The organism is Liquorilactobacillus sucicola DSM 21376 = JCM 15457, assembly GCF_000612445.1.
Classification (GTDB): Bacteria; Bacillota; Bacilli; order Lactobacillales; family Lactobacillaceae; genus Liquorilactobacillus; species Liquorilactobacillus sucicola.
The window spans coordinates 346,029-403,129 of the sequence record NZ_BALC01000002.1; the positions used below are offsets into that span (position 1 = coordinate 346,029).

At 38.7% G+C, this 57,101-nt stretch carries 61 protein-coding genes, 1 pseudogene and 2 other annotated features (1 of these 64 only partly in view); of the genes and pseudogenes, 46 read left to right on the forward strand and 16 right to left on the reverse strand.

Annotated features, from left to right (window positions below):
- The 10 genes from pflB to JCM15457_RS04930 all read left to right on the forward strand — a co-directional run.
- Positions 1–466 carry the 3' end of a formate C-acetyltransferase gene (pflB, locus tag JCM15457_RS04885; protein WP_034988205.1) on the forward strand. 1,793 nt of this gene lie to the left of the window's left edge, so only the last 466 of its 2,259 coding nucleotides appear in the window; its start codon lies beyond the left edge, outside the window; the stop codon is at positions 464–466.
- A 127-nt stretch (positions 467–593) separates the two neighbouring features.
- The gene (pflA, locus tag JCM15457_RS04890) at positions 594–1,391 is read left to right on the forward strand and encodes a pyruvate formate-lyase-activating protein (RefSeq protein WP_034988207.1); all 798 of its coding nucleotides are present in this window, start codon (positions 594–596) and stop codon (positions 1,389–1,391) included.
- A 376-nt stretch (positions 1,392–1,767) separates the two neighbouring features.
- Entirely contained in the window at positions 1,768–2,733 is a 966-nt protein-coding gene (locus JCM15457_RS04895; RefSeq protein WP_034988209.1) for a LysR family transcriptional regulator, read from the forward strand.
- Positions 2,734–2,769: 36 nt separating this feature from the next.
- The gene (locus tag JCM15457_RS04900; protein WP_034988211.1) at positions 2,770–3,690 is read left to right on the forward strand and encodes a manganese-dependent inorganic pyrophosphatase; all 921 of its coding nucleotides are present in this window, start codon (positions 2,770–2,772) and stop codon (positions 3,688–3,690) included.
- 197 nt (positions 3,691–3,887) lie between these two features.
- Positions 3,888–4,655 carry a DeoR/GlpR family DNA-binding transcription regulator gene (locus tag JCM15457_RS04905; protein WP_034988214.1) on the forward strand — a complete coding sequence of 256 codons (768 nt, stop codon included), beginning with the start codon at positions 3,888–3,890 and terminating at the stop codon, positions 4,653–4,655.
- Between the two features lie 474 nt (positions 4,656–5,129).
- Positions 5,130–5,459, forward strand: coding sequence for an ASCH domain-containing protein (locus tag JCM15457_RS04910; RefSeq protein ID WP_034988216.1), 330 nt, complete (start codon positions 5,130–5,132; stop codon positions 5,457–5,459).
- Between the two features lie 247 nt (positions 5,460–5,706).
- Positions 5,707–6,249 (forward strand): biotin transporter BioY, encoded by a 543-nt coding sequence (locus JCM15457_RS04915; protein ID WP_034988218.1) that lies wholly within the window; start codon positions 5,707–5,709, stop codon positions 6,247–6,249.
- Between the two features lie 357 nt (positions 6,250–6,606).
- A complete protein-coding gene (locus JCM15457_RS04920) occupies positions 6,607–7,773 on the forward strand; it encodes a pyridoxal phosphate-dependent aminotransferase (protein ID WP_034988219.1) in 1,167 nt (388 codons plus the stop codon).
- Between the two features lie 190 nt (positions 7,774–7,963).
- Positions 7,964–8,752, forward strand: a complete 789-nt coding sequence (gene murI / locus JCM15457_RS04925) for a glutamate racemase (RefSeq protein WP_034988220.1) — start codon at positions 7,964–7,966, stop codon at positions 8,750–8,752.
- Between the two features lie 348 nt (positions 8,753–9,100).
- The gene (locus JCM15457_RS04930; protein WP_034988221.1) at positions 9,101–9,781 is read left to right on the forward strand and encodes a fructose-6-phosphate aldolase; all 681 of its coding nucleotides are present in this window, start codon (positions 9,101–9,103) and stop codon (positions 9,779–9,781) included.
- Between the two features lie 157 nt (positions 9,782–9,938).
- Here the strand turns inward: JCM15457_RS04930 and JCM15457_RS04935 are convergent, their stop codons facing one another.
- Positions 9,939–10,559 carry a LexA family protein gene (locus JCM15457_RS04935; protein WP_034988223.1) on the reverse strand — a complete coding sequence of 207 codons (621 nt, stop codon included), beginning with the start codon at positions 10,557–10,559 and terminating at the stop codon, positions 9,939–9,941.
- Positions 10,560–10,758: 199 nt separating this feature from the next.
- Between JCM15457_RS04935 and JCM15457_RS04940 the strand changes: the two genes are divergently transcribed.
- The 15 genes from JCM15457_RS04940 to JCM15457_RS05005 all read left to right on the forward strand — a co-directional run bounded on the left by JCM15457_RS04940 (position 10,759) and on the right by JCM15457_RS05005 (position 21,795).
- A complete protein-coding gene (locus JCM15457_RS04940) occupies positions 10,759–10,950 on the forward strand; it encodes a hypothetical protein (RefSeq protein ID WP_235725578.1) in 192 nt (63 codons plus the stop codon).
- 212 nt (positions 10,951–11,162) lie between these two features.
- Positions 11,163–11,336: a hypothetical protein gene (locus JCM15457_RS12140; RefSeq protein ID WP_161633662.1), complete on the forward strand. Its 174-nt coding sequence runs from the start codon at positions 11,163–11,165 to the stop codon at positions 11,334–11,336.
- Between the two features lie 453 nt (positions 11,337–11,789).
- A complete protein-coding gene (locus JCM15457_RS04950; RefSeq protein ID WP_051993287.1) occupies positions 11,790–12,260 on the forward strand; it encodes a hypothetical protein in 471 nt (156 codons plus the stop codon).
- Positions 12,261–12,546: 286 nt separating this feature from the next.
- Positions 12,547–12,894 carry a type II toxin-antitoxin system RelB/DinJ family antitoxin gene (locus tag JCM15457_RS04955; protein ID WP_235725579.1) on the forward strand — a complete coding sequence of 116 codons (348 nt, stop codon included), beginning with the start codon at positions 12,547–12,549 and terminating at the stop codon, positions 12,892–12,894.
- Entirely contained in the window at positions 12,887–13,252 is a 366-nt protein-coding gene (locus JCM15457_RS04960; RefSeq protein WP_034988228.1) for a type II toxin-antitoxin system RelE/ParE family toxin, read from the forward strand. The genes JCM15457_RS04955 and JCM15457_RS04960 overlap by 8 nt, the downstream gene beginning before the upstream one ends.
- 262 nt (positions 13,253–13,514) lie before the next feature.
- Entirely contained in the window at positions 13,515–14,045 is a 531-nt protein-coding gene (locus tag JCM15457_RS04965) for a hypothetical protein (RefSeq protein WP_034988230.1), read from the forward strand.
- A 578-nt stretch (positions 14,046–14,623) separates the two neighbouring features.
- Positions 14,624–14,865, forward strand: a binding site (T-box leader).
- Positions 14,866–15,150: 285 nt separating this feature from the next.
- Positions 15,151–15,285, forward strand: coding sequence for a hypothetical protein (locus JCM15457_RS12605; protein WP_369384606.1), 135 nt, complete (start codon positions 15,151–15,153; stop codon positions 15,283–15,285).
- 11 nt (positions 15,286–15,296) lie between these two features.
- The gene (locus JCM15457_RS04970; protein WP_369384615.1) at positions 15,297–15,740 is read left to right on the forward strand and encodes an ECF transporter S component; all 444 of its coding nucleotides are present in this window, start codon (positions 15,297–15,299) and stop codon (positions 15,738–15,740) included.
- A 24-nt stretch (positions 15,741–15,764) separates the two neighbouring features.
- A complete protein-coding gene (locus tag JCM15457_RS04975) occupies positions 15,765–16,616 on the forward strand; it encodes an energy-coupling factor transporter ATPase (RefSeq protein ID WP_034988232.1) in 852 nt (283 codons plus the stop codon).
- Positions 16,613–17,479 carry an energy-coupling factor transporter ATPase gene (locus JCM15457_RS04980; protein WP_034988234.1) on the forward strand — a complete coding sequence of 289 codons (867 nt, stop codon included), beginning with the start codon at positions 16,613–16,615 and terminating at the stop codon, positions 17,477–17,479. Before JCM15457_RS04975 ends, JCM15457_RS04980 begins: the two co-directional genes overlap by 4 nt.
- A gap of 37 nt (positions 17,480–17,516) precedes the next feature.
- Positions 17,517–18,263, forward strand: coding sequence for an energy-coupling factor transporter transmembrane component T family protein (locus JCM15457_RS04985; protein WP_051993288.1), 747 nt, complete (start codon positions 17,517–17,519; stop codon positions 18,261–18,263).
- A 14-nt stretch (positions 18,264–18,277) separates the two neighbouring features.
- Entirely contained in the window at positions 18,278–19,315 is a 1,038-nt protein-coding gene (locus JCM15457_RS04990) for a uroporphyrinogen decarboxylase family protein (protein WP_056967364.1), read from the forward strand.
- Positions 19,315–19,995 (forward strand): histidine phosphatase family protein, encoded by a 681-nt coding sequence (locus JCM15457_RS04995; protein ID WP_034988239.1) that lies wholly within the window; start codon positions 19,315–19,317, stop codon positions 19,993–19,995. Before JCM15457_RS04990 ends, JCM15457_RS04995 begins: the two co-directional genes overlap by 1 nt.
- 232 nt (positions 19,996–20,227) lie before the next feature.
- Positions 20,228–20,869 (forward strand): helix-turn-helix transcriptional regulator, encoded by a 642-nt coding sequence (locus tag JCM15457_RS05000; RefSeq protein ID WP_051993289.1) that lies wholly within the window; start codon positions 20,228–20,230, stop codon positions 20,867–20,869.
- Between the two features lie 140 nt (positions 20,870–21,009).
- Complete coding sequence (locus tag JCM15457_RS05005; protein WP_051993290.1) at positions 21,010–21,795, forward strand: CPBP family intramembrane glutamic endopeptidase; 786 nt, start codon at positions 21,010–21,012, stop codon at positions 21,793–21,795.
- Between the two features lie 464 nt (positions 21,796–22,259).
- Here the strand turns inward: JCM15457_RS05005 and JCM15457_RS11650 are convergent.
- Together JCM15457_RS11650 and JCM15457_RS05015 are read right to left on the reverse strand one after the other, a co-directional pair.
- Positions 22,260–23,416: pseudogene (locus JCM15457_RS11650) on the reverse strand (CobW family GTP-binding protein).
- 307 nt (positions 23,417–23,723) lie between these two features.
- A complete protein-coding gene (locus JCM15457_RS05015; protein WP_051993293.1) occupies positions 23,724–24,752 on the reverse strand; it encodes an NAD(P)-dependent oxidoreductase in 1,029 nt (342 codons plus the stop codon).
- A 406-nt stretch (positions 24,753–25,158) separates the two neighbouring features.
- On the opposite strand from JCM15457_RS05015, the gene JCM15457_RS12610 reads away from it, so the two are divergent.
- From JCM15457_RS12610 to JCM15457_RS05065, 12 genes are all read left to right on the forward strand, one after another.
- Positions 25,159–25,920, forward strand: coding sequence for a M28 family peptidase (locus JCM15457_RS12610; protein ID WP_369384607.1), 762 nt, complete (start codon positions 25,159–25,161; stop codon positions 25,918–25,920).
- A 119-nt stretch (positions 25,921–26,039) separates the two neighbouring features.
- Positions 26,040–26,792, forward strand: a complete 753-nt coding sequence (locus JCM15457_RS12615) for a hypothetical protein (RefSeq protein WP_369384608.1) — start codon at positions 26,040–26,042, stop codon at positions 26,790–26,792.
- An 11-nt stretch (positions 26,793–26,803) separates the two neighbouring features.
- The gene (locus JCM15457_RS05025) at positions 26,804–27,643 is read left to right on the forward strand and encodes a dimethylarginine dimethylaminohydrolase family protein (protein ID WP_034988243.1); all 840 of its coding nucleotides are present in this window, start codon (positions 26,804–26,806) and stop codon (positions 27,641–27,643) included.
- A gap of 21 nt (positions 27,644–27,664) precedes the next feature.
- Positions 27,665–28,492 (forward strand): transporter substrate-binding domain-containing protein, encoded by an 828-nt coding sequence (locus JCM15457_RS05030; RefSeq protein ID WP_034988245.1) that lies wholly within the window; start codon positions 27,665–27,667, stop codon positions 28,490–28,492.
- 25 nt (positions 28,493–28,517) lie between these two features.
- Positions 28,518–29,204: an amino acid ABC transporter permease gene (locus tag JCM15457_RS05035; RefSeq protein ID WP_034988247.1), complete on the forward strand. Its 687-nt coding sequence runs from the start codon at positions 28,518–28,520 to the stop codon at positions 29,202–29,204.
- A gap of 34 nt (positions 29,205–29,238) precedes the next feature.
- On the forward strand, positions 29,239–29,964 hold the full coding sequence (locus tag JCM15457_RS05040; RefSeq protein ID WP_034988346.1) for an amino acid ABC transporter ATP-binding protein: 726 nt from the start codon (positions 29,239–29,241) through the stop codon (positions 29,962–29,964).
- Between the two features lie 121 nt (positions 29,965–30,085).
- Positions 30,086–31,279, forward strand: coding sequence for an aspartate aminotransferase family protein (locus JCM15457_RS05045; RefSeq protein ID WP_235725590.1), 1,194 nt, complete (start codon positions 30,086–30,088; stop codon positions 31,277–31,279).
- Complete coding sequence (locus JCM15457_RS05050; RefSeq protein WP_034988248.1) at positions 31,279–32,643, forward strand: aldehyde dehydrogenase family protein; 1,365 nt, start codon at positions 31,279–31,281, stop codon at positions 32,641–32,643. The genes JCM15457_RS05045 and JCM15457_RS05050 overlap by 1 nt, the downstream gene beginning before the upstream one ends.
- 145 nt (positions 32,644–32,788) lie before the next feature.
- Entirely contained in the window at positions 32,789–32,962 is a 174-nt protein-coding gene (locus tag JCM15457_RS12620) for a hypothetical protein (RefSeq protein ID WP_369384609.1), read from the forward strand.
- The gene (locus JCM15457_RS05055; RefSeq protein ID WP_369384610.1) at positions 32,947–33,906 is read left to right on the forward strand and encodes a pyridoxal phosphate-dependent aminotransferase; all 960 of its coding nucleotides are present in this window, start codon (positions 32,947–32,949) and stop codon (positions 33,904–33,906) included. Before JCM15457_RS12620 ends, JCM15457_RS05055 begins: the two co-directional genes overlap by 16 nt.
- A 46-nt stretch (positions 33,907–33,952) precedes the next feature.
- Positions 33,953–35,074 carry an aminotransferase gene (locus tag JCM15457_RS05060; protein WP_034988347.1) on the forward strand — a complete coding sequence of 374 codons (1,122 nt, stop codon included), beginning with the start codon at positions 33,953–33,955 and terminating at the stop codon, positions 35,072–35,074.
- A gap of 194 nt (positions 35,075–35,268) precedes the next feature.
- Complete coding sequence (locus JCM15457_RS05065) at positions 35,269–35,625, forward strand: hypothetical protein (protein WP_034988249.1); 357 nt, start codon at positions 35,269–35,271, stop codon at positions 35,623–35,625.
- A gap of 158 nt (positions 35,626–35,783) precedes the next feature.
- Here the strand turns inward: JCM15457_RS05065 and JCM15457_RS12365 are convergent, their stop codons facing one another.
- The gene (locus tag JCM15457_RS12365) at positions 35,784–36,887 is read right to left on the reverse strand and encodes an MFS transporter (RefSeq protein ID WP_235725580.1); all 1,104 of its coding nucleotides are present in this window, start codon (positions 36,885–36,887) and stop codon (positions 35,784–35,786) included.
- Between the two features lie 35 nt (positions 36,888–36,922).
- Positions 36,923–37,492 (reverse strand): MFS transporter, encoded by a 570-nt coding sequence (locus JCM15457_RS12370; RefSeq protein ID WP_235725581.1) that lies wholly within the window; start codon positions 37,490–37,492, stop codon positions 36,923–36,925.
- A 103-nt stretch (positions 37,493–37,595) separates the two neighbouring features.
- Between JCM15457_RS12370 and JCM15457_RS05075 the strand changes: the two genes are divergently transcribed.
- Positions 37,596–38,135, forward strand: coding sequence for a TetR/AcrR family transcriptional regulator (locus tag JCM15457_RS05075; RefSeq protein ID WP_034988348.1), 540 nt, complete (start codon positions 37,596–37,598; stop codon positions 38,133–38,135).
- Between the two features lie 202 nt (positions 38,136–38,337).
- On the opposite strand, the gene JCM15457_RS05080 is transcribed toward JCM15457_RS05075, so the two are convergent.
- The gene (locus tag JCM15457_RS05080) at positions 38,338–39,981 is read right to left on the reverse strand and encodes a peptide ABC transporter substrate-binding protein (protein WP_034988250.1); all 1,644 of its coding nucleotides are present in this window, start codon (positions 39,979–39,981) and stop codon (positions 38,338–38,340) included.
- A gap of 139 nt (positions 39,982–40,120) precedes the next feature.
- Positions 40,121–40,356, reverse strand: a binding site (T-box leader).
- 231 nt (positions 40,357–40,587) lie between these two features.
- On the opposite strand from JCM15457_RS05080, the gene JCM15457_RS05085 reads away from it, so the two are divergent.
- The gene (locus tag JCM15457_RS05085) at positions 40,588–41,160 is read left to right on the forward strand and encodes a VanZ family protein (RefSeq protein WP_051993294.1); all 573 of its coding nucleotides are present in this window, start codon (positions 40,588–40,590) and stop codon (positions 41,158–41,160) included.
- A gap of 228 nt (positions 41,161–41,388) precedes the next feature.
- Here the strand turns inward: JCM15457_RS05085 and JCM15457_RS05090 are convergent, their stop codons facing one another.
- The 5 genes from JCM15457_RS05090 to JCM15457_RS05110 all read right to left on the reverse strand — a co-directional run bounded on the left by JCM15457_RS05090 (position 41,389) and on the right by JCM15457_RS05110 (position 46,068).
- Positions 41,389–42,660: a type II restriction enzyme NmeDI-related protein gene (locus JCM15457_RS05090; RefSeq protein WP_500778393.1), complete on the reverse strand. Its 1,272-nt coding sequence runs from the start codon at positions 42,658–42,660 to the stop codon at positions 41,389–41,391.
- Between the two features lie 331 nt (positions 42,661–42,991).
- Positions 42,992–44,917, reverse strand: coding sequence for a copper-translocating P-type ATPase (locus JCM15457_RS05095; RefSeq protein WP_034988251.1), 1,926 nt, complete (start codon positions 44,915–44,917; stop codon positions 42,992–42,994).
- Complete coding sequence (locus JCM15457_RS05100) at positions 44,917–45,189, reverse strand: cupredoxin domain-containing protein (protein ID WP_034988252.1); 273 nt, start codon at positions 45,187–45,189, stop codon at positions 44,917–44,919. The genes JCM15457_RS05095 and JCM15457_RS05100 overlap by 1 nt, the downstream gene beginning before the upstream one ends.
- 44 nt (positions 45,190–45,233) lie before the next feature.
- Positions 45,234–45,605 carry a cupredoxin domain-containing protein gene (locus JCM15457_RS05105; RefSeq protein WP_034988253.1) on the reverse strand — a complete coding sequence of 124 codons (372 nt, stop codon included), beginning with the start codon at positions 45,603–45,605 and terminating at the stop codon, positions 45,234–45,236.
- A gap of 34 nt (positions 45,606–45,639) precedes the next feature.
- Entirely contained in the window at positions 45,640–46,068 is a 429-nt protein-coding gene (locus JCM15457_RS05110; protein WP_034988351.1) for a CopY/TcrY family copper transport repressor, read from the reverse strand.
- A 194-nt stretch (positions 46,069–46,262) separates the two neighbouring features.
- On the opposite strand from JCM15457_RS05110, the gene JCM15457_RS05115 reads away from it, so the two are divergent.
- Positions 46,263–46,685: a hypothetical protein gene (locus JCM15457_RS05115; protein WP_034988254.1), complete on the forward strand. Its 423-nt coding sequence runs from the start codon at positions 46,263–46,265 to the stop codon at positions 46,683–46,685.
- Between the two features lie 347 nt (positions 46,686–47,032).
- Here JCM15457_RS05115 and JCM15457_RS05120 read toward each other — a convergent pair whose 3' ends face one another.
- Positions 47,033–47,899, reverse strand: coding sequence for a carotenoid biosynthesis protein (locus tag JCM15457_RS05120; RefSeq protein WP_034988255.1), 867 nt, complete (start codon positions 47,897–47,899; stop codon positions 47,033–47,035).
- 167 nt (positions 47,900–48,066) lie between these two features.
- On the opposite strand from JCM15457_RS05120, the gene JCM15457_RS11655 reads away from it, so the two are divergent.
- Positions 48,067–48,657, forward strand: coding sequence for a TetR/AcrR family transcriptional regulator (locus tag JCM15457_RS11655; RefSeq protein ID WP_051993295.1), 591 nt, complete (start codon positions 48,067–48,069; stop codon positions 48,655–48,657).
- Between the two features lie 278 nt (positions 48,658–48,935).
- Here JCM15457_RS11655 and JCM15457_RS05130 read toward each other — a convergent pair whose 3' ends face one another.
- The 3 genes from JCM15457_RS05130 to JCM15457_RS05140 form a co-directional block, all read right to left on the reverse strand.
- Entirely contained in the window at positions 48,936–49,142 is a 207-nt protein-coding gene (locus tag JCM15457_RS05130) for a hypothetical protein (RefSeq protein WP_034988256.1), read from the reverse strand.
- A gap of 152 nt (positions 49,143–49,294) precedes the next feature.
- Positions 49,295–49,813 carry a DUF3278 domain-containing protein gene (locus JCM15457_RS05135; RefSeq protein ID WP_034988257.1) on the reverse strand — a complete coding sequence of 173 codons (519 nt, stop codon included), beginning with the start codon at positions 49,811–49,813 and terminating at the stop codon, positions 49,295–49,297.
- Positions 49,806–50,006: a helix-turn-helix transcriptional regulator gene (locus JCM15457_RS05140; RefSeq protein ID WP_034988258.1), complete on the reverse strand. Its 201-nt coding sequence runs from the start codon at positions 50,004–50,006 to the stop codon at positions 49,806–49,808. The genes JCM15457_RS05135 and JCM15457_RS05140 overlap by 8 nt, the downstream gene beginning before the upstream one ends.
- A gap of 354 nt (positions 50,007–50,360) precedes the next feature.
- Between JCM15457_RS05140 and JCM15457_RS05145 the strand changes: the two genes are divergently transcribed.
- From JCM15457_RS05145 to JCM15457_RS05165, 5 genes are all read left to right on the forward strand, one after another.
- Positions 50,361–51,662 carry a Y-family DNA polymerase gene (locus JCM15457_RS05145; protein WP_034988259.1) on the forward strand — a complete coding sequence of 434 codons (1,302 nt, stop codon included), beginning with the start codon at positions 50,361–50,363 and terminating at the stop codon, positions 51,660–51,662.
- Positions 51,655–51,975, forward strand: coding sequence for a hypothetical protein (locus JCM15457_RS05150; RefSeq protein ID WP_034988260.1), 321 nt, complete (start codon positions 51,655–51,657; stop codon positions 51,973–51,975). The genes JCM15457_RS05145 and JCM15457_RS05150 overlap by 8 nt, the downstream gene beginning before the upstream one ends.
- On the forward strand, positions 51,968–52,339 hold the full coding sequence (locus JCM15457_RS05155) for a hypothetical protein (protein WP_034988261.1): 372 nt from the start codon (positions 51,968–51,970) through the stop codon (positions 52,337–52,339). The genes JCM15457_RS05150 and JCM15457_RS05155 overlap by 8 nt, the downstream gene beginning before the upstream one ends.
- Positions 52,340–52,657: 318 nt before the next feature.
- Positions 52,658–53,743 (forward strand): aspartate-semialdehyde dehydrogenase, encoded by a 1,086-nt coding sequence (gene asd / locus JCM15457_RS05160; RefSeq protein WP_034988262.1) that lies wholly within the window; start codon positions 52,658–52,660, stop codon positions 53,741–53,743.
- A 385-nt stretch (positions 53,744–54,128) separates the two neighbouring features.
- Positions 54,129–55,487 (forward strand): dihydrolipoyl dehydrogenase family protein, encoded by a 1,359-nt coding sequence (locus tag JCM15457_RS05165; RefSeq protein WP_034988263.1) that lies wholly within the window; start codon positions 54,129–54,131, stop codon positions 55,485–55,487.
- 763 nt (positions 55,488–56,250) lie between these two features.
- On the opposite strand, the gene JCM15457_RS05170 is transcribed toward JCM15457_RS05165, so the two are convergent.
- On the reverse strand, positions 56,251–56,469 hold the full coding sequence (locus JCM15457_RS05170; protein ID WP_235725582.1) for a hypothetical protein: 219 nt from the start codon (positions 56,467–56,469) through the stop codon (positions 56,251–56,253).
- Positions 56,470–57,101: the final 632 nt, after the last annotated feature.

The following is a 57,101-nucleotide window of genomic DNA, read 5'->3' on the forward strand; positions in this document are numbered from 1 at the left end:
GACCTCCGTTTTGACAATTACATCGAACGTTGTTTATGGTAAGAATACTGGATCTACACCCGATGGGCGTAAGAAGGGTGAACCGTTCGCTCCGGGAGCTAACCCAGCATATGGGGCAGAGCAAAATGGTGCTTTAGCTTCGCTTTTGTCAGTTGCTAAGATTCCTTACAAATATGCAACAGATGGAATTTCGAATACATTCGCAGTAACACCGACAACTTTAGGGCACGATCCTAAATTGCAAGAGGATACATTGGTTAACATGATTAGTGGTTATATGAAGAACAATGGCCATCACTTGAATATTAATGTTTTCAAACGTGATACATTGCTTGATGCACAGAAACATCCGGAAAAGTATCCAACTTTGACAATCCGTGTTTCTGGCTACTGTGTATACTTTGCTGATTTGACTAAGGAACAACAGGACGATGTTATTTCACGGACATTCCATGAAACAATGTAACTGCTAAGGTTCTTAGTTACGCTGGTTAATTGATTTTAATAATAGGGAGGGGCTAAGGCAAAAGATATTTTGTCCCAGTCTCTCCTTATGTATTTATTGATTAAGTTTAAAGAGAGGATGAGGAACAATGGCTAAATCACCTTTACGTGAAAGAAAAGTTCCTAAGCGAGATGGTGAGGTTTTAGGTTTCGTGCATTCAACCGAAAGTTTTGGTGCAGTTGATGGTCCTGGCATCAGATTCGTGGCCTTTATGCAAGGCTGCAATATGCGCTGCCAATTTTGTCATAATCCCGATACATGGAAAAAAAATGTTGGAACTGAAATGACATCTTCTGAGTTACTGGAAAAGGCACTGCCGTTTCGTCAATTTTGGGGAGAAAAGGGTGGAGTTACTTTAAGTGGAGGAGAGATTCTTTTGCAAATCGAATTTGCAATTGAGTTTTTTACCAAGTGCAAAAAATTAGGTATTAATACTTGTTTGGACACTTGTGGTCAACCGTTCACTCGCAGACAGCCGTGGTTCGACAAGTTTCAACGTTTGATGGACGTAACCGATATTTTGTTAGTCGATATAAAGCATATTAATTCGGATGAACATCGTAAGTTAACAGGATACCGCAATGAGAACATCTTGGATTTGTGCCAGTATTTATCAGATATTGACAAACCTGTCTGGATCAGACATGTTTTAATTCCTGAAAGGACGGATTTTGATAATTATCTTACTGAACTTGGCGCTTATATCAAGACGTTGAAGAATGTTAAGAAGGTTGAGGTTCTTCCGTATCATACAATGGGGGTTCATAAGTACCACGAAATGGGAATAAAGTATAAATTGGAAGGCATTGAACCTCCAACTAGTGAGCGAGTTGCAAACGCAGAAAAATTATTACATGTAGAAGATTATAAAGGCTATCTTGCTTAAGGCTGAAGATTAATAAAACACATTAGTACGATACAAGATTCAAAGTAAGAGGTGGGACGTAAGTCGATAAGATTTTAGTATTAACACGAAATTATGGATGCAGCTAGTGCTTTGTTAATGAGTGATTCGAGTTATGCGGCGAATTTTGGCTTATGGAACACGTGCATATGAAGTAAATAGAGGAGCTAGGTTAATTTAACTTTTGACCCAGCTCTTGTTTTTTATGAGAAAGCAAGTGATTGCTATCAATATTTAAATGTTAAAAGTTTATTTTTTTGTTGTCAAAATGGACTGATTTGTTTTATTATAAAGGTGTTCAATAAGTTCGATGTAGCACTTACCATTAATAAAAATTAATAGAAGTGGGAAGGATATTATGAAAACGAAACAGGAAAATATTTTTTCTTCAAAAACATTAAGCTATTTTCTCCAACTTGCGGACACGATGAGCTATACGCAAGCAGCTCAGATACTGGGGATTACTCAGCCTGCCTTGACTCAGCAAATCAAGAAATTAGAGCGTAATGTGGGGGCACCTTTGTTTTATTCAGTAGGCAAAAAGTTGCATTTGTCAGATGCAGGCTATACAATGCTTGATGCTACTCATCAGATTTATGAAGCTCTTAATCGGGCAACTGACGAGATTCAGCAATCTACTAGTGCAACACAGGGGGAGATAAGCATTGGTATCTTGGCATCGATCGAAGATCGAGTTTTCAGTAATTTTGCCATCCAATACTATTTGGAAAATCACGATGTTAAAATTATTTTTCATATGCTGACTCGGAAAGAAATCTGGGAAAGGCTTGAAAAAAACACGATCGACCTTGCCGTGATGTACCTTCCTGATGATAATATCAAGAACTGGAAACCGTATGCGGCTAAAAAAATTATCAAAGAAGATTTGCTCTTTTTGCATCACGATGAGCGCTTAGCTAAAAAAAGGCGGATCAAGCTTAAGGACACGTTGGATAATGCTTGGGTCACTTACCCACCGCAATATTATTTGAACAGCATTATTCGGGAGTCCTACAAAAATGAGCTGGTTGATAAACCTTACAGTGCTGCTCATTTCGCTACGCCAGCACAGATTTACCGCTTTGCACTCGCAACAGGAGTTTATACAACTTTGCCGCAGTCCTTTGTTTTAGCACACAATAATAAGCAGGATAAATTGTGGACAGCTTTGTTTGAGCCCGAGATTTCCTTTGATCTATCCTTTGTGTTTAGAAAGGATAAGGATCAGATTCCTCGTATTGAACATTTTTTGCGTGCTTTTGAAGACTACTTGACAGAAAAAGATTATATTTCACGCTTGACAGAAATGAGCAATGAAGGTTAAATCAAGATAGTAATAAATAGAATGGAGATTAGTTTGATGAAAGAATTAGTTTTTGGACATAAAAACCCAGATACAGATGCGATTGTTGCTGCTAAGGCATTTTCGTATTTAGAAAATAAATTAGGCGCTGATACCGAAGCCGTTGCTTTAGGAACTCCTAATGAGGAAACAAAATTTGTTTTAGATCACTTTGATGAACCGACACCGCGGGTGATTACCACGGCCGGAGATGAAGTTGAAGCAGTAATGCTGGTGGATCATAATGAAGCACAACAGAGTGTAGATGATATTGATAAGGTTCAAGTAACGCATGTTGTTGATCATCACCGAATTGCCAATTTTGAAACTGCAGCCCCGTTGTTCTACCATGCTGAACCGCTTGGCTGCTGCAGTACTGTAATTTATAAGCTATTTAAACAGAATAAGGTTGAAGTACCTGCAAAATTGGCGGGTTTGATGTTATCGGCTATCATCTCAGATACTTTGCTTTTCAAGTCACCTACAACAACTCAACAGGATAAAGAGATAGTTAAGGAGTTAGCTGAAATTGCCGGAGTTGACTATGAGACATATGGGTTAGATATGCTTAAAGCTGGGACGAATTTAGGCAGCAAGACAGAGGAAGAACTGATTACGTCAGATGCCAAATCATTTGAGTTAGGCGGCAAAACAGTGCGCATAGATCAAGTTAACACTGTTGATTTGGATGAAGTTTTTGCACGCGAGGATGCGTTACGCGCTGCAATTGAGAAACAAAATAAAGAAAATGGCTATGACCTGTTCTTACTGATGGTAACTAATATCTTGAATAGCGATACCCGCTTACTGGTTGTAGGCGAACCACAAGAAGTAGTTGCTAAGGCATTCAATGTTAAGATCGTTGATAACAAAGTTGATTTGCCAGGTGTTGTTTCACGTAAAAAACAAGTTGTTCCTCCATTAGAAAAAGCTTTCTAGAGCTTTAACTGCGACTGCATGCTAGAGTGTCATTGGATAAAGGAGAACTGGAATTATTAGTTTGTTTCCAGTTCTCTTTTGTTATTAACTTTTGCGTAAAAATAAGCAAATCATTATATTTGCTTTGAGTTATCTAAGAAAATGGGTATAATGAACAAGGAATACTTTGAAATACATATGGGATTTGAGGTTGATGTATGAGCCAAGAAAAAAGAGTTGAGTTGATTAAACAATTACTAGAAGAACGTCAGGAATTAACGACTAAGGATATCATGTCTGAGTTTGGGGTTTCACAGGATACAGCTAGAAGGGATATCGTTCTTCTTGATAAGCGCGGCGAGGTCAAGCGGACACATGGAGGTATTTTACCACTTGATTTTGGTAATAAGGTTCCGAACTTTCAGAGTCGGTTAGCGCATTTTACAAGACAGAAGACACAGATCGCGCTGGCAGCTGTTAATTATTTTCAAGCCCACCATGTCTACTTTGTTGACGCTTCAACAATCTTGTTAAAAACGTGTCAGAACTTGAACTTGCCAATGACGGTCTTTACCCACTCGCTGGACAATTGCATGGCGCTGGCGGAAAAAAGCAAAATTACCGTTAAAACTTTAAGCGGAACGCTTGATCACCAAAATCGTTTCTTTTATTCAAGTTCAGCGATCGAAGAACTCAATAAGGTCGCTTTTGATACAGCTTTTATTGCGGCATCGGGGATCGATGAAAACGGAATATACCTGCTGAACCAAGGAGATGCTGAAGTAGTTGGAACAGCTGTAAAACGTGCACGCAAGGTTATCCTAGTAGCTGAACACAAGAAATTCGTTAACACCTCTTATTACAGCATCTGTTCACCAAGTAAAATTTCAATGTTTATTACCGATAAGGTCTTAAGTGCAAAAGAACGTAGTATTTTTCCAGAAGACACAGAGATTAAGATTGCCAATTCAGATACATTAAGCTAAAATAATTATTTTGCTTTAGTAGTGAAGCTAATTTATCTTGCAGTGCAACTCCAAGTGTTTGAGCTATTGGTAATGCAGTATCCAAATAAAAAATTTTTAAACAGTAAAAGTCTAGTTAGTTGACTTTTACTGTTTTTTTAGTTAAAGAATTTGATTTCAAAAGGCCGTTTTACTTGCTAAATTTTAGCAAAAAGCATAATATCTTACTTATATGATTTGGATGATATTGGAATAGGGCTGGCTTTAAGCTTTGTCAGAGGTGGGTAATTACTTTAGATACTACTCGTTTTTTGAAAGGGTGCGCCATGTATTCAAATTGTAACCTTGCATTGTTTTTATTGCTTGCTCAATAATTACTTTGAGTGAGATTTATTTCTGAATATTCCTTATTGCATTTTTATTCCGGATAGGTACCTTATGTCAAGTAGTTTCTAAGCAACTAGTTAACTAACGTTTTGCAGGAGGTCGATTATTGTGGATATACTATTGGATGATGTGTTGTTTGAGAAAATTTCAAGTGGGACAAAAACGGTTGAAATTTTTTTGAATGAAGAAGAAATGAAGCACTTCAGTGTGGGAGACACTCTTGCTATTCACCGCAAGAGTAACGAAGAAGATATGATTTTGGCGAGTGCTTGGAGCATAAAAAAATTCAAGAAACTTGCAGATGTCTACAAGGTTTACTCGGAAACAGCTATCGGGCTCAGTCTAGAGAGTCTGGACAAAATTTATCCGCAAAATGATGTCAAGAAACATGGGGTACTTGCGGTAAAAATGCGGGTTTTAAAGCCCAATTATGATTAAAAAATAAAGAATATTTAGAAGTCAAGAAGCCATACTGGCAGTGAGTGTAGTTGAAATGAAATAGGATCCGATCTAGGTGGTCTTACCTTAAGAGAATGAGTCTGAATATAATGGTTCTGGAAACGTGAATAGAGTTTCTGGAATTTTTTTCGCTCTTTAGTTAACTATAATGCACATTTAAGTTGACGGTTTTAGACGGATAGTATATGCTTATTCTATTAAAAATAAACAAAGGAGTTTTTTTGAAATGTTGACAAAAGAAAAATTACATAAATTGACGCTAGCGGGGCTGTTGTTGGCAGCATTGATTGTCTGTTCGCAGATCACGATCCCACTACCTATTGTTCCACTCACCTTGCAAACTTTTGCGGTTGGGTTGATCGCATCTCTACTTCCGACGCTTTATGCGTTTGAAGTAGTAGTTGCATATCTTCTGTTGGGTGCTGTAGGCTTACCTGTATTTGCTGGTTTTTCAGGTGGCGCAGCAGTTTTAATCAGTCCAACAGCGGGCTACTTGTATTCGTTTGTAATCTATGCGATTGTAACATCACTCTATTTGAAGTTTCGCGGACGCAAGACGGTAGATTTGTTTGTGGCTAATGTGTTGGGCGCTGCATTGAATCTTATTATTGGTTCGTTGTGGATGGTTCCGGTATTAGGAATGTCCGTTAAAACAGCATTTATGACTGGATTGGTACCATTTGTTATTCCAGCGCTAGTCAAAATTATCCTTGTTGTTTTGATTGCGGGACGTTTACAGAAGATCAAGCGGTTCGACATCGCTGCTTAATAATATTAGTTTGCTGTAAGCAACTGTTGATTTTGCAAAATAATAAGGATTTACTTGTTTAAAATACGTATGGACGTTTTTTTACAGGCAGACAACTGTACAAAGATCCAAAAACCCCAGGTTGATTTTACAATTAACCTGGGGTTTTTTTTACTGTTCGCGCTTGCTCGTCTTCTGGCACACGTTCAATTTGTGTTCTGAAATGTGATTACTGGGTATAGAGCACAACATCTCATTGCAGCACAGGTGCTTAGATTGAAAACAAGTTCCGGTTTATTCTTTTCTCTCAATATCGTGATATAATTAGAAGAAATGGTTTTCTCAGATTCTTATCTTGTTTTTATGGGGAGATATAAAATGAAAAGAAATAAATTTAATAATAGAGTCGAACAAATCGCGATTTCTGATATCCGACAATTCGATACTGAGGTTAGTAGTATTCCTGGAATCATTAAGCTGACCTTAGGCGAACCAGATTTTAATACACCAGATCACATTAAAAAAGCAGCGATTAAAGCAATCGAAGATAATCATTCACATTACACACCTAATGCTGGTATTCCAGCATTGAGAAAAGCTGCTGCCAGCTATTACAACGAAAAATTCGGTTTTAATTATAAACCAGAGCAGATCGTAACAACTTTAGGTGCGACGGAAGCTATAGCAGCTAGCCTGCAGACGATTTTAAATCCGGAAGATGTTGTTATTATACCAACACCAGTTTTCCCTATTTATATACCTGACACATTGGTTAATCACGGTCGGGTTATCACAGTCGATACCAGTGATGACAATTTTATCCTGACTCCGCAAAGGTTGCGTAAGGTCTTTGAAGAGTACCCGCTGGCACATGTTAAAGCAGTTGTTTTGAACTATCCCAGCAATCCTACCGGTGTCGCATACACACGTGCACAGTTGAAGGGGTTGGCAGAAGTTATTAAGGAGCAAGATATTTGGGCAGTCAGCGATGAAATATATGCAGAGCTTTCATATAATAGAAAGCATGTGTCCCTTGCTGAATTTGCACCTGATAATACGATTGTCATTAATGGTCTATCCAAGTCGCATGCAATGACAGGCTGGCGGATTGGCTACATTATGGGACCGCAGGATTTTATCGAACAAGTGGTTAAGTCGCATCAATACATGGTAACTGCATCGACGGCTAACGCTCAGTATGCAGCTTTGGAAGCTATGAAAAATGGCAAGAAAGATAGCAGTGTCATGTTGAAAGAGTACGCTAAACGTCGTGATTTCCTAATTCAGGAGTTGAAGAAAGTCGGTTTTAAGATGGCAAGTCCGGATGGAGCCTTCTATGTTTTTGCCAAAATACCAGAGAACTGTATACAGGATTCGTGGAAGTTTGTTCGCAGCTTGGCACGAGATGCTAAGGTCGCGTTGATTCCTGGGGTCTCATTTGGTGCTGGTGGGGAAGGTTATGTTCGACTCAGTTATGCTGCAAGCATGGAAAATCTGCAGGAAGCTGCTAAGCGTATCCAGCAATATGTTGCTGCACAGGTCTGAATCGAAAAATTAAAGCTGTTTAATTATTATCAAGTAAACGTATGTAAGGTTTTAGCCCCTGATCAGTTATCCAGTTTTTAAGAGCAAGACTCCTGGGTATAAACGCCTAAGAATTAAGCATCAATTCTTGGGCGTTTTGCTTGCACAGCTTTAATTACTATGAATATTTTTGGAAAAGGAAGTTGAAATTATGGAGAACTCTAAAAAAAACTTTCCGGTCGGAGTTTTTGATTCGGGTGTCGGTGGGATAAGTGTTCTACGAAATCTGCACCACTTAATGCCAGCAGAAGATTTCATATTCTATGGTGATTCTAAAAATGCACCTTATGGCATCAAAACGACTGAAGAAGTGAAAAAATTAAGTTTTTCAATTGTAGAGTATTTTTTAAAGAAAAGGGTCAAAGCAATTGTTATAGCTTGTAATACAGCGACAAGTGCCGCAATTGATGATATTAGAGTCCGTTATCCTGAACTGCCAGTTATCGGGTTGGAGCCAGCTGTAAAACCTGCTGTCGAACGCAAGCGGCATTCTCAGGTTTTAGTTATGGCGACTCCACTGACTTTGCGTGAAGAAAAATTCGCACAACTGTTGAAAAAGTATGAGCAACAGGCAACACTGGTTCCAGTACCTGCACCTACCCTAGTAGAGTTTGTTGAACGAGGGGAATTGAGATCAGATGCAGTTCACGCTTATCTTGAGAAAATCCTAGCACAATATAAGGGGAAAGCCGATGCAATCGTCTTGGGCTGTACCCATTTTCCATTTATAAAAAATGCCGTTAGGGATGTCATGGGACCAAAACCTTTCATCATTGATGGTGGACCTGGTGCAGCACGAGAACTTCAGCGAGTGTTACAGAAACAGGACTTGTTGCGAAGTAATAATCACCAGGGCCAGATTACATTTTTCAATAGCGAGTCTGGGACAGACAAGATTGAGTTGAGCAGAAAACTCTTCGATGGTTTGCAAGAAAAATAACAAAGACATGTTTACACGGAAGAAATAGAGGAGTTGGGTTAATTTAACTTTTGACCCAACTCCTCTTTTGGTGCATAAATAAGTTGTTATTAATATCAACAAGGTCTATACTTTATTTTTAGAAAACGTTTTCTTGAACATCTAGATAATACTTGAAATATTTGATCTGACCATAATTGTGTGTGCGCATAACTATTTTAATTGAAAGCTAGGACACTCACAGACAATATGTATTAGGTGCTATTTCTGGAGAAATAATGCAGATATTAATCTTAAGCAGGACAAATTTTTTTGCTTAATGGACTTGATACTTGCTATGCTTGGAAAAAATAAAGGGGAGGCAGCATGATGGAAATATTAGTGGATACGGTCAATTTAGAGCAGATAAGAAGATGCAACGAGATACTACCGTTGAGCGGAGTGACTTCAAATCCTACGATTATCAAAAAAGAAGGAAAAATTGATTTTTTTAATCATTTGCGTAAAATTCGTAAAATTATCGGCAAGAACAAGGCACTTCATGTTCAAGTAGTTGGGGCGACTGTAGATGAGATGCTTGCTGATGCTCATCGCATTGCGGCAGAAATCGACCGTGATGTGTACTTGAAAATACCGACAGATGAAAAAGGACTAACTGCAATTAAAGTTTTGAAAAATGAAGGCTTGCGTGTGACAGCAACGGCTATTTATACAGTATTCCAAGGAGAACTGGCAATGGCAGCTCAGGCTGATTATCTGGCCCCATATTATAATCGGATGCAGAATATGAATATTTCTGCGGATCATGTAATCACGGAGCTTGCACAAGTGATCAAAACCAGTACTAGTCAGACTAAAATTTTAGCAGCGAGTTTTCATAATGTTGGTCAGGTGACAGATGCGATAAAAAATGGCGCGCAAGCAGTTACGATTGGTCCGGATGTAATTGATACAGGATTGAATGTTCCATTGATCGCAGAAGCTGTTTCGGATTTTAAAAATGATTGGGCGGAACTCTATGGTGATGAGACGATTGCGACGTTAAAGTAGATTAGCGAAGTCCTTCTGTAATTAAAGCGTTTTTAAATTGGGCTATGCAAAAGCACCAACTCGTATAACAAATTTTTAAAATGAAAAGGGAGCAGGCAAAAGTTAAGTTTTAGGCTTATTATCAACTTATGTGCCTCTCCCATTCTTATCTTGTAGTTTACAATTCGGAAATGAAGCGGATCGCTTTCCCAAGAATTTTAATAGGATTTTCAGGCGTTGAAACGATCGGATCATATTTTGGATTGTCTGGCAATAATAGGATTAGTTTATCAGTATGTTTGATTCGTTTTAGCGTTGCTTCATTTTCATTTGTAAGTAACACAGCTGCAATTTCACCATCTTCAACTTCAGGCTGCTGTCGAATTAAAACATTTGCACCATTAGGAATGGTTGGTGCCATCGAGTCTCCTTTAGCATGCAGATAAAAAAGATTTCCAGAAGGCAGGGTTTCTTTCGGTTCTTCGATATAACCATCAATGTTTTCGTCAGCTGTAATGGGATCTCCACAAGCAATCACACCGATGACAGGAATTTTAACTACCCCAGCAATAGGAACCATATTAGATGGCATGTCGATGCCTAGCAAGTGCTCAGAAGTTGTTCCTAGTGCTTTGGCAAAACTATCAAGTCTGTTTAAAGGGAAAGAGCGCGAACCATTGAAGTATTTTGAAACAGCAGACTTGGCCATTTTTACGCGGCGAGCTAATTCGCTGATTGAGATCTGCTGCTGTTTGGCAAGCTGCTGCATGGCAGAAACAATTTCTGCATTAGATTTCATTTTTTAACCACCTCTTTTAATATGTTTTCAGTATACCATTGTTCTTAATCGAGAACAATGGTTCTTTTTATAGTAACCTTTGACAAAAGAGAACACTGGTGTTAGATTTACTGTGTTCTCTTAAGTGAACAATATCATGAGCTTTTATAAGAACAGACTGATCAGTTAGCTTATATCTGTCAAAAATGGGGGAATGCTGATGGCACGAAGAGCGTCTATTTATGCGATTTATCGTGGTGATAGTTTTATTGATGTGGGGACTCTGCATGAATTGGCTCGCCGAAACAAGATTACAGTCGGTACACTGCTTTTTAAGGCCAGTCCGACCTATGCACAGAGAACCAAGTATGAAGGAACGGTTAGGGTATACAAGATAGGACAGTGTCAGTAAAAACTATCTATGTTTAGAATGAGGGAGTGATGCAATGCGAAAATTATGGAATGCTAATAAAAACAAAGTAAACTTTTGGATTTCACTGGTGACTTTTGTGTTAATTCTTGGTCTTACGTATATTAAGTTTAAATTTGGCTTATCATTTACTACTGCAGATCTAACGTTGATCACAAGCACACTGTTCATTTATCATTTTTATTGGCAACGTTTTGAACAACAAAATTTTAGTGGAGGCAGGTCGAAACATTGATAGTGTTGAATTTGGTGAGAAAATAACTGAAACTACACAAGCTGTTTTTGGAGTTCAAGCAGAGCTTAGTAAACTGAAAAAGACACTTGACCAGAAGAATATTCAGCGTACTACAATAGATAAGAAGAAATGAGAAAGAAGGCGAAAATGAAAAAGAAAATCCTGAAAAAAGTATTTTTCAGAGTAGCTAATGCGGCTGCTCTTTTTTGTTGGCTGCATAAAAATATTGCGAATTAAGATTTTCAGTTAGTTGCGCACCACTTTTTATAAATTGCCTTGCAATTATTGCAATGTATTATGCTTGTAATTATAATTAGGTTCAGGAGCAGGTCAAAACGGTAATGATTATGATTTTAAATTTATTTGCAAAAGCAATTTTCTTTGTTTTTGGAGTAATACTAGCTTGGTTGCTTGAAGGATAGGGTAGATCAGCAAAAAGATTCATGTGAAGAATGCACGAGGATTGTAGTATTTTTAAGAGAGTTTGGGCTGACTAAGCCGCTTTGATTTCGCTTTTTTAAACAGTCAGTTGCGAGCTGTTCGTTACTTTTAGACGTGAAAAAGAGTGAATGTAGGAGAAGATAATATGATTAGGAATATTTATGTTTTATTCAAGCTGCTAGGTTATTTTATCACAGGTTTGTTAAGTTTTTTTGCTATTCTGTTATATTTACAAAATTTGTCCCTTTATCCTTTTAGGTACCATTTTGAATTTTATGATATTTATTTTTTAATCACGATGCTAGTGTTGCCGTTTTTTAGAATTGCACATCCAAGCTGGTTTAAGGCAGACGACGAACAATTTGTGTCCTACAAGCAAAAAGCACTTGATCTATATCACCAAGATTTAGCGCAAAATCATAAAAACAGAAAATGGTCATCGAATAGTGTATCGGTAAATCCTTGGGAATACACGACGACAACTACCCAAACTTATAGTAATGCTGCAGGATGGGGATACAGTTTGGCAAAAAGTTTGTTTGTTAGTACTCTTTTTATTATTTTTGCACCGTTGTTCTATGGTATTTCACTATTAAAAAAGTGTAAGCATAAATAACATTTTGTGTTAATGAGAAGACAAAATATTATTACGACTCTTAGATGTCTTAAAGTAATCAAATGGAACAAAAAAGTTTGAGTCTAGTTAGATCGTAGTATAAATTGAGCACTATATAATTTATTTGAGCAAAATTAAATTATTTTGTTTTAAGCTACAGATCTTTAGGGTGTAGCTTTACCGACTTGAAAAACGGTGTAGTTACGTCTGCCAGCTTTGAAGTTATTGAGTAATGCGTCTTGAACTTCTTTAAGACATTAAAATATTTGATAGGTGGGGCAATTTGTTGTACAAGAACATTTTTTTACCTTGTGTGACAAATGGTGTACAATTTAAAAAGAAAGGGCTGATGATAATGACTAACACAGCAACTAGTTCCAGAATTAACACTAGAATCGACCCAGTAATTAAGAAAAAGGCCCAGGAACAACTGGCCCAACACGGGTTAACTATGTCCGAATTCATGCGGATAGTTGTGACAACTGTGGCTAACAATGGGTTACCACAATATTATGGTTTCCCAAACAATCAGGTCGCTAGGTCATTAACTGAGGTGGCAGACGACCTTGCAGGGACCACAGAGTTAAAGAGCGCGACCAATAAGCAAGACTTAGAACAGTTGTTAAATGAGTAAAATAACTCCAACCACTCAGTTTAAACGGCAATATAAAGTTGTGAAGAAGAATCCCAGATGGCGGCCAATTTTTAATGGAAAGGTACCTTTCGATACCGAGGCACGTTCTCCTTGGGATTACATAATTGACTGCTTTTTAACAGATAAGAGCATTCCAGAATATTTCTATGCACACCCACTGAATTTGCCTAAGAAAGTGATACAACAGCTTAAAAAGCGTGTTCCAGGACAAGATGTAAAATTTAAAGTTCTGAAATTACATTTCGATGGCCATAATGGCGATCATTTGTTGGTGTATGCACAAATACTAGATCAGGTTTATCTAGTAGCGATTGGCACACACAGTGACTTATGTTAGTTAATTTAAGGGTCATAAAAAATTAAATACAAATAATAACCTCCCATATCTATAAGCGAGATATGGGGGGATTTTATCAATGTTTCTGAGAGGTTAGGGAAATTTTGTATTAAGTAACCAGTATCAACACTACTGGAAAAAAACAGCTCAGTTGTATGAGATTCGGACATATATTCAGGTTATTAAATCTGTAGTTAGGTTGAACTTTGAGCCTGTAAATGGCTGGATATACGACCAAAATATGGATAGCTAACTACCTTTTTTGACTGAAGATACACAAGTTAGATTTTTATCGGATGACCTTATTATAAATCTAACGTGTAATCAAAAAATTCCCGCTTATGGCAGAAAGGCCAGCTTTGATAAGCCATTAACAACGGTTTCTAAAAGAAACAAGTCTGATATTCGTCTGGATATATTTAATAAAAATAGGAGCTACTTGGGTAGCATTCTGTTAGATGCCAAGTATATGAAACTAGGTACAATACTGAAAAAAGTAAGAAATAAAGAGAGTTTGAAAAGACAGGTTACTTCGTATGTAAATGATACGAGTTCATCTTATTTTGAGAACCAGAAATCTGGGGTATTGAGAGATGTTCGACCAGTAGCAGCATTGCTTGTGTTATATCCTAGCAATGATTTGGATGAAAATAAGGAAGAATCACAATATATTGGGCAGAACGTCAAGTACATTCAAACAAAACCAGGCTCTGATGGAGATAATTTGGATAAAGCATTGACTACGAGTATAAAATGGATATGCCAACGAGCAGTGCAACTAAAGATTGAATAAGCCAGTAAGTATAGAATTTGTATAAAGAACGTTTCTATGAGGAAATTACGAATAAATTGTTCAATAAAATGAATGATGCTTAGTCAATAATTTCACGAAGTATTGGATGCGACTAGTACTTTTTATATTATATCAAAAGCTAGTTTATGAAATTCTTCGGTTTTTAGGCCCACTTAACTCTAGGGACTTACGTGCTTCTGATCCTAAGTCAATATTTAGCACATGCTTTTTTCCAGCTTATACAGAAGACGTGGGATTTTCTATGAATGTGTTAGTAAGAAAGAATATTTTATATATACAAGGAATATGCATCCTGTAAAAAGTCCTATATGGAGAAACTCCCGTATCCAAGGGACAATTGAAATCTTTTTTGCTTTTGAAAGTTGTTAAATAAAAAATTTCACTTGACAATAAGTAAAAACTAAATTAACATTACAAAAAATGAATTACATTTCGATTAGAATAAAGAATGAGTTCTGCAATTAAAATTGAAGACTATTCTTTCTGAGGTGCAGATATTAGAAGTATGTAGCAAGTGGCACATCGATCGATTTTGAAACTGAGGTATGAAGAGAATAGTAGTGACTGTGACGCGGGAAGTAAGATAAAAAACGTTTTAAGAGAGCTCAGGTTGGTGAAAATGAGCAACGAATTTTGTACTGAAAATGGCCGCAGAGTCTTGTGATTGACAGGGAAAACTTTAAATCACAACCGGTGCACCGGATATAGTGCTAGAGTATAGTTATTTTGTACTTGAAGAGGGGAAACATGTGAATGTTTCCTAAAAAAAGAGGTGGTAACACGCAAAAGCGTCCTCCAAAGCAGATCAATGTTGAACATTATTTGTTTTGGAGGACGTTTTTTTTTAGGGGGTGGAAAGAAAAGCAGAATATGCAAAGAATTATTCGAATATATTAAAAGAAAAAATTTAATTGTTAGAAAGGAGTGTGACATAAGTTAAGTACCTTGCAAAACGAATCTTTTGCTATAAGTAACTTGAGGTAGATAAAGAATTTGACTTATGGAACATGTTCATGCGGAATAAATAGATGAGCTAGGTTAAAACTTAACTTTTGACCCAGCTCCATAAAGGGAGAAGAGAATTATGTCCGAAAAAAATGAAATTAAACGAGTAAATTATGCAAGTTCCGGGGTAGCAAGTATTGTATTGGTTGGATTGTTTGCGGCTATTACTTATCTAGAATTCAATTTTTTAGAATTCCTTTACCAGCCGCTGTAGGAGCGCCATTTATCCATTTTGGAAACTCTCTAGTAGTGCTAGCGGTGCTTTTCTTAGGATTCTACAAGGGAGCGATTGCGGGATCGATCGGGTTAGGTATCTTCGATGTCTTGAATGGCTATGCTGCTGAAGCGCCGATTATTATCATCGAAGTATTTGTAGTTGCGTTGGTTGTAACGCAAAGTTTTAGGTTGGTTAAATACAATGATAGCAAAATATTAAATATCACATTGGTTGCAGTGGCTGCCGGTGTTACTAAGGTTATTTTGTCATTCATTGAGGGAGTTATCAAATTGCTGCTTGGCGGAAGTGGTTTAGGTGCCGCTGTAACAAGTTCATTTCTAAGCTTGCCTGCTACGGTGATTAATTCTATTTCTACTGTAATTATAGTTAGCCTGCTCTACATTCCCGTCAAGAAAGCATTGGAGATATTTTTAGATGCTTCTGAAAGCTAGAATTTTTGATAAAGGAATGAAAAAATGAGAAGTATAATTCAGACGGAAAAATTGGGATTTCACTACCCAAGACAGGAAAGACTGATTTTTGAAAATTTAAATATTTCGATCAAAGAAGGGGAAATGGTAGGGATCCTTGGTTCTAACGGCTCTGGAAAATCAACACTTCTAAAACATTTTAATGCACTTATTAGACCGAAAAAAGGTGCGGTGCTTATTGATGAAAAATGGAACACTAAGGACCCAGAGACATGGCTGGATATCAGACAATTAGTTGGACTGGTGTTTCAAAATCCTGAAAATCAAATTGTTTCAACAATAGTTGAAGAAGACATAGCCTTTGCTTTAGAAAATCTTGGGCTGCCGCGGGAGGAAATTAAAAAAAGAGTTAATGAGGTTTTGAAGATAGTTAATATGTATGAGTACAGGAAACGCCCTCCATATCAGCTTTCTGGCGGACAAAAGCAGCGTATAGGCATTGCCAGTATATTAGCAATGAGGCCTAAGGGGATTATTTTCGATGAAGCAACTAGTATGTTAGATCCTAAGGGCAGAAAAGATATTCTAAAGATAATTCATGAACTAAACCAAAAATATGGCGTGACAGTTTTAATGACAACTCATTTGTTAGATGAGGTAGCTTCTGTTGACAGAATAATTGTTTTAAATAAGGGAAGAATTAGATTCGATGATAAACCGGAGATTGTTTTTGAAAACAGAGAAGAGCTTGAAGCAATGGGACTAAGTATTCCAACCGTGACTAAACTAGCGCTTGACTTGAAAGCTGAAGGGTATTTGACAGACAGTAAAAAATTGATTTTGACTAAAGAAGAGTTTGTACAGGCAATTCAAAAGGATATAGGGGTAAGAGCATGAATCTTTTAAAAATTGAAAATATTCAATATTCTTATGGAAAAAATACGCCTTTTGAAAAAGAAGTTCTTAAAAACATTTCTTTAGAAGTAAATGCAAATGATTTTATAGGTGTAATAGGGCACACAGGCAGCGGTAAATCAACCTTGATAAAAATTTGCAACGGGTTATTAAAGCCTGATAAAGGGCAGATTTTTTACAAGGGAGAAAATATTTGGAAAAAGGGATTTGATTTGAAACATCTTCGCTTTAAGGTAGGTGTTTCTTTTCAGTATCCGGAGCATCAGTTATTTTGTGAAACTGTAAAAAAGGATATTGCGTACGGACTTGTCAATAAAGGTGTGCCAGAAGAAGAACAGGAATCAAAGATCAGACAAGTTTTAAAAATTGTAGGACTGCAGGAAAGCTACTTGGAAAAATCACCTTTCAAATTATCTGGAGGAGAAATGAGAAAGGTAGCATTGGCAGGAACAATGGTGCTGGAACCAGAAGTATTGATCTTAGATGAACCTACAGCTGGATTAGATCCTAAAACTACAAAACAGGTCTACGAAAGCTTAAAAGAGTATCAGGCTAAAACAAGTAGCAGCATTATTGTAGTTTCACACAGCATGGAAGATATCTCGGAGTATGCCACAAGGCTTATTGCCTTAGATGATGGGAATATTCTATTGCGAGGGACTCCGGCTCAAGTATTCAGCAACACTGAAAGATTGAACGACATGAGCTTAGATGTTCCGATCACCACGAGTATTTTAAGTATGCTGGCTCAAAAAAATCCCTCAGTTAATACCAATATTTATCGGTACAATGACACGAAGGCTGAAATAATAAGATTGTTAAAGGACGTGAAATCAATTGAATAGCACAGTGATTGGTCAGTTTATTCCAGGAAGATCCGTTGTGCATAGGCTAGATCCTAGAACTAAAATCATTGCGACGGCTTTATGGATCCTGCTGCTGTTTTTAACGCATAGTATTGCCGGGTTCGTTGCAGACACAATATTTCTAGTGTTAATTACTCTTAGCTCGCGGATTCCGCTGCTAGTTGTTTTGCGAAGCACCAAGCCGATTATTCCCATCGTGCTTTTTACTTCTTTTTTCAACATTCTTTATACTTCGGGTGATGTGATTTGGTCGGCTTGGATATTTCAAATAACCAAACAAGGAATTGAAATTTCGGCGTTTTTATCATTAAGAATTTTGCTAATGGTTATGGGAAGTTCGATTTTGACATTTACAACATCTTTAACTGATATTACGAGTGGGATTGAGAGCTTGCTGTCTCCACTGGAAAGAGTTGGAGTAAGAATAACAGATTTTGCGATGATGGTAACACTTGCGATTCGATTTATTCCGACTTTATCAGAAGAAGTCCAAAAAATTAAAGATGCGCAACGGGCAAGAGGAGCAAGTTTCGGAAGTAAAAAAATAACCCAGAAAATCAAAGAAGTTTTTCCTATTCTGGTCCCACTTATTTATTCTTCATTTAGGAGAGCTTTTGATTTAACTAATGCAATCGAATGCAGGTGTTACAATCAGAAAATCAAAAGGACTAAGTTAAATCCATTGAAGTATCAAAAGCGAGATCTGTTTTGTGGAATTATTATAGTATTGTTCTTTTCGATAATAATTATTATACAAAAATAAAAAGGCGTGAAAAAATGAGTAATAGACTTGAGCAATTGTTGGTTGCTGTTGGTAATAGAAGACCGATAGTAAGTACATGGAAGCACTTTGTGGAAGTTGAAAATGACTACCGTGCATTAGCAGATACAATTATCGCGTTTCAAGAAAAATATGAATGGGACTTCATTAAGGTTAATCCAAGAGCAACGTATTATGCAGAAGCCTTTGGAAACATCTACAATAAACAAAACTACACGGATGTTTTACCTGAATTGGTCAATTATCCAATAAAAAGAGCAGAAGATCTAGACTTTTTTTTGCAGGAAAAAGCCGCCGAGTATAACCCCTTTTATGAGCAGGTGCTTTTAGCTAAAAGAGTCAGAAAAGGAGTGGGAGATAATATTCCTATTTTACAAACCCTTTTTTCACCTTTATGTATTTTAACTTTTTTAGCAGGGCATAATCCATATCCTGGAGTGAACAAGCCAAAAAGCAAAAGAGAAAGCGAATTAAATGTTTTAATTGAGAAAAATCCTGCAGGGGTAAAAAGCGCTCTTGAAAAAATAACCGAAGTTTTAAAAAGGTACGTTAGGGATACACTGGAGAATGAAATAGATGGATTCTTTTATAGTATTTTTGGGCATGGAGACGAAGGAGAGCTGGCTGCAGATGTCTACGCTGAATTTTCGGCACCATATGATAACCAAATATTTGAAACGATTAAAGAAAAAGGAGGAACCGTTATGTTTCATACATGCGGTCCTGCATCACACCCAGAAAAATTCTCACAAAACAAGTATATAGATATCATACATTGGGCAGATCAGGAAGAACATACCCCTTCTTTGGAGAAAGATATGCCGTGGCTAAATGAAAAAATAGCTGCTGGTGGCGTAGATCAAAATTTATTTAAGGACAATAATAGGGATAAGATTTTAAATCAGGCTCAAAAAGCAGCAGATGCTCGTAAAGGGCTCCCTTTCATTCTGACTGCTGGCTGCGGGTTACCTGTTGTAACAAACGATGAATCGATCTGGGCTTTGAAGCAAGCAGTAGTCAATGGAAAAAAATAATGTTAAAGGGAGATTACAGCGCAGTGCCACCGAATAAATGTAAAATATTTATTGTTAGACATGGAGAGACTCTATTCAATAAGTTAAACAAAATTCAGGGATGGTCAGATTCACCCTTAACGGAGCTTGGGGAAAAAAGAATAGGGAATGTTGCTAAATCTCTGAGTAAAAATAATTTTTGTCATGCTTATTCTAGCGATAGCGGACGTGCAGTCAAAACCTGTGAGATCATTCTTGCTGAACAAAACAATCAAGTCAAACATAGTAAGACAGATATTCTAAGAGAATGGTGTTATGGCAGTAATGAGGGTAGCGCTAAAGCTGAATTTATCAGAAAAATTATTGCTAAAGTACCTCAATATAATAGAGAGAATAGTCTACAAGAAAATTTTAGTTTTCACAGCTTCTCTGAGATCGTCGAACAATTAGATAGACTGGGCTATCCAGAAAATTTTCCTGCAATACAAAGAAAAGTGGATGAATATTTAAGAAAAATTGCAGCAAGACATCTGAACAGAGGAGAACAAAATATATTGGTAGTTTCTCACGGACTGACTATCTTAACTTTTTTAAATGGTATAAATGATCGAATAACTTTCCAAACACCATTAAAAAATGGTGAAGTAATAGAGGTGGAATATGCTGCGGAGAAGTTCAATATTTTGAATAAAGATTTATAGCGGAGTTAGGCTAAAATTTACCCCCTTTTAATTATGCTGTCAGTTTTTGACAGCCCTTGTAATACATACTCTGAGCCCTGCTACTGCTCTTTTAGTGTAAATATCCGTAAGTTTTGTCATATGTTACTTGAGTGAAAAACGTTGTTAGATTGCCAAAAGCAAGCTATGTCTAAGGATCATAGCTTGCTTTTTTTGGTCTATGGGGGCATATTTTTCAGTGGGAGGTGAACGAATGGACTTTAAGACGAAAATGAAATCATTGCGTGTTCAAAATCATTTTACACAGGAAGAAATTGCGCACAAACTTTTTGTCTCTAGGAAGACAATTTCTAGCTGGGAGAACGGGCGCAGTTACCCTGATATTAATACTTTGATTAAAATAAGCGATGTTTACTGCATTTCACTGGACAAGTTGCTAAGAGAGGATGAAATTATGTTAAAGCAGTACAATGACAGCTTTCAGGCTGATAAGAAGAATAGTTATATTTTTCGTTATAGTTATTTGCTTAATAGTATTCTCTTATTTCTGATTTATGCGGATTTTGTATGGACTAATTTACCTTTTGAAAAAACAATTGAAATTATCTTTTGGATAAATTTTTACGTGTTGTGTCTGCACTTGCCCATAAAATTTAAGAAATTTATCTCACAAATAACATGGAAGCAAGGCGTGATTTTGCTTTTTATTGGTATTGTTACTTTCGGTTTGCAAGCAACTCAATTATTCTCAAGCCCGAAAGATGAGGTGCGTAGTGCTTATTTGATCGGATTTTGGACAGGTTATGTTATAAAGAAGGCACTTCCAGCGTTTTCTCTGTGGTTGATGATTTTTCTGTTACCTGTATTGGATAACAAGCATAAGTCCTCTATGTAAAGAAGATTAGAGAAGTATCTTTCTTTCATAATGTCTTACAAGTGCAGTACAGCTGTTATCTAGCAAATACCGATTATCGCGATATCGCAGTACCTTAACTTTGTAAGTTTCTCCACTATAATTTTTCAAAGGATTTTGATATGATACATAATTTACGAAAAATAGATATAAGAATAGTTACTTTTTTAGTAATTCTCATGATTTTTGATGATTTTATTTTTGCACCCTTAAGCAATATGCTTCACATCAAAGGCTCATACTTGTTATTCGAAACGTGGTTCAAGTTGTTTGAGTTTTTGGTCGCAGTGATATTAAATAGCCTTCTGATTCATGAAAAAGCGCGATGGAAAACGAAGATAGGAAAAAATTCATATGTTATGTTTTTGATTATGCTTGTGACATTGTCGTTAGGGTCAATCAGCCGCTTATCTAACGTAAAAGGTGCGTTTGTCATTGGACTTATAGCGTGCATCTCAGAAGAATATATATTTAGAAGTGTTGTTTTAGGCAGTTTAATGAGCGACATAGCTTATGTCAAATGCACAACAAAAACCGTTTTAGTTCGAATAGCTGCATCCAGCATCTTGTTTAGTTTGTATCATCTGGGAAATGCGCGGTCTGATGGATTACCAGCGACTATGTTGCAAATGATTCAGGTATGTGGTCTAGGCTTTCTGCTAGGATGTCTATATGTTAGGAAGGGCAGTCTCCTTTTTCCAATGATTATGCACTTTTTTGTTGATTATTTAGTTGTTGTAAGTACAGGTATAACGGGGACGGCAATCAAGCATTTAACTATTAGTAATGTGATAAACTCCCTTTTCATCATGTGTGCATATATTGTCCTAGGACTTGCTGTATTAGGTATAGGAAATGCCGAACAGTGGATGCTGCTTAAGAGTAAACGCGCAGCTATTCATAGTTAAGAATTAGGATGGAGCTGTGCCAAAAGTTAAGTTTTGGCACAGCTCCTGTTTTATTCCGTATAAACGTGTTCCATAAGTCAAACTCTCCGTCTAACTTCGAATTACTCATGGCAAAGTACTCGCTATGTTCGTGATTTCGAGTTATTACTCAAATTTTCCCGACTTATGTCACACACTCGTTTAAGTAAAGAGGAGTATAGTAACATTCCGAATTCGACACTAGCTTAACATCACTTGCTTTGATGAAAAGTAACCAAGCACAGAAGACAATGAGCACAATATACCAAAAAAGCCGGGTTAATTTTAAAATCAGCCTGGCGTTTTTGGATATTTACAGAGTGGTCCGTTTTCCGGAACACATCTATAGGTATTTTAGTAAGTGAATCCTTGCATCTGGCTACGACTAATCAAGCAATTTGCCAGTTTTTATAATGGATCAGTAGTGTTAAGATCCTTCAAGTTTCTCAGTACTTCAATTTGAAGGGATCACTTAAAATATCCAATGGCTCATTTTCACGAAATAGACATTTATCCAAATCATGGATGATTTGTTCCTTATTCATGTATTGACCGATAAAGACTAATTCGATCATGCGGTCGCCAAATTTTTTATCCCAAATGGCGGCTAAGTTTTTGCGGATGGTAAACATCTTCTTGATTTCCCAATCTTTAAGCGTTGCGATCCAATAACCTGAAGGGATAATGTCCATTGCCCGCCCAGATTGTGAGATAGTAAACACTCTGGAGGCTGAGTTTGGAGCCACATGACACCCTTGCAGCGTGTGATCTCAGGCGGCCAGCGATCAAGCCATGAATTAAAGCGCTGCGGGTGAAAAGGGCGGCGCCGGCGATAAACGAAGGAATCAATTTTTAGCAGCGGTTCGGCGTTTTGGTTTAAGAGTCGCAATGGATCGGACAGGTTACGTTCATTCAAAGACGATTGTGCGTTGAAGAGATGGGTCTGAATTACTTTGGCAACAGCAATTTGTGAGAATTTTGTTGCATAAAATTTAGCTGTCGGTTGTATTTGACGTACTATTTCCTGTAAATAGTTTTTCTGTTCAAGGGTCAGCAAATCAATTTTATTAAACAGAAGAACATCACAAAATTCTATTTGCTTTACGATCAATTGATTGCTTTCAACAAAATTCTGATTGTATTTCCCTTGTCCAGGCAAGAATTGCTGTAAAATTCTAAAGCCATCAACAATAGTGACGTTCGTATCTAAATAACAAACTTTGTCCAATTCTTGTGCAGTTGACGTTCGACCTTTGACAATACACGCGGCAACTATATCAGGCTGCACGACACCGGAAGACTCGACTAAAATCAAATCTACAGCACCAGACGCTGCAAGATCATATACAGCATCAATTAGTTTTTGCCTATGTTTATTACTGATAGTTCCATCAGTGATGGGGATCAGCCGATCTGCTTCGGAAAAATAAGGGCTGTTGCAGATAGCCTTTTTATCAACATTGACCGATGCTAAATCATTAACGACAATGCCGATGCGCTTATTCATTTTGCATTTCAGCAAGTGCAAAATAAGCGTGGTTTTTCCTGCACCTAAGTATCCCGAAATAACTGTTATAGGAATTTTTTTGCTCATAACTACCATCTCTCTGTAATTTTTGGAAATTCTAAAGTACGAGGAAAATGGGGGCAAAAGTTGAAATTTGACCTAATTTTCGTGTGAATATGTGCCATAGGTCAAAGTATTTCGTCAAAATTAAAATTATTCATGAATTTAATATTAACACTCAAATTTAACCGACCTATATCACATTCCTTTATTCTAGCACGTATTTTTTAAATTAAATAGTAATAATTACTATTTAATTTAAAAGCGGTTCATCCCAAACGGCGAAATTAGGTGACTGTGTGTTGCGAATGGTTAATGGCTAGCCATAGAATAAGTGTGCTCTTTAGGAAGAAAGTGTGATACTATTCTGTGCTGCTCTTTGGTCAAAATCAACAAAATGATTGACCTTATCAAGTTTGTCTTCAAAAAAATTGACGGTATTTTGACATGAGAAACGTTGTAATTCCATGACAGAGTCGTGTGAGTAGAAGGCAGCGTGTGGTGTCAAAATTACATTTGAGCGTTTCAGCAGAGGGTGTCCCTCTAATTCTGGTTTTTCAGTTGAAAGAACATCAAGTCCTGCGCCCCTGATCATTCCTGTATCTAGTGCATCTAAGAGTGCCTTTTCATCAACACTCTCACCACGTGCAACATTGATGAAAAGTGGGTGGCGGCTAGCGCCCATTTGGTTAAAGGCACTTTTATTGAAAAAAGCTCGATTAGATGCAGTTAAGCGCATATGGTTAGTGATAATATCTGCTTTTTTGTAAATATCGGTCGCTGAAAGTAAGGGGATTCTGAGTTCTTCAGCTATATTTTGGGGAAGGTAAGGATCATATGCAATTATATTCATTCCAAAGCTTCTGGCAAGGCGTGCAACCTTTTGACCAATGTTACCTAGACCAAAAATGCCTAAAGTTTGTGCCGCCAGTCGTTTTTGTGGTAACAGTGCATCATATTGCCAGACATGTGTGTCATTAAGCAGCAGATCATAGGCTTTTAGTTGTTTGGTCAAGCTCAAGATTAAGGTTAGTGTGAATTCAGCTACATCATCGCTGCAGTAATCAGGCAACGCACATACGCGGATACCATATTTAGCGGCATCTTCCAGATTTACATTATTGAAGCCCATAGCATTGACAGAAATCAACTTCAAACGTGGAGCCTTGGTAAATAATTTCGCATCTGCTGGAATAAAAGCGGTAATTAACGCATCAGTATCAGCTAGTTCGCGTGTAAATTCACTCTGATCACCTGGATCATAGACAACGGTCTTGATGAACCATTCTGGATGATGATGCTTTAAAATCTCAAATTCATAGCTGTGATCAGCCATCATGGATGTTGCATAATCTGAAATAATAATTTTCATGTGCACTACTCCCTCGTATTATATAAATTAATCCTTATTGGTAAACTAAAATAACACAATATTGCTCGTTTGTTTGCATTTTAAAAACTGAATGCAAACTTTTTGTGTTAAGTAATATAACACGAAAGGGCTTATTTAAGCTAATTCAACAGTTCTTGCTGACTTTTAATAATAAAGTTCAAAATATGATATTGAATATTCAGACTGCTATCAAGAATATATATTATCTTGTAACCCGTAACAGCGTGATTTTATGCATAACCCAGACTAATATATTAATTCGTAACTTTTGGAAACAAAAAGTTTAGGCCTTTTTGCGGTGTTATATTTATTGACATGAAGATGATACCAAATTATAATCACATTAAGTTTTGATTATATTTTTTATAACTTGGAAGTGGTTAAGATGTATCAGAAATTAGAAAAGTTGTTAGATGCACAGCGAGTTGAAGCTCTAACTCGCGAACTTGTCAGTGTGAAAAGTGTTAATGGTACTAGTGGTGAAGTAGCAATTGCTGCGAAAGTTGAAAGTATTCTACGCAGTTTCCCATTTTTTCAGCAACACCCTGAATGGGTGTGGACACAGGAACTTGTGAACGATCGACTTGGGAGAAAGAATGTTTTTGCCTTTATTAAAAAAGATGAAGCGGCAAAGACGATTATTTATCATTCACATATGGATACTGTGGGAATAGAGGACTTTGGGGCCCTAAAGGAAGCTGCTCTGGATTCAGATAAGTTAACTGAATATTTTAAGAAATACAGTGAAGATCCTGACATTCAAAAAGATGCTTGCTCAGGCGATTGGCTTTTCGGGCGTGGGGCCTTGGATATGAAAAGCGGTGATGCCGTTAATTTAACCAATCTACTATATTATAGCGAACACCCCCAGGAAATGGCGGGTAACCTGCTGTTTATGGGTAACTGCGTTGAGGAAAACGACCATAGCGGGGCAATTGCCGCCTTGGATGAATTGGAGAAACTAAAGAAGCAATATCATTTAAGCTATGAAGTGGCGATTAATACTGATTTTATCAGTCCGAAATATGAAGGAGATCAACAGAAATACATTTACTATGGAGCAGCCGGTAAGGCGCTAACGTGTTTTTATATTAAAGGGATTGAGACACATGTCGCAATACATATGCCGGAATTGATTCTACACTGATCGCTAGTCGCATCAATCTGTTGCTTAATAATAATCCAGAGTTTGTAGAGGACATCCCAGATGAAGAAGTACTACCGTCATCGTGCTTAATGCTGCGAGATCAAAAGGATTTCTATAATGTGCAAACTGCTAAAACCACGCATATGTACTTTAATACTTTCACATACAAGCGGCCTGTTTATGAGATTTTGCAGCATTTAAAAGTTGCTGTTGAGCATGATTGTCATGAGTTAGTTAAAGAAATGATAGCAAAGCAGGCAGCATACCTTAAAAAGTTATCCTTTCCAGCAGTTAAAGATGAGCGTCAGATAAGGGTATACACTTTTGCGGAGTATTTGGACTATCTTAAGCAAGAAGGAGTAAAGGTCGAGGAGTTGGTTCATACTTTTTGGAGTGAACATCAAGAAGCTGACAAACGCGAGATTGGTTTTGCCTTGCTCGATTATCTGGATAAACAAATCAATGACAACACTGCCAAAGTAATTTTGTTTTTGGCACCGCCATTTTGTCCGCATAACAGTGTTGCGCAGGACTCACATGTCTATCAGAAGCTTAAAACGGCCTTAGCTGCTTATGAACAGGAAGAGGCTTTTAAGATGAAACAATTTTTTCCTTACTTATCTGATAGTAGTTATTTAGCAATTGATGAAACAGATGCAGAAATTGACCAGCTGACTAAGAACTTTCCGCTGGTCAAGGAAATCTACCCGTTGCCTTATGATAAGATGCGCTTGTTGAATATTCCGGCTGTGGATATTGGTGTTTTTGGCAAGGGGGCACATACGTGGAAAGAACGAGTTTACAAGCCGTATTCATTCGAGTTTTTACCTAAATTGATTCGTGAGTTTACAACAAAAATGTGGGAAAAGTGAGGGAAACAGTAATGTTTGTACTTGATGGAACTTCTAAATTAAAAAAGGTTTTGGTGTGTCCCCCAACCTACTTGAAAGAGGCTGCACCAATCAATGAAATCTCAAAAAAATATGCCGATCAGCCATTGGATCAAACAAGATTAGCCGCTGAATTCGAGCAGCTAATTGAAGCCTATCATCAAACTGGAGTTGAAGTTGAGTGCCAAAAAGCGGCTCCAGACATGACTAATGCAGTTTTTGCCCGTGATTTTGGGGGCTGTGTCAAGGAGGGGTATATTTTAGGAAGATTTAAAAAGGAACTGCGCTTCCCTGAAAGAAAAGCGTATGAGAAAAAAATGAAAGAACTAGGAATCCCTAAGATAGCAGAAATTAAGCGAGGTTATTTTGAAGGTGGGGATTTTGCTTTTTTGACAGAAAAAGTGATTGCAGTTGGGATTATCGATCGTACGAATGAAGAGGGATTTGAAGAACTTAAGACAAAGTTGGAGCCTTTGGGATACGAGGTTTATCCAGTTCCTGCAGATCCGCGCTATTTGCACCTTGATATGTGTTTCAACTTAGTTGAGGATCATCTGGCCGTGGCCTATAAAGAGGGGCTACCGGCATCATTCCTAGAATTGCTTAACACGCTAAAAATCGAGATAATTCCGGTCCCAGAAGAAGCTATCTTTAAACATGGCTGCAACTTAGAAAGCTTGGGAGCTAAACGTGTCCTTTCCTTGAAACAAAATACTGCAGTTAACGATGCTCTGCGTGTGCATGGAATGGATGTAATCGAGCTAGACATATCAGAGACTTTGAAAGCAGGCGGTGGCCCGCACTGTATGACCTTTCCGCTTCAACGCGGTTAATATTGAATTGGAGGAATAATTATGAAGATGACATTCAAAAAAACTTTAGGAATGTTGGGAACAGCCATGGTGTTAGGACTTGTTTTAGCAGGTTGCGGTAATAAAAATGCAGACAATAGTGTTAAGAAGATTCAAGATAAGAAAACCTTGGTTGTTGGCACATCAGCTGATTATGCACCATTCGAATTTCCAATCATGCAGAATGGTAAAAAGAAAATCGTCGGGTACGATATGATGATCGCACAAAAGATTGCAGATGATTTGGGCGTTAAGCTCAAGATTGAGAATACAGAATTCCCCTCATTAATTTCGGAGTTGAAAAACAATAAAATTGACTTGATCATGGCCGGAATGGTTTCAACTAATGAACGTAAAAAGGCGGTCGCTTTTTCTAAATCCTATTACACGGTGGAAAATGTCTTGCTAGTTCAGAAGAAAGACGCAAATAATTTCAATCGTGTTTCAGATGTTAAGGGAAAACAAATCGGAGCTCAACAGACAACCACACAAGAGTCAATTGCTAAATCACAATTGAAAGGAAGCAATGTTGTAACGGAAGGAGTGCTAACAGGGCTGACGACTGAATTGTCGCAAGGTAAATTGAGCGGAGTGGTAGTAGAAAATGAAATTGCTAATAACTACATCAGACAGCATCCTGACAAGTACGCAATCGCCAAAGTTAAGCTAACGACACCAAAAGACCAGCGTTCAGTGAATATTGCAGCTCGTAAATCAGATAAGGCCCTGATAAAGCGTGTAAATAAGCAGATCACCAAACTAGAAAAAAGTGGTGAGTTAGACAAGATGTTTAAGAAAGCTGAGGATTTACAAGCAAAAAGTTCAGACTAAGTGGATCAAGTAAAGGGGGAATAATATGTTTGATTTTTTAAAGCAGTACTATCCAGTTTTTGTTGAAGGAACTGCCCAGACGATTATTATTTCAATAATTGGTATCATGATCGGAATTTTACTTGGTTTGGTTTTTGTGATGATGCGGCTTTCTAAGCTAAAATTTCTTTCATACATTGCACGTGTTTACATTGCGATTGTCAGGGGAACACCTGCTATGATTCAAGTAATGCTGATCTATTATACTTTGTCAAAAGTTCTGGAAGTTCCTCAGATTCAGTTTCTGGGGTCTGGACTTGATCGTGTGATCCCAGGTTCGATCGCTTTGGGTATCAATTCGGGTGCATATACGGCTGAGATTTTTCGGTCAGGCATCATTTCAATTTCAAACGGTCAGACAGAAGCAGGACTGTCATTGGGACTAAGCGATAGGACCACGATGTTTTCAATTGTTTTACCTCAAGCAGTGCGCAACATCCTACCAGCATTAGGGAATGAATTTATTTCTCTGGTAAAAGAGTCCTCAGTCCTTTTTTATATCGGGGTCCAGGAAGTTACTGCGCAGGCTTTGGGTGTTGGTGGAACCTTATACGATTTTGTACCGCCTCTGATCGTTGCCGCTTTGATTTATTTTGTCCTGACTTTCATCTTGTCACAGCTGATGCAGCTGTTGGAGAAAAAAATGGGGCGCAAGTATCTGCGGAGCAATTAGAGAGGGGTTGGCAGAATTGAGTGGCGAAAAAAATATTATCGAAGTTAACGGTCTTAAGAAAGCATTTGGCGCTAACGTGGTTTTAAAAGATGTGTCATTTGAGGTAAAAAAATCAGAAAAAGTTGTTTTGATTGGAGCTTCAGGAAGCGGAAAAAGTACGCTGTTGCGCTGTCTAAATCGGCTTGAAGATGATTATGAAGGAAGTGTTTTGTTTGAAGGCGAGAATGTTAATGGTGCCAGCAAAGAAAAGTTACGGTTACTGCGGCAGAAGATGGGGATGGTTTTTCAGCAATTCAATCTTTTTCCCCATAAAACAGTTCTGGAAAACATTACCTTTTCACCCATAAAATTAAAAATTGCTAATTCACAGGCTGCCATTGCACATGCACATGAATTGCTGGAACAAGTAGGTTTGTCAGAGAAAGCCGATGCTTATCCGCAGTCGCTATCAGGCGGGCAGCAGCAGCGTGTCGCAATTGCCCGTGCTCTGGCAATGAAGCCTGAAGTCATGCTCTTTGACGAACCGACTTCAGCACTCGATCCTGAAATGGTAGGGGATGTTTTAGATGTAATGGAAAGCCTGGCACAAAAAGGAATGACGATGATTATTGTCACACACGAAATGTCATTTGCACAGAATATTGCAGATAAAGTTCTCTTCATGGATGATGGGTTGATTGCTGACAGCGGCACAGCTGAGTATATTTTTAAGGAAACCAATAATACGCGGACACGTTCATTTTTATCTAAAGTCATGTAGATGCAGCTGTTCGTAAGGAGTGAAGTTGAGTGAAATCATTATATGAAAGATCATTAGCAGTTTTACCGCCAGTAGCTAAACGTGCAACAAAATTAGGAATCATACAAGGCCAAGGAGCTACCTGACTGATGAAAAAGGGGAGAAGTATCTCGATTTTGCAGCTGGAGTTGGTGTAGCTAACTGCGGTCATAATCATCCAACTGTCGTCGCGGCAGTTGAAAAACAGCTGCACAGCTTGGTCCATGGAGGACACAATGTTGTTTATTATCCTTCTTACATTGAGCTTGCAGAAAAGCTGGTTAGGCGTGTTGGTGCTGACTACAAAGTTTATTTTTCCAATAGCGGTGCAGAAGCTAATGAAGGTGCCGTTAAACTTGCCTTGAGCGTGACTAAACGAAGTGGCATTATCACTTTTAATAGTTCTTTCCATGGGCGAACACTTTTGACCGCAGCGATGACAGCTTCAAATGCACAGTACCGTAAAAATTATGAAGGTGTCTTGCCTCCGGTTTATCATGTAGACTTCCCCGATATTTATAATACTAATCTGAGTGAAAAAGAAGAAATTGCACGTTGTTTGAATCAGCTGCAACAAGTCTTTCATAATGTATTGGCACCAACACAGACAGCCTGTATTGTGATTGAACCTGTACAGGGCGAAGGTGGTTATCTTCCAGCTCCAAAAGAATTTTTGACCAAGTTACGTGAGATTTGTGATCGTTTTGGGATTTTATTGATTTTTGATGAAGTACAAAGCGGGTATGGTCGAACAGGCGAGTTATTTGCTAAAGATCATTATGGAATTCAGCCTGATATTTTGACCTCGGCTAAGGGAATTGCTAACGGAATACCTTTGAGTGCGGTAATTGGAAAAAGTGAATACATGGACCAGTGGGAACCAGGAGCGCATGGGGGAACATTTGGCGGTAATCCATTAGCCTGTGCAGCAGGAATTGCTGTTTTAGATATCATGAACAATGATTTTTTGCAGCATGTCAGCAAAATTGGTACTTATTTCACCGCCAGGCTGCGAGAGCTGCAGGAAAAATATCCGATTATTAGCAGTGTACGCGGGTTAGGCCTAATGGTTGCGGTCGAATTACGCGATAAAAGCAAAGAGCCAGCAACAGAACTAGTATCACAAATTCGCAAGGAAGCTTTGGAACGACACTTGATTCTGTTGAATTGTGGTGTTTTTCATAATGTAATTAGATTTATTCCACCTTTGATCATCGAAAAAAGTGATGTTGATAAAGCTATCACAATTCTTGACGCTAGTCTTGATGCCAGTTTAAGAAAAGTAGGTGAGAACTGATGGGATATACCGTGGTCAATCCTTATAACGGAGAAGTGTTAAAAAAATTCACACCGCAGAGTAATGTTGAGGTTGCGGCGGCTTTGGAAGAAGCGGAAGAATTCTATCAAGAACAAAAGAAGATTGCAGTTAAAGTTAGGGCGGCAAAATTAAATCATTTTGGAGCAGTTCTTCTTGAGCACAGGGAAGAGCTAGCTCGTGAAGCTGCACTTAATATGGGAAAGCGACTTAGTGAAGGGCGGAACGAAATTGATTTGTGTGCCAATCTTGCCGTTTATTATGCAGAGCATGCTGAACTACTGCAGCCTAAACCTTATTCCTATGGAGAGGGAAAAACAGCCTTGCTAGAATATCATTCACTGGGGATAATCGCTAGTGTCGAACCTTGGAATTTTCCTTATTCACAAGTTGTTCGTGTTTTGGCTCCTAATTATTTGATCGGCAATCCAGTCATTTTAAAACACGCGGGTATTGTTGCTGGATGTGCAGAGTTGTTAGACCAATTGGTGCAGCAAGCTGGTTGGGAAAAAGGTGCATTCAAGAATCTTTTTATATCGCATGAACAAGTTTCACAAATCATTGCGGATAAACGTGTTCAAGGAGTTGCACTGACCGGCTCTGAAGCAGCAGGCAGAACGATCGCTAGTGCTGCCGGAAAAAGCTTAATCAAATCAACAATGGAACTGGGCGGAAGCGATGTATTTGCTATCCTAGATGATGCTGATGTGAAAACTGCTGTTATGGATGCAACTGCGGCAAGGCTACGTAATGCAGGTCAAGTCTGTACTTCAGCTAAACGTTTCATTGTAGAGAAGAAAATTGCTGCGGAATTTATTGCTGGAATCAAGCAGAGTTTTGCAACGCAAAAAATGGGTGATCCGCTTGATGAAACAACTGAATTAGCACCGCTTTCCTCACATAGTGCAGCTGTTGAGTTGCAGGCTCAAGTTGATGCGGCAATAGAAAACGGGGCACATGTTCTTGTTGCTGGGGGGATTATTGAAGGAGAAGGTAATTTTTTCAAGCCAATTGTTTTGACAAATGTTAAACCTGATAATCCAGCATATCGACAAGAATTCTTTGGACCAGTCGCACAGGTTTTTATCGCTGAAGATGATGAACAGGTTATCGCCTTAGCGAATGATTCGGATTTTGGATTGGCGGGAGCAGTCTATAGTGCAGATAAAGAGCGTGCACATCGTGTTGCTTCGAAGATTGAAACAGGACAGGTCTTCATTAATCGCCCTTCTGGCGCGCACCCTGAATTGCCGTTCGGCGGAGTCAAAAATTCCGGTTATGGGCGTGAGATGAGTGACCTAGGTCTATATGAGTTCACGAATCAGAAAATTATTGTTTTTAAATAAAGGTCGTGGCAGTCAAGAAGTTTAGTAGCTTTGAATAACGAGTATCTTAAATTATTTGTATTTGTAGAAACAATATAAGCAAGTAAAAGTATGACGCATTTTGTGTTAAAACAGAATTCATTAGTGTAAAAGTCGGGGTGTCTATATGTCAGAATTGAAGTTACGCAGACAAGTTGACGATTGTCAGCCATATATTGCAGGGGAAACTGAAGCGGCTGTTCTCAAAAAATATGGATTAGCATCTGTCATCAAGTTAGGATCAAATGAGAACCTTATGGGCCATATGCCAACACTCAAGCAGCAATGCGGGAGAGTTTAAAGTATGTCAATCGTTATCCAGAAGATGACTATGTTGACTTAACTGCAACTATTGCTGCTCAGAATGGGGTGGCGAGTAAGAATGTTGCTTTGGGCAGCGGAGCAGGGAATATCATTGAGACAGTAGCACGTTTATTTTTGGATGAGGGAGATGAGGTGCTGTTGGCGCAGCCGACCTATCGGCTTTATCGTGAAGTTTCAACTTTAATGGGTGCAAAGGTCAAAGAAATTCCTGTTAAAGCTGATTATACCTATGACTTTACAGCTTTTAAAGCGGCTATTACTCCAAAGACCAAGTTGATTTGGCTTTGCAATCCGAATAATCCGACTGGTGCGATCAACAACCCTAAAGAAATCGAGCGATTTGTAGATGATGTTGGGGATGATGTCTGGATTGCTTTGGATGAAGCATATGCCGACTTTATTCAATCGGGGCAGCGAGCACAGTTGACCTCTAGGCTTGATCATAAAAAAATAGTGATTATTCGGACCTTTTCTAAGTATTATGGATTAGCCGGTGCCCGTGTCGGGTATATTTTAGCACGGCAGCAACTGATTGCTGCATACGATACAATTACCGAACCCTTCTGTGTTAACCGTGTAGGGCTCTTTGCGGCCAGAGCTTCTTTGCTCATGGACCAAGGAGAAGCAGTTGCAGTAAAAAAGGAGTTGTTGCTGCAAAGAAAGAATATTTCCAGTGAATTAGCACATTTAGGTTTTGAAGTGATTCCATCACAGGCAAACTTTATTTTTGCCAAATTGCCAGCAGCCTTGAATGCAGTTGAATTCTGCGATCAATTGATTTCCTGTGGTGTCATTATCCGTGCTTGCAATGGTTGGGGATATCCACAGCATGTTAGAATCACAGTCGGTAAGAAAGATGAGAATATCCGCTTACTGGCAGAGGTGAAAAATCTACTTCGTGTTAAAGTTGAAGAGCAATAGATACCTTTTGGCAGAGCAGTGACTACTTGAGAATGGAGCGATGGCTATCGAAATAGCAAGTTTTGGAGTTGAAGAATGGCTGAACAAGTGGGAAAAGGAAGCACGCTACGATATATCGCAAAGTTCGATCGCGGCGTTGACGTTGAAAGAGTTAGTTGCTCTGGCGGGGATGACAGTTGCTGATTTTTTTGAAAAATTTAGCAACCTAGAGTTGAATTATGGATGGATTGAAGGTTCGCCAGCATTCAAAAAACTTGTGTCTGAACTGTATCTGCAAGTTCCTGCCGTAAACATTTTGCAGACTAACGGTTCAACGGGAGCAAATATGTTAGCAATGTACGCGTTGCTTAATCCAGGCGAGCATGTGGTCACTTTGTTTCCAACTTATCAGCAGCTTTATGATATTCCGCGATCGTTGGGTGCACAGGTGGATTTTGTTCATTTAGATGAGGCAGCTGCATGGCGGCTTGACTTAGACAAGTTGGATGCGCTTGTCACTCCTGCAACTAAAATGATTTGTCTAAATAATGCAAATAATCCGACTGGTACATTGCTTGAACGCTCAGAGCTTGAACAAGTTGCTGCGATTGCACGTAAAGCAGATGCTTATGTAGTAGTTGATGAAGTCTATGCTCCTCTGGAGAACACAAGTGATATGGTATCAATTGCAGACATTTATGAAAAGGGAATTGCGACTAATTCTTTATCTAAGACTTATTCACTGCCCGGATTGAGAATCGGCTGGATTGCTTCACAAAACACTGAACTTATTGAGATTTTTCGCAAATATCGTGACTATACTTTGATCAGCAGTGGTGTCCTAGATGATGCGCTGGCAGTTTTAGCATTGAAAAACAGAGAGAGAATATTGCAGCGTAACAGTAAGATAGTCAGTGAAAATTTGCAGGTTGTTAAGAATTGGGTGGAAAAAGAGCCGTGGATCGAATTGGTTCTACCCAAAAACGTTCCAACCTCATTTATCAAACTCGCTATTGCGGAGGATGATTATTCATTCTGTACCTCACTGCTAAAAAATACTGGTGTTTTGCTGGTTCCGGGGACAGCATTTGGGATGCCACAACACGCACGTTTAGGTTATTGTTGCGACAAAGCAACTTTGAAGAGCGGATTAGCATTACTAACAGCGTATCTTCGTACTTTTGACTAAAAATCAGTTGTCACTGGTAGCCCTATAGACTAGAGCTGAAAATACTCGAAAACCCCCACTGGACTGTGAAGATGCCTCGCTTGTTTTGGCTTTAAGCTGAAATGCTTAACTTCTGAATTGCAGCAAGTTCAAAAAGTTGGTGTCTTGAGCTTGAAAACGCTATACTTAGCCTATAAAGCGAAGGAGGTGCAGCCATGAGATTATTCAATCCCTATTTTTTTAAATATGTCCCGGCTAGTCATCGCGATCCAGAACTTAACGCTGCGTATAAGGTCGGAATAGGAAGCGAATTGGATTATACTTGTCAAAAAGTCCAGCTTCTCTACAAAGGCAAGATTCAACCAAGAACTATCCCTAGTTTTATTTTCGTAGATGAAGAGTTATCTTCTGATAAAGCGGATTTTAAACGCATTAGTGAAGCTATGGAAGATGTGTGGGAAAAATACTTGGATACCCCAGCTGATCTGAGGGATAAAGTAAGAGATATTGATTTAACAAAAAATAAAATAAAAAAGCAATTGGGAACGGATTATTATCCAGATGAAACATAGTATCTAAAACAACAAACGGGTTTGATATGAGCGATCGCTGAGCATTCAGTGTTTTGATTCGTGAAACACATTTATACGGAATAAAAAGAGAGCTAGATCGAAAAAATTAACTTTTGATCTGTCCTCTTATTTTTTGTACATAATTATTTTCATGAAAATTAAACTGATTTATGATGATAATCTTTCTTGCGATAGAATAACAGACTTGAAAATCCCGCTAGAATGATGAAAGGTACAGCTTGATGATAAGGTTTCATGAATGCTTTTTTTAATTGATAGTTGCCTTCTCGTTTGATGTCTTTTGCCATTCGTTTGATTAGCTGTTCTTGACGCAGACTATCTTGCTTGACCTTAGCGTATACTGCTGCGTAGATTTTTTGCTTCGTTGATGAAGGAAGTGCTGAACTGTTAGAAATATGCAGCAAGTTTCGTTGGTACTTTGTTTTGGCGCTTTCTTTAATACGGTCAGAAGAAATTGTCCGTGAGTGATGTGCCTTAGCAGCTCTGCCATTCTTGATAGATTTTCTAATACTTTCTTTAAAAGAACTTTGGGATGCGGATGGTAGAGCAGAGGCTGTAATGTGATTATCAGCGTCTTTGAGCAAGGCTGCCTTAGCTGTTTTTAAATTAGCAGTTAAGGCGGAAACAAAAATAGCTACTGCTAGAAGAGTGCCAATTTGTCTAAAAAGTCCTAAAACACTTTGGGATGCTGTCAAAAGCTCACCCGTGAATTTAGATGCTCCTAGGACAACGATCGGTCCGGCTATTATGCCATATCCGCCTCCTATTAAGATGAAGCTGATCACCAGCTGGCTGTAATAGGCCGGATCAACAAAAGATAATACTATATAACCAGCGCTCATTAACAGGAAACCTAGCAGCATCATTAAACGCGGCCCAGTTGTTTCGATCATGCGGCCACCGATAGGAGATAAAAGGAAGATCATTAAGGATGCTGGCGTGATCATCAACGCTGCCATCAATTCGCTTTTACCAAGCACAGTTGTAAAAAAGGTAGGCATGATGACCATAACTGCTACTAGAAAAACGCCGCTTAAAATCATGGCAAGCGACGCACCAACGAATTGACGGTCTTTAAACAAAACGAGCGGAATCATAGGAGCATGGCTATGCTTTTCAATAACAATGAATAGGCCAAGGGAAAGAAGTGCAGTTGCTGCAAATATAATGATTGGGAAGCTGCGCCAGCCCCAATCATTTCCTTTGATTAATATCAGTGTTAAGGAAAACAACATAAGCATCGATAGCAGCATGCCAGTAAGATCAATTTTAGCTTTTATAGTTTTTTCATTTTTAAGTGGCAGGAAAGAAGCGGCAGGATAATTGCTAGAGCGATCAGGGGCAGGTTAATCAAGAAAATATAGCGCCAGCCTAGGTATTGTGTAATAATGCCACCGATAGTCGGACCGAGTGCTGCAGCCAGTCCTTGGGTTATTCCTAGAACCGTCAATACTGTCTTTCGATTTTCAATATTTACCGATGAGATCCCAATGGTCATGCTGGCGGGGAAAATAATTGCTGCACCGAGGCTTTGGATACCGCGTGCGGCGATCAAACAGCCTGCGTTTGGTGCACTTCCGGAGAATAACGAACCAAGTAAGAAGGCAGTCAAACCGATAAGGTAGACCTTGTTTTTACCTAGAAGGTCTGCTATTCTTGCGCAGGGAATTGTGAAGACGGCAAATGTGATTGTATAAATATTGAGAGCCCATGAAAGATTTTCTAAACTGACATTTAGTCCTGTTTGAATTTTGGGCAATGCGATATTCATGATGGTTGTGTCCAGCATACATAGAAAAATACCGATCGCCATTGCAAAGGTGATTATTTTTTGTTTCTTATCCATAATAGATGCTCCTTGTCTTATTGTTTTTTGCTTGTTTTACACGATAGCATGGGGTACTCTTTGTTTATAGATTTCGTTTACAGAAAGGGCGTTTTTGTTAACTATGTCACCGCAAGAAATGAAAAACAAAAAGCTGATTGATATTTTTCAAGCATTCATTAATTTGCTGCAGGTCAAAAACAGTGAGACCATCACGATCACTGAGCTCACACAAAAAGCAGGGGTTTCAAGAACATATTATTACAAGCACTTCACGACTTTTGATGATATAATCAGTGAATTTGAGATGCTGAGTATTATTAAGTATATTCGGCAGTTGCCTAATCAGGCTAAATTGAACTTTTCAACATTGATGGAACATTACTTTCAGTTGGCATTGAGTAACATTGATTCACAGTTGACGTTATTGCGATCCGGCAAGGAGCAGGTTATGATAAAATCATTTGTGACTACTTATCAGTATCTTCTGCAAAACGACATGTTAATTAAATTCTCAAAAAACGGACGCTCAGAGGATAAATATTGGGCGGATTTTATTGCAGGAGCAGTTGTTAATACATCACTTGGCTGGTTGAAACGCGGAGCAACTGAAACACCGAGGTATATGGGAGAAAAAATGGCTTCCTTTTTAGAACTGAATTGAACAGTTAAGTGATATTCTTGGAGAGTAAAATGCATATTAAGAAGTTCAAGCGAAACCTGCACGACTAAAAAAGAGATTGTCGAAAATCACTGGCGATTTTCGACAATCTCTTTTATTTTGACACCATGTTTGATTTTATATTTGTACGAATCAAAGCGGTGTAATAGCTATCTGCTGATATATTATTCTTGTGAAAGTTTTGTTATTTTTTATAGGCGTACTTGTAGTTCCACTGAGCGCCTGCTGTATTGTGAATGATACCCTTGATGTCATTCTTTTGCAGATAAGCAGTAACTTGTTGGTAAACAGGTGTCATCCCTTGTTCGCTGTTAAGGAGACGAGCTGCTTGTACCAAATCACTCCAACGTTTGTGTTGATCATTGGCATCATCGTTCTGTGCCCGCCTAATAAGTTCGTCATACTTGGCGCTAGAATACTTGCCATAGTTATAAGCTGTATTGGATTCAGGAATCTGCAGGAAAGTAATCGGATCATTGAAATCTCCACCCCAGCCAGAAAGGAAGATATCAAAGTTGCCTTGCAGAGCATTTTGCTGTGCATTCTTGCCAGGAATACTATTAACTTTGATATTTAGGCCAGGTAAAACCTTGGCGTACGTTGATTGCAAGTATTGAGCAATCACGCTGCCATTTGAATCATCATTTGAAGCTAGTAGCGAAAGGTCTAATTTCTTTTGACCAATTTCCTTTAAACCTTGGGTCCAATGCTGTTTAGCAAGCTTAGTATCGCGTTTGACTGTATTTTTGACGAATTGCTGATCGGCAAAGTCCTTACCTGTCTGCGGATCACTTGCTAGATCAGAAGCGACAAACCCTTTAGGTGTCTGCGAACCGTTTCCAAGAATCTTCTGAATCAGAACATCGCGATCAATGGCTAAGGACAATGCCAGACGAATGTTCTGATTATTGAATGCTGCACGTTTGACTGGATCGCTGTCTTTAAAATTGTATTGCAGGTAAGAAACATATGAATATGGGTACTGCTTGAATTGTGAACTGTGCTTGAAATTCTTGACCTGTTGACCCGCGAGCGGTGTTAGGTCAAGTTTTCCTTGCTGGTAGAGCTCTTGCCCGGTAGTTGGGCTTTCGACAACTAAGTAGTTGATCTCACGCAGCTTAACGACTTTCTTATCCCAGTATTGATTGTTTTTGACGAATTGCCACTTGTTGCCGGTTCCGTTCCATTTTTTGATCTTGAATGGGCCTGAGTAGACCATGTACTGTGATTTTGTTGCATATTTCTTACCATATTTTTCAACCACTTTTTGATTTTGTGGTCCAAATAATGGGTAGGCCATTAGAACTTTAAAGTAGGCAATTGGTTTATCAAGTTTGATCACGACAGTTTTGCTGTCGGGAGCAGATATGCCAACTGAACTTGGAGCCTTCTTACCAGCACTAATATCATCTGCGTTCTGTATCCCGCTGAACAAGTAAGCGTATGTTGATTTTGTTTTAGGTGTTAGTGTTCGACGCCAAGAATAAACAAAATCACGAGCGGTGATCTTGTCACCATTACTCCATTTAGCGTTCCTCAGCTTGAAGGTCCATGTCTTGCCATCCTTTGAAACTGAACTGCTTTTTGCCAGTCCTGGTGAGACTTTACCATTTTTGCCGAGACGATAGAAACTCTCGAAGACATTGCCAGTTTGACCGTAGCCGCTTGCTTTTGAGATATCGATTGTATCAAGCGGGGCAGTGGCACTTAGATTCAAAACCTGTTTTTTGTCGTTTGAATTGCTTTCTGCTGATTTTCCACAAGCTGTGAGTGTCAAAACTAAAGCACTCAGAGCAAGCAATGATAATGCTGCTTTTAGTTTGCGCATGATGCTTCCCCCTAGAAAATTTTAGATAACTTGTAATTAATATTTGGTTTAATTAATGCTGTTATTTTAGTTGCTTCACATCCTTTGACGATAAGCTTGCAGTTAAAAAAGCTCTCATCCTTGTACATCAAACTCGATGTACAGGGACGAAAGCTTTTCGCGGTACCACCCATGTTTGCAGGCTGCCGGCCTGCATCTCTAGAGCACACAAAGAAGTATGCTGCAGATTATATCGTATCTTCACGGGGTGCCGCAATTCTTGCTGTCACCCTAAACTCCAAGGCCATCTTCGGTCATTTTTCTGCTGCGTTCTCACACTATCAACGCTCGCTTAGAGCTTAATCAATGACGTACTCTTCTCTTCATCGTTTTATTTTATTGGCTTATGCTATTAAATCTACTCATTTTCGTGTTAATTGTCAACAATTTATTAATTTTTTTCTGATATATAGTAAATAAAATATTTAAAATGTTAAAAAGACATAAATATAGTTAAGAAAGTATGACACTTGTACCATAGCTTAGAGAGTTAAGGTGAAGTTAAAATGTTCGTGCTAGTATAGGTACAGATTGAAGCTTAATTAAAATGAAGAGGGGGAGATTCTCATGGCAGAGATTGAACGTTGGGTACCATTTGTTTTAAACATGACCGGTTTGGCTGTCGCTATTAAAGTAGGTATTTCTAGGTTGACTGAAAAAAATGTCTGGAAAATTTTGACAGTCGTTTCTCTAGGTATGTATCTGTTAGTGGTTGGCTACCTCGTTTTTTCACCAACTCCCGATTCATATCGCGCGGTACCAGCGTCATTATTCAGGTTTGGGTCGATCCCTATCAATCTCGTTCCTTTCAGGTACATTGATACGGGATTCTTCTTGAACATTCTAATGACGGTTCCGTTGGGTGGATATTTGTTTTTGATTAAGCATTTGAAGTTTAAACAGGTGCTGCTATTCGGCGTAGGTGTAGGAACTGCGATTGAATTCAGCCAACTTGTTTATGACCTTTTATTCCAGATCTCACGCTGGATCGATATCAACGATGTTATTACGAATGCTCTAGGAGTAGTAGTTGGATATGTATTAGTTTCGTTATTGAAAAAATCAGCAATAAAAAATATTGTTCAGTTGTTTGAGTATTCGAGCCAAACTAAACGCTTAAAAGAGAAGAGACATAGATGAGGCAAGTGTAATTCGAATTTTACAGTTTCAGAACGCTGTTAAAAAGAGTATGTGTGCTAATAAATTGGAAAAGTTTGAATGTCAACTGACCACAAGCTCTTTGCAATGGTCAGCGTGAGAGTAGCCGTGGAATTCCGACTTACAAAGTACGCTTATATTAAGTAAAAAAAGAGCCTAGCTCAAAACTTTACTTTCGATCCAAGCTCAATGTATTTTTAATACAGCATATTATCTGACCAACTTGCCATTAGGGAAGTGCGAGATAGGTGCAAGAATAGAAAAATCAGTACCAAATCTTTTCAAGGAATTATAATTGGCAGTCAAATCATTAAAAAGAAGGTAGCGCATGTGATCGTGCAGGTCATGATTGTGCATATAATGCGGTCTATTGAACTGAGCTAAAACTTCTTTTTCACGTGTATCGGGTGAAACAATATAAAGCATAATGTTGCGCTTATTGATCTGGTATAAATCATCCATGCGGTTCATGCCAGACATGATTGAAGTTGATTTCTCAACTTCAAAAGCAGCAATTGGCTCATCATCTCTTGAAAACCAGATAACGTCGATGAGGGAGACTGTTTCTTTTAAGTGTCGGTCAGCTATCTGCTGAATTGATTGCGGTAGGACAGGAAGAGAATAATCACCCAGTCGTTTACCCTCGAAACGTCTATTGTGGTCATTTATTGCGATCCAAGACTTATAGCCAATATTGTTTCCAATGTCTGCGAGCATGTATTGAATCTGATAGTGAATATTTTTAGCAAGCTTGCTATTTTCTACTGAACGCAGTCTTTTTTGCGTTTTACTGGTACTTACTTGAACGTATTTTTCCGCGTTTTCGGGGATGACGTAGTTGAGTTTGCCGATATCAAAAAGAAATGCAGAAACCGCACCGAGATCTTTTGAAAATAACCCGCCTAACTGATTGAGCTCAATGATGCCATCACGCAGCTTGAAGTAATGATCCCAGCGACCAAGTCGGATATTTGAATTGGTCAGTAAATTGTATCCTTCGACGATTTTGGTGTTGAAAGGACAGAAGATCGTCGGCTCAAGAAAGTAGAGAATATTTGCAACTGCGGGTCCGAGACCTTTGATTTTTGCCTCGGCCAGCTTATTGACAGCCAACAACATTTTCAGTTCATTTTTGGTATTGAGAATTGCATTCAAACACTCAGCGAAAAGTAATTGATTTTTTCGGTTTTCATAGATATCCGGTATTCTTAGTTTGGGTTTCCACATAAATGCATGTTTGGCGCCCTTAAAGATTTCATGTTGCGAGGCAATAATATTCATCACTGTTTCAAGCGCGGAACCATGAAGATCGCGTGGGAAAGTTCCATCTTGGATCGTGGAAACGATCTTTTGGGTACCTTTCCGAACACCATTAAAAGCTTTTAAACGTTCTTCACTATGTATGATCCATGTTTGGTACAGAAGTTCATTGTTTTGCATATATTGCGAAAAGATGTCAGTGAGATATGTTGAATCTACCATTAAAATTTCCTTTCTTCTGAATGGCACAGTCAGATGCGTTATTTTTGTACGCTTAAAGTATACTCTAGAATTGTCTGTGATAATAATGTTTGGTTTAAAACTAACAAAAAAAACTCTGCAAAACATGTGGTCGCTGCTGCATGTTTTGCAGAGTTATTTAGAGTAATCAATGATCTCAGTACCGGATTGCGACTAGGTGCAATCTAATGAAAGATATTCATTAAAACTGTACCGGCGAGCAAAGAAAACACAACATAGATGAGTGCTGCTGCAATTGTTTTGCTTGTCTCTTTTTTTGAATTTTGTTTATTCATTTTTACCTCCGTTCAGATCAGACAGCTGGCGCTGTGTGAGTAAGCTTGACCCTATTCAGCAATAAAGAGCTTGCAACAACTGAAATGGAACTCAGTGCCATGAAGACACCCGCTAACTCTGGACTCAGTATCAACCCAAGACCAGAGAAGAGACCGGCAGCGACAGGGATTCCAAGTGTATTGTAGATAAAAGCCCAGAAGAGGTTTAACTTAATGCGATTGAAAGTTTTTTGACTCAATTCAAGGGCACGTACAACATCCAACAGGTCATTTTTAACAAGGACGATGCCACCTGATTCGATTGCAATATCAGTTCCAGAACCCATGGCGATCCCCACGTTGGCAGTTGTCAGGGCAGGAGCATCGTTAATTCCATCGCCGACGAATGCTAAGGGGGCTTGTTGCTGTAATTCCTTAACCTTATCAGCTTTGTCGCCAGGCAAAACATCTGCTATCACTTCATCAATGCCAACGTGATCCGCAATAGCGCGTGCAACGTGCTTGTTGTCGCCAGTCAACATGACAGTTCGCAGGCCGCGTTTTTTCAGAGCAGCAATTGCTGCAGCTGAACTCTTTTTCGGTGTATCTTGAACAGCGATCAATCCGATAATCTTATCATCAAAACCAACTATCACGACAGTTTTTGCCTCATTTTGCAACTGGACCATTTTAGCGGCAGTTTGATCATCAAGCTGATAATCTGTGAGCAGCCGTTGGTTGCCAATGAAGGCTTTTTTATTACTGATTTGAGCTTGAATACCTTTGCCTTCGATCGCAGTGAAGTTTTGCGCTTCATGCGCCACGATACCTGCTTCTTTGGCTTTATTCAAGATGGCAGCTGCGAGGGGATGTTCTGAGGTAGCTTCAAGGTTGACCGCGACTTCAAGGACTTTCTGTTGGTCACCGATAATGTCTGTAACTCTCGGCTTGCCGACTGTAATCGTGCCTGTTTTATCGAATACAACCGTTTTGATACTGTTGGCAGCCTCAAGAATCTCACCGTTTTTGATTAAAATACCCATTTTGGCACTGCGGCCAGTTCCAACCATCAAAGCTGTAGGCGTTGCAATTCCAAGGGCACAAGGGCAGGCAATGATAATGACAGAAACGGCAAAGAGCATTGCGTTGACAAGACTTGCTCCTAGTAGGGTGTACCAGACAACAAAAGTCAAAATAGCAACGATGATGACAATAGGGACAAAAATATCGGCAATCTTATCAACCGTTTTTTGAATAGGAGCATGACTGGTCTGCGCTTTTTTAACCAATTCGACGATTTGCGCAAGCAGTGTATCGTTGCCGACCTTAGAGGCTTTGAACATAAACGTTCCAGTGTTATTGATAGTTGAACCGATAACAGCATCACCTGTTTTTTTGGCGACAGGAATGCTTTCCCCGGTAACCATTGATTCATCAATGGTAGAACTGCCTTCGGTGATGATCCCGTCAACAGCTACTTTCTGACCAGGTTTGACACGGATAAGATCGCCAACTTCAACTTTCGTTAAGGGGATCTTCATCATTTTACCGTCACGCAGGACTAAGGCATCTTTGGCTTGAAGATCCATTAGTTTCTCAACAGCACCGGAGGCCGCATGTTTCATCTTCTCTTCAAAAACTTGGCCTAATAGAACGAATGTAATGACAAAAGCTGCACTTTCATAGAAAACCGGTTGATGTGTCAGCATTGCATAGATACTGTAAAAATAGGCTGTGAATGTCCCAATTGCGACCAGAGTGTCCATATTGGCATGGTGATTAAGAAATGAAGCCCACGCACTCTGCAGAAACTGGCGGCCGGAGATAACCATAACAGCAGTCGTGAGCAGGAACATTGTCCACATTCCTCCGGGAAGATCATAACCGAATGGCATGATTATCATCCCGATAAACATCGGAAACGAGACGATCAATGAAAAGACAAATCGGTTTTTGATGTTCATTATTTGATCACTACTTTCCCGTGAAACATGTTCATCCCACAGCTGAACTGGTGTTCACCGGGGATTCTAGTGTCGATTGTGAAGACTTTTTCTTGGTTGAGCGGCAGTTTCTCCTTGATTCCAAAGTCGGGAAGAACTACCGTGTCCAAACAACCTTTTTCGCTGATTCTTTTAAAACTCAGATGAGCAGGCACGCCTTTCTTCAAGACTACGGTTGCAGGCTGGTAGCCGCCATCGACGATTACGCTTGCATCTTGAATCTTTTTTGTCATTCTTAACGCCTCCTTGATATTTATTAAGATAGCAACCTGTTATTTTATTTGACGATTACTTTGCCATGGAACATGTTCATCCCACAGGCGTAGTCGAACTCACCTGCCTTAGTCGTGTCGATCTTGATAACATGATCCTGATTTTGTGGCAGAAACTCACTGATGCCGAAGTCAGGGAAGACAACCTGCTCTAAGCAGCTCGATGGATCTTTGCGGTTGAAAGTGATTTTAGCTGGAACATTTTTTTTCAAGACGACGGTGCTGGGGGTGTAACCGCCATTTACCACGACTTTCACATTCTGACTGTTGCCATCCCTTTCAGCAGTTACTTCTTTACTTTGATGTCTGCCGAAGAACCACCAGACAATAAACCCGATTGCTAAAACCGCGATTACTGCTATTAATAATTTATCCATAAGCTTTGTTCCTTCTTTCTAAGTTTCAAATGTTTTAACAGCTTTTTTTATGCATAGTGCAATCTTCATCAGTTGGAAGACAGTCGCAGTTGATTGAAACAGGAGCAGTTTTCAATTTTTCACTTAACAGTAATTGCATACGCTCAATATCAGCACGACTAAGAGTTAAGTCAGACAAAAGATTTATGATAACGCCGCCTTTTTTCATATTGCAAAGATGGTCAAAAAGTTCAGAAGCAACCTTATTCATGGCATCTGATTCAGTTACAGTTGGACGATAAAAAAAACGACGGCCATCCTTAATTGTCTGCAGCATTTTTTTATCGACCAAGCGGCCGAGCAGAGTTTTGATTGTTGATTCCGACCACTCACGCTTTAATTGCATTAAGCGAATGACTTCTGTGCTGCTGGCGCCTTGCTTAGTCCAGATTATGCGCATCACTTCCCACTCAGAAGGTGACATTAGAGTTGCATTGCCCTTTTCCAAATTCACACGCCCCCTTTCGTTTACACTTGTAATCTACACTTATAGTGTAGCGTTTTTGTCTACAATTGTCAACGTAAAGGGGAACTAGTACTATAAGAGAAGAATTATGTTGTGGGAAGAGGAGAAATATGGAATAATCAAAAAATAGCATAATTGTTGGGGGAGAAAAAATGATAATAAAAAGGCACTTTTTATTGGTGATTTTATTGGCAGGAATATTCTGTTTACTAAACGACAGCCATGTTGAAGCAGCAAAAAAATATGCACATAAGAGTGATTATGCCGTTGTGTATGATGCACATAACAAGAAGGTTGCAACTATCACTACGAAGAAGAACATCGAATATTTATCTGATTTAGTCGGTGATCTTAGTGGGGATGAGAAGGGCATCAACCGCAAAGCTCCAGAGGACGCAAAGATCAGCTATTGGTATGAGTTAAGGCAGGTCAAACCAAAATATAAAATCAAGCTGTATGTTTATTCGAATACTAAGTATGTCAAAATAAAAAATCTTCCGCTTATCGAACATGGCACGTGGAAGATCAAGCAAAGTGATTTCGACAAACTCAATAAACCAACAAGCTTTGATTGAATAGTAAAAATAACCATAATATTGAATGTACGAGTAATGAATATAGCTTGCCTTGTAAAATAAGGTTAGACAGAATAGGGGGTGATCAAAAGTAAAATCTTGATCACTCCCTTATTTTTAAAGTTGCACATGTGCAGATTGGGGCTGGGTCGAAAGTTAAATTTCAACTTGGCTCCTCTATTATTTCGTATGAACTCGTTCTGCAAGTCGCAAATCTCCGTTTAATTCAAATTACTCACGGCAAAGTACTTGCTATGTTCCATATTCGTGTTAATTACTTAAGTATTATCGACTTTGTACAGCCTTAAGAAAACACATTAATTTGTTTAACGACTTGTATTTTTAAATTAATTTAGAGAATAACGTTTAAAAATTTTTATTAAGACCAATAAACCGATTGGAACAACTGAGTATAGTCCGACAAGCCCACCTACTTGGTAGATTTGCTGCACATGCCAGCTTTGACCTGCTAAATCAGTTGTTTTTTGCGAAAATGGTGTGTTCAATGCTTTCAACAATAATAAAATTACCCATGAGTAATAAACTAGGACCATTTGAATCCAATAACTACGGTTTTCGATGATTTTGGAAGACTTTTCTTTTTGGAAATACTTGATATAAACAGAGAATATAAAAAGAATTGAAAAGACGCATAGGAACCAGCCTAGGTAATTAGTAAATGGTACTCCGAAGTAAGCACCACCATCTTTCCACCGCCAAGCATGACTTACAGTTGAGCTCCAAGGATCAATTACCATATCCCACATAACCATTATGAAAGAAGCAACAAGTGGTTGAACAACTAGAGCATGCTTGCCACCGCTGTGATGGTCAATGAGCGGTTCGCTTAGATTCCAAGCAATAAACGCCATTTGAAAATAGGCGATATTAATAAACAAGGGTGTATATATTAATTTTGGACCCAAAGCAGACGTATAGTAATAATGTCCAAAAGGGAAACCAGTTGCAATACTGAGGTTTTCATAAAAGTTTCCAAATACAAAGGCGATAGCCACGAAGAGAAGAATTCCTCGCCAACCATAGCGCCGTTTTCCTTGAAGCAGGGCAAAGATGACTGCTAGTAATGTTAATAAGGATGCGCCGCTTGTGGCGAGAACGCCTTTAGTACTGCTTCCCGTAATGATGGCACTAATTAAAATTAGAATTACTAACAACCACGTACTTGAGAGATACTTGTGTTGAGACTGGATCATGAGATCAACCTTCCTTTTGCTTGTAGTTTATATATGCTAAACTAATTTCAAGTTACATATGACTATTATGTTACATATGTAACTCTTCGATAGAGAATACATGCTTTACCTACTATCGTCAACGGCAATACTGCAACAATGGACAAATGGAAGGGAGATGTCGCATCTTGCTGTCTGATAAGTTAAACCCACAGGTTCGTCGTACTCACGAGTGGACCTTTGAAGCACTTATGCTCCTATTGCAAGAAAAAGAATTTGATAAGATCACTATCAAGGAAATAACTAATAAAGCTGGGATCGCACGGCAGACTTTTTATCGTAATTACAGTGATAAGAATGATATTGTACAAAAATATATTGATATTATTTTCATGGATTTTGTGAAACAGCTTGATGGAAAAACCAAATCGCTAGACATGTGTTTATGTTATTTTAAGACGCTGAAAAATTATCAGCACTCGCTTATTGAGTTGACACAGTTTTATGATTCAGAAGTAATCTATAAAACTTTCAGCAAATATTTAGATGTTTTTATAGGTTTCTTGAAGCAAAAAGAATGTGCTGCAAAAGAGCAGCAACAACCAGACTATCTAAAAAGGTATCAGATTATGTATCAGGTCGGAGGAGCTATTTTTATAACTGCTGAATGGGTCAAGGAAAAAATGGAGGTATCTGTTGATAAGATGGCTAGTACATTGGAGGTCATCAGTAGTTCGAATTACTTCTATGATGCAGAAAATAACTTTAATCTTCCATAAGTGTAATCGCTTGCATTTTAGTGAAGATACTATATAATACAGAGTGTAAGGGGTTATAGCAAACGCTATAATCGAAAGCTTGACATCATGCTTGCATGGTAGTTAGGCAAAAGAAGCTGTCGCAGGGCAGTTAGAAAAGAGGTTAGAGTTTGGCTATCCCTTATGCAACAGCAGTCCAGCGAGATAATTAATAAAATTGATGATGATTTTGAAGAGATTTAAGGTTGTTAAAGATTGAGTTAGTTAGATCGGAAGAGAAAAAGGAAAGTGTGAAGAGCTTAAACTTTATCTTGCTGGACTGTTTTTTTGTGTGCAGATTCGATGTTAAAATAATCAAGGGGAACTGCGTAGAATAAGTTGGTATAGAGCCCTTTTAATAACACACTACCAACATAGCTTTCATAGCTTTTTATGTGCTGCCTTTTGTCCTTTTCTCCCACCGCGTAGTTTACTAATAGACCACTTGCGAAAGCCTTCACCTCCATCTAACTTCGCTCGTTATTCAACTATTCATTATTTATTTGATATTTAGAAATAATGACAAGAAGTAAATTCATGGGAGCTAGTTTAAAAGTTAATTTTTAAACTAGCTCTTTTGTTATTCTGTATAGATGTGTTTTCATTTATAAAAATGAATTCATTTTTTGAGTCTTGACCTAAAAAGAAGGTACATGATAAATCCGAAAGATAGTCCTTCAACTGCGGTTAAACCAATGTTACTTAACGAGGTTAGGGCTGTTAAAAAGTTTCCATTGCCAGTGACTAAGTTATCCAAAGCATCCAAAAAAAGCATCGCCACTCCAAAGTACACACCTAAAATTATGCTTTTTATTGCATATTTCTTTTTCATCTTGGGATAGTCTGTTTTGTCGGCATCAACGATAGTTAACTTTTTTTGTCTTAAGAACAAGCTGCTCAAAAGCATGGCTGCAAAAAAGATAACCATATTGCCGATGATTAGGAAATTAAAAGCCGTTTGTAAATTCTGAGCATACAGTATCAAAGCGATAAAACTTGAGATCAAGAGGTACCAGCAGAGGATAATAAAGCCTATATTACCGAACTTATTGAGTTGTGATTTTTTATATTCATCTAAAACTCCGTCTATTCCGTAAAAATATTTTAATAACTTATTAATGATTTTTTCTTTACTCATTATCTGATTCCTCCCAAAAAAGTGTATTCAAGTCAGTATTCAGTATTTTGGCAATTTTTATACATAATGCAAGTGATGGATTGTATTTATTGTTTTCAATTAAACCAATAGTTTGGCGTGCCACGCCGACTTTTTTAGCAAGCTCAAGTTGTGATAGTCCTGTTGCTATGCGATAATTTTTAACTTTGTTCATGAGCAGTCCTTTCTCAATGTTAGATATATATGACATATTCAAAATATCATTGCCTTTTTTGTTTGTCAAATATATATTGCATCGTGAAGAATACTACTTTAATGAAGGTGAATTAAAAGGTACTTAGTTTGCTTGTTTCGGATGAACTTGTTCACAAAAGCCCAAAATTTTCACTTAACTTTGAAAGTTGTGCATAGCAGAGAACTTATTATGGTTGCACTGTGTGTTGGCATTAAAAGATTCCTTACTCTATTTGGGTGTTGCCGCACCATCATAGTTGCTAATCTCTTAAAAAAGAACACACGTTCGATATTTTGTGTTAATATATAGACAAAACTTGCGGAAGTGATAATTATGTTTATAGATGATGAGCCGCGCGGTGTTTTCTTTTTAATCGACAACAAGTCATTTTATGCCAGCTGTGAGGCGATTCAGCGCGGCTATAACCCGCTCAAAGTTCCATTAGTGGTACTCAGCGAGGCCCGAAATACGAATGGCGGTCTTATCTTAGCGACTTCGCCAGAAGCTAAGCGTCTGTTTCATCTCACGGCTAATGTTTCCCGCAAACGTGATTTGCCGCGTGATCCACGCTTGCAAGTAGTGCCGCCACGGATGAATCTATACATTCAACGTAATGTTCAAATCAATAATATCTTTACCCGTTTTGCCGCGGAAGATGATGTCTGGCCATATTCTATTGACGAGAGCATTCTTGATATGACGCATTCTTGGCGATTATTTGGCAATTCACCGCGTGAAGTTGCACGTTTGATTCAAAAAACGGTGCGGCAAGAGCTGGGCTTGTATACGACCGTGGGGATCGGTGACAATCCAGTACAAGCAAAGATTGCATTGGATGTTTATGCTAAACACATGCACGATCTGATAGATGAAATCCATTACGAAACGATCTCTGAAAAGATTTGGACGATCAATGAGCTGACGGAAGTCTGGGGGATCGGCAAACGTACTGCCAAACACCTCAGACGTCTTAAGATTCATAACATGTATGAACTTGCCCATACCAATCCATACTTATTGAAACAGAAAATGGGTGTCATTGGGACACAGTTGTTTGCGACTGCGTGGGGTGTCGATCGTTCACGTTTGAGTTACAAACCGATTACCAAGTCTGCTAGCATCGGTAATTCACAGGTGCTGCCGCGTGATTATCAAAAGCAGATTGAGATTGAAACAGTAATCAAGGAAATCGGCGAGCAAGTCGCTGCACGGCTCAGACACCATAATAAGTTGACTAAGTGTTTATCTCTAGATATCGGCTTTTCGTACGCAGCTACAGATGAAGACGGACGTGACGGCTTTCACCATGCGTTAAGCATCGATCCAACCAATAATGATCACGAAATCACCAGACAACTTCTTTTTTTGTTTAGAAAGAACTGGGAAGGGCAAGCAGTTAGAAATATTGCGGTGTACAGCAGCAGATTAATTGCCAATACAGGGCAACAACTTGACTTGTTTTCAAGCTTGGATCGTCAAGCCAAAAACGAGAAGCTAAGTTATGTGATTGACGAAATACACAAACGTTTTGGCTTTACAAAACTTGTTTACGCAACGAGTCTGACAAAAGGTGGGACAGCTATTGAGCGGGCAAAATTAGTAGGTGGACATAATGGAGGAAACAGTTATGAGTAAAGATTTGGAAGTTATTTATAGCCGTACTGAATTGTTGTTCAAGCGAATCAGCCGCACACAGTACTGGATCCAAGTTGCTAACGATCCCTATGATCGCAGTTATAATTTCTTCTTCAACAGTCAGCGCAAGGGCGAACGGTTAAAGTCGGTTCCCTTGCATAGGGTCGATAATTACGACCTTAAATATTTGGAGCAGCTTATCGCAGAATTGAGGAAGAAAACCAGTCTAACTATTAGATTTATTGGGTTTACTACTCTGAGGTGGCCTAAAACACAAAAATTGATTCAATGGAAGCGTGATAAGCTTGAATAATAAGGACTTTGACATGAAAATAGTTGATAATTTTTTTAAAAATGATTACTACGACCGTGGAATGGTCAAGTGGCAAGGATTCTATTTATCGGATCACACGGCCGCTTTGAATAAGGAGGATGCTGCTCTCAAACAGAAGTTCCAATATAGGCCGCAGCAAACATTAGAAACGATCACGACTATTCTAGCGGCTGCTTATAGCAGGCAGCATGAAGTTACGATTCAACTGAATCAGTTGGACTGCAACCATATAAATACGCCGGTCATAACCACACTTATTCATGGCTACAATGCTAATGATATCGTGATTGATTTCAAAAAGTTCATTCAGATCGATGATATCCGTAATATTGAGTTTACTTAGAAGATGGTGTGTGTCAATAAGCATTAGTTTTTGAGCATTGACTGCAGATTATGAACATGATCTGATTCTGACTAGGGGTAATCTTGCGGTCAAATGAAAAACTAGCTCAAAATTTAATTTTTGGTCCAACCTGCTGAATCCTGGCAAATAAATTTAGACTAATAAATGAATTATCAGAATTATAATTGGATATTTTTCCTTTTTAAGATGCTTTTCTGCTAAAATTGAATTAATATAGTATAAATACGAATATGCCCTTGATTTTTGGACGTATTTTTAATACAACTTAATTAATGCAAAAAAAGCGAGGTCAAAAAGATGAGTGAAAAATTAAGAGTTGGTATTTTAGGTGCCACCGGGATGGTGGGACAGCGTTACATTACGCTGTTGGCAGATCACCCATGGTTTGAAGTGGTTTTAGTCGCAGCTAGTCCGCGCAGTGCAGGTAAGACATATGAACAGGCTGTTGCTGGGCGCTGGAAACTGGAAGATCCTGTTCCGGATGCAGTTAAAGATTTGGTTGTTTTGGACGTTAACCAAGTCAGCGAGATTGCAGCCCAGGTTGATTTCGTCTTTTCTGCTGTTAGCATGTCCAAAGACGAGATTAAAAAGATCGAAGAGGAATACGCTAAGGCAGAGATACCAGTTGTTTCTAACAATAGCGCGCATCGTTGGACACCCGATGTGCCGATGATCGTTCCGGAAATCAATCCGGATCATTCCGATGTTATTAAGTATCAGCAGGAACGACTAGGGACAAGTCGCGGTTTTATTGCTGTGAAGCCTAACTGTTCGATTCAAAGCTATGCGCCTGCATTGTCAGCATGGAAGAAGTTCGAGCCGACACAAGTAATTGCAACGACTTATCAGGCCATTTCCGGTGCGGGGAAAAACTTTGATGACGCGCCAGAGATCTTGAATAATGTGATTCCGTATATTGGTGGTGAGGAAGAAAAGTCTGAAAGAGAACCGATGAAGATCTGGGGGAAAGTCGATCCCCAAAAGAAGGAGATCGTCCCAGCTGCTTCACCTGTAATTACCAGTCAATGCCTGCGTGTACCTGTGTTATACGGACATACGGCGGCTGTCTTTGTTAATTTTGAAGAACAGCCAAGCAAGGAAGAATTGATTCAAGCACTTGAAAGTTACAGCGGTGTTCCACAAGAATTGAAGCTGCCAAGTGCGCCGAAACAGTTCATTCAGTATTTAACAGAAGATGACCGGCCGCAAGTTCGTTACGATGTCAATTTCGAACACGGAATGGGTATTTCGATTGGACGTTTGCGTCCTGATAAGATTTTTGATTGGAAGTTCGTTGGTTTGTCACATAATACTGCTCGTGGAGCTGCCGGTGGAGCGATTTTATGTGCTGAACTATTGAAGGCACAAGTATATTACTACTAAATAATTAATTTTTTAAAGGGAAATATACCAGCGAACGATGATTTTTGCGCATTGAGTGTGTGAATTATGCGGGACTATGTAATTCATGCTTGCCCGATGGCAAAAGTGTACTAACGTGCATACCGCAATTAAGACAAGAAAACTCAAGGGATGATTGGACAGTAGAGCTTGATGCTGACCTGCGCCCTGTAGACTCTCAGAATTAAATCTGAGGGTCTATTTATTTTTGCCGTAAGCATGGAGCACAACCACTTTTTTGCGAACTCAATGTTGACCTAATACATACTTACTTCGGGCTACTAACAAAAATTAACCGTTAAGCAGCCCTTTATGCTATAATACATCGTGTGCGATATATAATTGCGAAACAGAGAGGAAAACTATTATGGCAGATTATCAATATGATGTAATTTTTGTTGGGAGCGGCCATGCGAATTGGCATGCCGCTGTGACGCTACGGCAAGCAGGAAAGCGGGTCGCTGTTGTCGAGGAGGATCTTGTTGCTGGAACTTGTACGAATTATGGTTGTAATGCCAAGATTTTGTTGGATGGGCCAGCAGCAGTTTTAAATCAGGTTCACGCATATCAAAAAGAAGATATTATTACAGGAGACTTAAAGATCAATTGGCCTGATTTAATGAAGTATAAGCACCATGTGATCGATCCGCTGCATGTGCATTTGGCACAGATGTTTAACGCGGCGGGAATTGATCTGCTTAAAGGACACGGTCATTTGGCGGATGCACACACAGTTCATGTGGCAGGGAAAGAATACTCTAGTGAATATCTGGTCTTGGGAACTGGTCAGCGGCCGGCAAAATTAAATATTCCTGGTAAAACTTATTTGCATGACAGTCGTGATTTCCTAAGCCTGCCGGAATTGCCGGCTCACATTACTTTTATCGGAGCTGGAATCGTTTCTTTGGAATTTGCTGATTTGGCTCGTATAGCTGGCGCTGAAGTTACTGTGATTGAATTTGCGGAGCGGCCATTGAGAGCTTACTATGACCAATACGTTGATAAGGTTATCAACGTGCTGAAAGATGCAGGAATTGATTTTCATTTTAAGGAAGCTGTTGATTCGGTGCAGGCGCTTGAGCAAGGATACCTTGTCAGGACAGCATCTGGTTTGACTGTCGAGACAGATTATGTAGTTGATGCGACAGGGCGTGTTCCTAACGTTGAAGATTTAGGCTTGGATGAAGTCGGTGTCTCCTATAATCGGCGTGGCATTGAAGTCGACAATCATTTGAGGACTTCTCAGAAAAATATTTTTGCCAGTGGGGATGTGTTGGATAAGCAGATTCCACGTTTGACACCGACAGCGACCTTTGAATCAAACTATATTGCTGCTCAGATCCTAGGCCTTGATGCTGGAGCGATCAATTACCCAGTCGTTCCCTCAATTGTGTTCACTTTGCCGCGTTTGGCAGAGACTGGTGTTACTGTCGCAGAAGCCGAAGCAGATGCGGCACAGTACCGAGTTGAACGCATCACTTACGGGCGCAATATGCTTTTTCAAACCAAAAATGAACCAGAAGCTGAACTAACGATCATCATTGACAGCAAAAATAAGTTAGTTGGTGCAGCCATTTATGGTGATGATGCCCCTGATTTAATCAACATCTTGTCATTGATTATTAATCAGCATCTATCTGCTGAAGAACTTAGTCAGATGATTTTTGCATTCCCAAGCGCGTCGATTGGAGTTCTAAGTTTGATAATGGCAGCGATGCGGAAATAAAAAGATGACTTTAAATGAACTTAAAGAGTTGCTCAAAAGATACAGGCAAGCTTGTCTTTTTGGAGTTGCTTATCAGTTCTAATCAATGGATAATACAGAACATACCTAATACTTTTTCCATACACTACCACCTTATTAGGTATGTTGATAATCTTTCTCAAGGAGCTGTGCCAAAAGTTAAATTTTGACACAGCCCCTCTTTTATTCCGTATAAACGTGTTCCATAAGTCAAAATTCTCCGTCTAACTTCGAATTTTCCCGACTTTGTACTGCTTTATTGCTTTTTGGATAGTAAGTGTCTATTTGGAGTTGTAACTGAACAGAAGCTGTAATAAAAATAAATTGGACGTGCTTAAGATGGTTTCCTTTCACACTATTTAAAAGCATATTCGATTATCATGTGTGCAGACTAGGTTATGATAACGCCTAGTCATTTTTATTTTCACAATGCAGCATTTTTAATGCTAAAAACAAGTATCACAGAAATACGATAACAAAAATGCGCGGGCGAGAAGTCTGAGAAGAATAGATTGTCTTCGTCCTTGGTGGCAATTATATGTTTTTGATCCGTTAGTAAAAACGAGTGTGCCATAAGTCGGTAAAGCTGAGTACTAACATGAGATTATGAACATAACATGTTGTTTTGTTACGTGTAATCTGCAGTTAATGCTCAAAACTCAAGACTTATGGCACACTCCCAAGTGAACTGAAAGCAGCTGTTATTTTGTCCTATCTGAACTAAGCACAGGCCGTACTAACATTCCTAATAAGAGAATTCCGATGACACTGACGATTGTACCAGCAAGAAACTGCCAGCCAAGAAAATACCCAGAGCTGTTGTTGCAAAAAGTCCAAAAATAGTCAACAAAATACCTAGTTTCTGGGTCAAATTAAGACGTGTAAAATCGCGGTAAAAACCGACTTCTAATAGTAAAACACCAATGACGGCAATTGTTCCAAAAAGAATATGACCAAAAATCATGTATTTTCCCCCTAGTAAGAATTTTAATTGTGCACAAAGTATAGCAATTTTAAAATAATTACGTCAAGCAATCCTATCAAAAAGGCTGGTTATAGGGGAAAAAGGGGAACTCTTTTTGATTTGCTAGCTAAATCATATCAGCAAGTGTAATCGCTTGCATTTTAGTGAAGATACTATATAATACAGAGTGTAAGGGGTTATAGCAAACGCTATAATCGAAAGCTTGACATCATGCTTGCATGGTAGTTAGGCAAAAGAAGCTGTCGCGAGGCAGTTAGAAAAGAGGTTAGAGTTTGACTATCCCTTATGTAACAGCAGTCCAGCGAGATAATTAATAAAATTGTTGATGATTTTAAAGAGATTTAAGGTTGTTAAAGATTGAGTTAGTTAGATCGGAAGAGAAAAAGGAAAGTGTGAAGAGCTTAAACTTTATCTTGCTGGACTGTTTTTTTGTGCGATGAATTGTCGAATAAAAGTATTTCTGCCATACGATACCCAAAAGTACACTCTCCTGTTGTACAAGCAAACAACCCTTATACAAATCCATGATATTGGCAGGTTAAATGCATTACAAAATAGTTTTTCCCCCTGAACATCATGATGTAATACTACTTGAATATGCAGGGGCTTTC

What these genes read in the sequence shown, in the direction of transcription:
- JCM15457_RS05025 (WP_034988243.1), top strand. Translation starts at nt 26,804, where the DNA reads ATGTTTGTACTTGATGGAACTTCTAAATTAAAAAAGGTTTTGGTGTGT.
- JCM15457_RS05030 (WP_034988245.1), top strand. Translation starts at nt 27,665, where the DNA reads ATGAAGATGACATTCAAAAAAACTTTAGGAATGTTGGGAACAGCCATG.
- JCM15457_RS05140 (WP_034988258.1), bottom strand. Translation starts at nt 50,006, where the DNA reads ATGAACAAAGTTAAAAATTATCGCATAGCAACAGGACTATCACAACTT.
- JCM15457_RS04950 (WP_051993287.1), top strand. Translation starts at nt 11,790, where the DNA reads ATGATTAGGAATATTTATGTTTTATTCAAGCTGCTAGGTTATTTTATC.
- JCM15457_RS05145 (WP_034988259.1), top strand. Translation starts at nt 50,361, where the DNA reads ATGTTTATAGATGATGAGCCGCGCGGTGTTTTCTTTTTAATCGACAAC.
- JCM15457_RS12365 (WP_235725580.1), bottom strand. Translation starts at nt 36,887, where the DNA reads ATGCTTATGTTGTTTTCCTTAACACTGATATTAATCAAAGGAAATGAT.
- JCM15457_RS04935 (WP_034988223.1), bottom strand. Translation starts at nt 10,559, where the DNA reads ATGAAATCTAATGCAGAAATTGTTTCTGCCATGCAGCAGCTTGCCAAA.
- pflA (WP_034988207.1), top strand. Translation starts at nt 594, where the DNA reads ATGGCTAAATCACCTTTACGTGAAAGAAAAGTTCCTAAGCGAGATGGT.
- JCM15457_RS04900 (WP_034988211.1), top strand. Translation starts at nt 2,770, where the DNA reads ATGAAAGAATTAGTTTTTGGACATAAAAACCCAGATACAGATGCGATT.
- JCM15457_RS12610 (WP_369384607.1), top strand. Translation starts at nt 25,159, where the DNA reads ATGTATCAGAAATTAGAAAAGTTGTTAGATGCACAGCGAGTTGAAGCT.
- JCM15457_RS04915 (WP_034988218.1), top strand. Translation starts at nt 5,707, where the DNA reads ATGTTGACAAAAGAAAAATTACATAAATTGACGCTAGCGGGGCTGTTG.
- JCM15457_RS05105 (WP_034988253.1), bottom strand. Translation starts at nt 45,605, where the DNA reads ATGGATAAATTATTAATAGCAGTAATCGCGGTTTTAGCAATCGGGTTT.
- JCM15457_RS05095 (WP_034988251.1), bottom strand. Translation starts at nt 44,917, where the DNA reads ATGAACATCAAAAACCGATTTGTCTTTTCATTGATCGTCTCGTTTCCG.
- JCM15457_RS04960 (WP_034988228.1), top strand. Translation starts at nt 12,887, where the DNA reads ATGAGTAAAATAACTCCAACCACTCAGTTTAAACGGCAATATAAAGTT.
- JCM15457_RS04990 (WP_056967364.1), top strand. Translation starts at nt 18,278, where the DNA reads ATGAGTAATAGACTTGAGCAATTGTTGGTTGCTGTTGGTAATAGAAGA.
- JCM15457_RS12620 (WP_369384609.1), top strand. Translation starts at nt 32,789, where the DNA reads ATGTCAGAATTGAAGTTACGCAGACAAGTTGACGATTGTCAGCCATAT.
- JCM15457_RS04930 (WP_034988221.1), top strand. Translation starts at nt 9,101, where the DNA reads ATGGAAATATTAGTGGATACGGTCAATTTAGAGCAGATAAGAAGATGC.
- JCM15457_RS05090 (WP_500778393.1), bottom strand. Translation starts at nt 42,660, where the DNA reads ATGGTAGATTCAACATATCTCACTGACATCTTTTCGCAATATATGCAA.
- JCM15457_RS05015 (WP_051993293.1), bottom strand. Translation starts at nt 24,752, where the DNA reads ATGAAAATTATTATTTCAGATTATGCAACATCCATGATGGCTGATCAC.
- JCM15457_RS05085 (WP_051993294.1), top strand. Translation starts at nt 40,588, where the DNA reads ATGGCAGAGATTGAACGTTGGGTACCATTTGTTTTAAACATGACCGGT.
- JCM15457_RS05120 (WP_034988255.1), bottom strand. Translation starts at nt 47,899, where the DNA reads ATGATCCAGTCTCAACACAAGTATCTCTCAAGTACGTGGTTGTTAGTA.
- JCM15457_RS04995 (WP_034988239.1), top strand. Translation starts at nt 19,315, where the DNA reads ATGTTAAAGGGAGATTACAGCGCAGTGCCACCGAATAAATGTAAAATA.
- JCM15457_RS05005 (WP_051993290.1), top strand. Translation starts at nt 21,010, where the DNA reads ATGATACATAATTTACGAAAAATAGATATAAGAATAGTTACTTTTTTA.
- JCM15457_RS05075 (WP_034988348.1), top strand. Translation starts at nt 37,596, where the DNA reads ATGTCACCGCAAGAAATGAAAAACAAAAAGCTGATTGATATTTTTCAA.
- JCM15457_RS05150 (WP_034988260.1), top strand. Translation starts at nt 51,655, where the DNA reads ATGAGTAAAGATTTGGAAGTTATTTATAGCCGTACTGAATTGTTGTTC.
- JCM15457_RS12370 (WP_235725581.1), bottom strand. Translation starts at nt 37,492, where the DNA reads ATGGATAAGAAACAAAAAATAATCACCTTTGCAATGGCGATCGGTATT.
- JCM15457_RS05130 (WP_034988256.1), bottom strand. Translation starts at nt 49,142, where the DNA reads ATGGAGGTGAAGGCTTTCGCAAGTGGTCTATTAGTAAACTACGCGGTG.
- JCM15457_RS05170 (WP_235725582.1), bottom strand. Translation starts at nt 56,469, where the DNA reads ATGATTTTTGGTCATATTCTTTTTGGAACAATTGCCGTCATTGGTGTT.
- JCM15457_RS04975 (WP_034988232.1), top strand. Translation starts at nt 15,765, where the DNA reads ATGAGAAGTATAATTCAGACGGAAAAATTGGGATTTCACTACCCAAGA.
- JCM15457_RS04905 (WP_034988214.1), top strand. Translation starts at nt 3,888, where the DNA reads ATGAGCCAAGAAAAAAGAGTTGAGTTGATTAAACAATTACTAGAAGAA.
- JCM15457_RS04940 (WP_235725578.1), top strand. Translation starts at nt 10,759, where the DNA reads ATGGCACGAAGAGCGTCTATTTATGCGATTTATCGTGGTGATAGTTTT.
- JCM15457_RS05050 (WP_034988248.1), top strand. Translation starts at nt 31,279, where the DNA reads ATGGGATATACCGTGGTCAATCCTTATAACGGAGAAGTGTTAAAAAAA.
- JCM15457_RS05035 (WP_034988247.1), top strand. Translation starts at nt 28,518, where the DNA reads ATGTTTGATTTTTTAAAGCAGTACTATCCAGTTTTTGTTGAAGGAACT.
- JCM15457_RS04895 (WP_034988209.1), top strand. Translation starts at nt 1,768, where the DNA reads ATGAAAACGAAACAGGAAAATATTTTTTCTTCAAAAACATTAAGCTAT.
- JCM15457_RS05080 (WP_034988250.1), bottom strand. Translation starts at nt 39,981, where the DNA reads ATGCGCAAACTAAAAGCAGCATTATCATTGCTTGCTCTGAGTGCTTTA.
- JCM15457_RS05110 (WP_034988351.1), bottom strand. Translation starts at nt 46,068, where the DNA reads ATGTCACCTTCTGAGTGGGAAGTGATGCGCATAATCTGGACTAAGCAA.
- JCM15457_RS05000 (WP_051993289.1), top strand. Translation starts at nt 20,228, where the DNA reads ATGGACTTTAAGACGAAAATGAAATCATTGCGTGTTCAAAATCATTTT.
- JCM15457_RS05055 (WP_369384610.1), top strand. Translation starts at nt 32,947, where the DNA reads ATGCGGGAGAGTTTAAAGTATGTCAATCGTTATCCAGAAGATGACTAT.
- JCM15457_RS12605 (WP_369384606.1), top strand. Translation starts at nt 15,151, where the DNA reads ATGTCCGAAAAAAATGAAATTAAACGAGTAAATTATGCAAGTTCCGGG.
- JCM15457_RS05100 (WP_034988252.1), bottom strand. Translation starts at nt 45,189, where the DNA reads ATGACAAAAAAGATTCAAGATGCAAGCGTAATCGTCGATGGCGGCTAC.
- murI (WP_034988220.1), top strand. Translation starts at nt 7,964, where the DNA reads ATGGAGAACTCTAAAAAAAACTTTCCGGTCGGAGTTTTTGATTCGGGT.
- JCM15457_RS05065 (WP_034988249.1), top strand. Translation starts at nt 35,269, where the DNA reads ATGAGATTATTCAATCCCTATTTTTTTAAATATGTCCCGGCTAGTCAT.
- JCM15457_RS05165 (WP_034988263.1), top strand. Translation starts at nt 54,129, where the DNA reads ATGGCAGATTATCAATATGATGTAATTTTTGTTGGGAGCGGCCATGCG.
- JCM15457_RS05135 (WP_034988257.1), bottom strand. Translation starts at nt 49,813, where the DNA reads ATGAGTAAAGAAAAAATCATTAATAAGTTATTAAAATATTTTTACGGA.
- asd (WP_034988262.1), top strand. Translation starts at nt 52,658, where the DNA reads ATGAGTGAAAAATTAAGAGTTGGTATTTTAGGTGCCACCGGGATGGTG.
- JCM15457_RS04920 (WP_034988219.1), top strand. Translation starts at nt 6,607, where the DNA reads ATGAAAAGAAATAAATTTAATAATAGAGTCGAACAAATCGCGATTTCT.
- JCM15457_RS05115 (WP_034988254.1), top strand. Translation starts at nt 46,263, where the DNA reads ATGATAATAAAAAGGCACTTTTTATTGGTGATTTTATTGGCAGGAATA.
- JCM15457_RS04980 (WP_034988234.1), top strand. Translation starts at nt 16,613, where the DNA reads ATGAATCTTTTAAAAATTGAAAATATTCAATATTCTTATGGAAAAAAT.